The organism is Caballeronia sp. SEWSISQ10-4 2, from assembly GCF_030464885.1.
Classification (GTDB): domain Bacteria; phylum Pseudomonadota; class Gammaproteobacteria; order Burkholderiales; family Burkholderiaceae; genus Caballeronia.
Map to the genome: position 1 here is coordinate 1 of NZ_JALPRJ010000060.1, position 51,736 is coordinate 51,736.

45 protein-coding genes are annotated in these 51,736 nt (G+C 61.8%); 21 read left to right on the plus strand and 24 right to left on the minus strand.

Annotated elements, in window-relative coordinates:
- The first annotated feature begins 5 nt into the window (after positions 1-5).
- Positions 6-476 (plus strand): YqaA family protein, encoded by a 471-nt coding sequence (locus tag M0D69_RS31330; RefSeq protein WP_301785764.1) that lies wholly within the window; start codon positions 6-8, stop codon positions 474-476.
- Between the two features lie 64 nt (positions 477-540).
- On the opposite strand, the gene M0D69_RS31335 is transcribed toward M0D69_RS31330, so the two are convergent.
- Both M0D69_RS31335 and M0D69_RS31340 read right to left on the minus strand, forming a co-directional pair.
- A complete protein-coding gene (locus M0D69_RS31335) occupies positions 541-1,365 on the minus strand; it encodes a hypothetical protein (RefSeq protein ID WP_301785728.1) in 825 nt (274 codons plus the stop codon).
- 201 nt (positions 1,366-1,566) lie between these two features.
- Positions 1,567-2,250 (minus strand): hypothetical protein, encoded by a 684-nt coding sequence (locus M0D69_RS31340; RefSeq protein ID WP_301785765.1) that lies wholly within the window; start codon positions 2,248-2,250, stop codon positions 1,567-1,569.
- A 310-nt stretch (positions 2,251-2,560) separates the two neighbouring features.
- Here M0D69_RS31340 and bcsD point away from each other — a divergent pair, with 310 nt between their 5' ends.
- From bcsD to M0D69_RS31375, 7 genes are all read left to right on the plus strand, one after another.
- Positions 2,561-3,016 (plus strand): cellulose biosynthesis protein BcsD, encoded by a 456-nt coding sequence (gene bcsD / locus M0D69_RS31345; RefSeq protein ID WP_047897512.1) that lies wholly within the window; start codon positions 2,561-2,563, stop codon positions 3,014-3,016.
- 212 nt (positions 3,017-3,228) lie between these two features.
- Complete coding sequence (gene bcsP, locus M0D69_RS31350; protein ID WP_301785729.1) at positions 3,229-4,140, plus strand: cellulose biosynthesis protein BcsP; 912 nt, start codon at positions 3,229-3,231, stop codon at positions 4,138-4,140.
- Positions 4,137-4,925 (plus strand): cellulose biosynthesis protein BcsQ, encoded by a 789-nt coding sequence (gene bcsQ, locus M0D69_RS31355; protein ID WP_301785730.1) that lies wholly within the window; start codon positions 4,137-4,139, stop codon positions 4,923-4,925. Before bcsP ends, bcsQ begins: the two co-directional genes overlap by 4 nt.
- Positions 4,922-7,132 (plus strand): UDP-forming cellulose synthase catalytic subunit, encoded by a 2,211-nt coding sequence (gene bcsA / locus M0D69_RS31360; protein WP_301785731.1) that lies wholly within the window; start codon positions 4,922-4,924, stop codon positions 7,130-7,132. Before bcsQ ends, bcsA begins: the two co-directional genes overlap by 4 nt.
- A 55-nt stretch (positions 7,133-7,187) precedes the next feature.
- The gene (bcsB, locus tag M0D69_RS31365) at positions 7,188-9,725 is read left to right on the plus strand and encodes a cellulose biosynthesis cyclic di-GMP-binding regulatory protein BcsB (protein WP_301785732.1); all 2,538 of its coding nucleotides are present in this window, start codon (positions 7,188-7,190) and stop codon (positions 9,723-9,725) included.
- 61 nt (positions 9,726-9,786) lie between these two features.
- Positions 9,787-10,929 carry a cellulose synthase complex periplasmic endoglucanase BcsZ gene (bcsZ, locus tag M0D69_RS31370; protein WP_301785766.1) on the plus strand — a complete coding sequence of 381 codons (1,143 nt, stop codon included), beginning with the start codon at positions 9,787-9,789 and terminating at the stop codon, positions 10,927-10,929.
- Positions 10,923-15,641 carry a cellulose synthase subunit BcsC-related outer membrane protein gene (locus tag M0D69_RS31375; protein WP_301785733.1) on the plus strand — a complete coding sequence of 1,573 codons (4,719 nt, stop codon included), beginning with the start codon at positions 10,923-10,925 and terminating at the stop codon, positions 15,639-15,641. Before bcsZ ends, M0D69_RS31375 begins: the two co-directional genes overlap by 7 nt.
- Positions 15,642-15,800: 159 nt before the next feature.
- Here M0D69_RS31375 and M0D69_RS31380 read toward each other — a convergent pair whose 3' ends face one another.
- The 7 genes from M0D69_RS31380 to M0D69_RS31410 form a co-directional block, all read right to left on the minus strand.
- On the minus strand, positions 15,801-16,553 hold the full coding sequence (locus M0D69_RS31380) for an SDR family oxidoreductase (RefSeq protein WP_301785734.1): 753 nt from the start codon (positions 16,551-16,553) through the stop codon (positions 15,801-15,803).
- A gap of 71 nt (positions 16,554-16,624) precedes the next feature.
- Positions 16,625-17,491, minus strand: a complete 867-nt coding sequence (locus M0D69_RS31385; RefSeq protein WP_301785735.1) for an NmrA family NAD(P)-binding protein — start codon at positions 17,489-17,491, stop codon at positions 16,625-16,627.
- A 355-nt stretch (positions 17,492-17,846) separates the two neighbouring features.
- Complete coding sequence (locus M0D69_RS31390) at positions 17,847-18,431, minus strand: YceI family protein (protein WP_301781610.1); 585 nt, start codon at positions 18,429-18,431, stop codon at positions 17,847-17,849.
- Positions 18,432-18,467: 36 nt separating this feature from the next.
- Entirely contained in the window at positions 18,468-19,028 is a 561-nt protein-coding gene (locus M0D69_RS31395; protein WP_301785736.1) for a YceI family protein, read from the minus strand.
- Between the two features lie 340 nt (positions 19,029-19,368).
- The gene (locus M0D69_RS31400) at positions 19,369-20,292 is read right to left on the minus strand and encodes an ABC transporter substrate-binding protein (protein ID WP_301785767.1); all 924 of its coding nucleotides are present in this window, start codon (positions 20,290-20,292) and stop codon (positions 19,369-19,371) included.
- 105 nt (positions 20,293-20,397) lie between these two features.
- The gene (locus M0D69_RS31405) at positions 20,398-21,426 is read right to left on the minus strand and encodes an ABC transporter permease (protein WP_301785737.1); all 1,029 of its coding nucleotides are present in this window, start codon (positions 21,424-21,426) and stop codon (positions 20,398-20,400) included.
- Positions 21,419-22,924, minus strand: coding sequence for a sugar ABC transporter ATP-binding protein (locus M0D69_RS31410; protein WP_301785768.1), 1,506 nt, complete (start codon positions 22,922-22,924; stop codon positions 21,419-21,421). The genes M0D69_RS31405 and M0D69_RS31410 overlap by 8 nt, the downstream gene beginning before the upstream one ends.
- Positions 22,925-23,273: 349 nt before the next feature.
- Here M0D69_RS31410 and M0D69_RS31415 point away from each other — a divergent pair, with 349 nt between their 5' ends.
- Together M0D69_RS31415 and M0D69_RS31420 are read left to right on the plus strand one after the other, a co-directional pair.
- Positions 23,274-23,966, plus strand: coding sequence for a FadR/GntR family transcriptional regulator (locus tag M0D69_RS31415; protein ID WP_301785738.1), 693 nt, complete (start codon positions 23,274-23,276; stop codon positions 23,964-23,966).
- Between the two features lie 211 nt (positions 23,967-24,177).
- Entirely contained in the window at positions 24,178-24,465 is a 288-nt protein-coding gene (locus tag M0D69_RS31420) for a hypothetical protein (protein WP_301785739.1), read from the plus strand.
- 76 nt (positions 24,466-24,541) lie between these two features.
- Here M0D69_RS31420 and M0D69_RS31425 read toward each other — a convergent pair whose 3' ends face one another.
- The 4 genes from M0D69_RS31425 to M0D69_RS31440 form a co-directional block, all read right to left on the minus strand.
- On the minus strand, positions 24,542-24,805 hold the full coding sequence (locus M0D69_RS31425) for a hypothetical protein (protein WP_301785740.1): 264 nt from the start codon (positions 24,803-24,805) through the stop codon (positions 24,542-24,544).
- Positions 24,806-24,892: 87 nt separating this feature from the next.
- Positions 24,893-26,032 carry an aromatic ring-hydroxylating dioxygenase subunit alpha gene (locus M0D69_RS31430; protein WP_301785741.1) on the minus strand — a complete coding sequence of 380 codons (1,140 nt, stop codon included), beginning with the start codon at positions 26,030-26,032 and terminating at the stop codon, positions 24,893-24,895.
- Positions 26,033-26,129: 97 nt separating this feature from the next.
- Positions 26,130-26,336 (minus strand): hypothetical protein, encoded by a 207-nt coding sequence (locus M0D69_RS31435; RefSeq protein ID WP_301785742.1) that lies wholly within the window; start codon positions 26,334-26,336, stop codon positions 26,130-26,132.
- A 43-nt stretch (positions 26,337-26,379) separates the two neighbouring features.
- Positions 26,380-27,000: a DUF938 domain-containing protein gene (locus M0D69_RS31440; protein ID WP_301785743.1), complete on the minus strand. Its 621-nt coding sequence runs from the start codon at positions 26,998-27,000 to the stop codon at positions 26,380-26,382.
- Positions 27,001-27,571: 571 nt separating this feature from the next.
- Between M0D69_RS31440 and M0D69_RS31445 the strand changes: the two genes are divergently transcribed.
- The 3 genes from M0D69_RS31445 to M0D69_RS31455 all read left to right on the plus strand — a co-directional run bounded on the left by M0D69_RS31445 (position 27,572) and on the right by M0D69_RS31455 (position 30,673).
- The gene (locus M0D69_RS31445) at positions 27,572-28,138 is read left to right on the plus strand and encodes an ankyrin repeat domain-containing protein (protein WP_301785744.1); all 567 of its coding nucleotides are present in this window, start codon (positions 27,572-27,574) and stop codon (positions 28,136-28,138) included.
- Between the two features lie 139 nt (positions 28,139-28,277).
- A complete protein-coding gene (locus M0D69_RS31450) occupies positions 28,278-29,375 on the plus strand; it encodes a PRC-barrel domain-containing protein (protein WP_301785745.1) in 1,098 nt (365 codons plus the stop codon).
- A 14-nt stretch (positions 29,376-29,389) separates the two neighbouring features.
- Positions 29,390-30,673 carry an MFS transporter gene (locus M0D69_RS31455; protein WP_301785746.1) on the plus strand — a complete coding sequence of 428 codons (1,284 nt, stop codon included), beginning with the start codon at positions 29,390-29,392 and terminating at the stop codon, positions 30,671-30,673.
- A 152-nt stretch (positions 30,674-30,825) separates the two neighbouring features.
- Here the strand turns inward: M0D69_RS31455 and M0D69_RS31460 are convergent, their stop codons facing one another.
- The gene (locus M0D69_RS31460) at positions 30,826-32,211 is read right to left on the minus strand and encodes an FAD-containing oxidoreductase (RefSeq protein ID WP_301785747.1); all 1,386 of its coding nucleotides are present in this window, start codon (positions 32,209-32,211) and stop codon (positions 30,826-30,828) included.
- A gap of 237 nt (positions 32,212-32,448) precedes the next feature.
- Here M0D69_RS31460 and aldA point away from each other — a divergent pair, with 237 nt between their 5' ends.
- The 4 genes from aldA (at position 32,449) to M0D69_RS31480 (ending at position 38,166) form a co-directional block, all read left to right on the plus strand.
- Positions 32,449-33,873, plus strand: a complete 1,425-nt coding sequence (gene aldA / locus M0D69_RS31465; protein ID WP_301785748.1) for an aldehyde dehydrogenase — start codon at positions 32,449-32,451, stop codon at positions 33,871-33,873.
- A 130-nt stretch (positions 33,874-34,003) separates the two neighbouring features.
- On the plus strand, positions 34,004-35,272 hold the full coding sequence (locus M0D69_RS31470) for a nitrate/nitrite transporter (RefSeq protein ID WP_301785769.1): 1,269 nt from the start codon (positions 34,004-34,006) through the stop codon (positions 35,270-35,272).
- A complete protein-coding gene (locus tag M0D69_RS31475; RefSeq protein WP_301785749.1) occupies positions 35,269-36,486 on the plus strand; it encodes a mandelate racemase/muconate lactonizing enzyme family protein in 1,218 nt (405 codons plus the stop codon). Before M0D69_RS31470 ends, M0D69_RS31475 begins: the two co-directional genes overlap by 4 nt.
- 15 nt (positions 36,487-36,501) lie before the next feature.
- Positions 36,502-38,166, plus strand: a complete 1,665-nt coding sequence (locus M0D69_RS31480; protein WP_301785750.1) for a GMC family oxidoreductase — start codon at positions 36,502-36,504, stop codon at positions 38,164-38,166.
- Here the strand turns inward: M0D69_RS31480 and M0D69_RS31485 are convergent.
- Positions 38,133-39,029 (minus strand): LysR substrate-binding domain-containing protein, encoded by an 897-nt coding sequence (locus M0D69_RS31485; RefSeq protein WP_301785770.1) that lies wholly within the window; start codon positions 39,027-39,029, stop codon positions 38,133-38,135. The two genes, M0D69_RS31480 and M0D69_RS31485, sit on opposite strands and share 34 nt — an antisense overlap.
- A 412-nt stretch (positions 39,030-39,441) precedes the next feature.
- Here M0D69_RS31485 and M0D69_RS31490 point away from each other — a divergent pair, with 412 nt between their 5' ends.
- A complete protein-coding gene (locus tag M0D69_RS31490; protein ID WP_301785751.1) occupies positions 39,442-40,743 on the plus strand; it encodes a sodium:proton antiporter in 1,302 nt (433 codons plus the stop codon).
- 104 nt (positions 40,744-40,847) lie between these two features.
- Entirely contained in the window at positions 40,848-41,429 is a 582-nt protein-coding gene (locus tag M0D69_RS31495) for an ATP-binding protein (protein ID WP_301785752.1), read from the plus strand.
- A gap of 139 nt (positions 41,430-41,568) precedes the next feature.
- Here M0D69_RS31495 and M0D69_RS31500 read toward each other — a convergent pair whose 3' ends face one another.
- Together M0D69_RS31500 and M0D69_RS31505 are read right to left on the minus strand one after the other, a co-directional pair.
- On the minus strand, positions 41,569-42,678 hold the full coding sequence (locus M0D69_RS31500; RefSeq protein ID WP_301785753.1) for a saccharopine dehydrogenase family protein: 1,110 nt from the start codon (positions 42,676-42,678) through the stop codon (positions 41,569-41,571).
- A 159-nt stretch (positions 42,679-42,837) separates the two neighbouring features.
- A complete protein-coding gene (locus M0D69_RS31505) occupies positions 42,838-43,299 on the minus strand; it encodes an Lrp/AsnC family transcriptional regulator (protein ID WP_301785754.1) in 462 nt (153 codons plus the stop codon).
- Positions 43,300-43,602: 303 nt separating this feature from the next.
- On the opposite strand from M0D69_RS31505, the gene M0D69_RS31510 reads away from it, so the two are divergent.
- Complete coding sequence (locus M0D69_RS31510) at positions 43,603-44,130, plus strand: Spy/CpxP family protein refolding chaperone (protein WP_301785755.1); 528 nt, start codon at positions 43,603-43,605, stop codon at positions 44,128-44,130.
- Positions 44,131-44,271: 141 nt separating this feature from the next.
- The gene (locus M0D69_RS31515; RefSeq protein WP_301785756.1) at positions 44,272-44,706 is read left to right on the plus strand and encodes a PGDYG domain-containing protein; all 435 of its coding nucleotides are present in this window, start codon (positions 44,272-44,274) and stop codon (positions 44,704-44,706) included.
- A 10-nt stretch (positions 44,707-44,716) separates the two neighbouring features.
- Here the strand turns inward: M0D69_RS31515 and M0D69_RS31520 are convergent, their stop codons facing one another.
- From M0D69_RS31520 to M0D69_RS31550, 7 genes are all read right to left on the minus strand, one after another.
- Positions 44,717-45,085, minus strand: coding sequence for a DUF3022 domain-containing protein (locus M0D69_RS31520; protein WP_301785757.1), 369 nt, complete (start codon positions 45,083-45,085; stop codon positions 44,717-44,719).
- 1 nt (position 45,086) lies between these two features.
- A complete protein-coding gene (locus M0D69_RS31525; protein WP_301785758.1) occupies positions 45,087-45,905 on the minus strand; it encodes a YhfC family intramembrane metalloprotease in 819 nt (272 codons plus the stop codon).
- 19 nt (positions 45,906-45,924) lie between these two features.
- A complete protein-coding gene (locus M0D69_RS31530; protein WP_301785759.1) occupies positions 45,925-46,974 on the minus strand; it encodes a LacI family DNA-binding transcriptional regulator in 1,050 nt (349 codons plus the stop codon).
- Positions 46,975-47,052: 78 nt separating this feature from the next.
- Complete coding sequence (locus M0D69_RS31535) at positions 47,053-48,021, minus strand: NAD(P)-dependent oxidoreductase (protein WP_301785760.1); 969 nt, start codon at positions 48,019-48,021, stop codon at positions 47,053-47,055.
- A gap of 36 nt (positions 48,022-48,057) precedes the next feature.
- Positions 48,058-49,350 carry an MFS transporter gene (locus tag M0D69_RS31540; protein ID WP_301785761.1) on the minus strand — a complete coding sequence of 431 codons (1,293 nt, stop codon included), beginning with the start codon at positions 49,348-49,350 and terminating at the stop codon, positions 48,058-48,060.
- Positions 49,351-49,433: 83 nt separating this feature from the next.
- The gene (locus M0D69_RS31545; RefSeq protein WP_301785762.1) at positions 49,434-50,435 is read right to left on the minus strand and encodes a sugar kinase; all 1,002 of its coding nucleotides are present in this window, start codon (positions 50,433-50,435) and stop codon (positions 49,434-49,436) included.
- 68 nt (positions 50,436-50,503) lie between these two features.
- The gene (locus tag M0D69_RS31550) at positions 50,504-51,271 is read right to left on the minus strand and encodes a sugar phosphate isomerase/epimerase (protein ID WP_301785763.1); all 768 of its coding nucleotides are present in this window, start codon (positions 51,269-51,271) and stop codon (positions 50,504-50,506) included.
- Between the last annotated feature and the right edge of the window lie 465 nt (positions 51,272-51,736).

Here is a 51,736-nt window from a genome sequence, read left to right on the forward strand (position 1 = left end):
CGGACGTGGCCGTCTTGCAGAAGGAATCCCGGTCCTTTAGGGCCGCGAGGACGTCAACTGTATATGGCGGGCTTTTCTCGGTTGCACTGGTGGCGGCGACGCTCTTTCCGCTCCAGTCCGAGGCATTGCTGGCGGGTTTGCTGATCGCCGGCAAGCAGCCGGTCTGGATGCTCGTCGCGGTGGCAAGCGTGGGTAATGTGGTGGGCTCGACCATCAACTGGGCGATGGAACGATCGATCGAAAAGCTGCGCGAGCGCCGCTGGTTCCCGATCAAGGCGCGCGCGCTCGAACGTGCGGAGCAGTGGTACCGGCGCTTCGGGCGCTGGACGCTGCTGTTGAGCTGGACGCCGGTGATCGGCGATCCGTTGACCATGATCGCGGGCGTTTTACGCAAGCCCTTGTGGTCGTTCTTGCTGATCGTGGCGATCGCAAAAACGGCACGTTATGCGGTGATCGCTTTCTTGCTGACGATGTGAGGCGCCTGGCTGCCGCCGTCCGCTCGCGTGGTTCGACACAGTCGGTCTGATCGGCTCAATCGGCTTACTTCGCCGCAGCGCGGCTTAACCGGCGCAAGCGCGCCTGATGATGCCGCGCGCTCAGCCGCTTGAACAGGCTGCCCGCGTGAGGATCGCCGAAATGGAACAGCGCGGTGCAGCGCACGCTGGTTGGCAGGCACGGCTCGTTAGCGTGCAGTGAACGCATTCCCCAGAAGAAATAGATATTGCCCGGCCGCATGCGTACCGTGCGCGCCGACATCGCCCGCTGCACCGCGCCTCTCTTCCACAAGCGGCAAGCGAGCGGACTTTCGACAATCAGCTTCTCGACGATGTTGAACACAGGCCGCCGCCGCACACCGCGCAGGTTCGGGTACATCACGAGGTCGCCGGGCAGTTCTCCTTCACCATCGGGGATCTGCAGCGGAATCAGCGCGGTGACCACGTACGAATCATAATGAAAGAGCCAGGAATGTTTGGCGCCCGTGCCGCCTGACAGCGCGCGGATGGACGTGGCAATGCGTGATTCGAGGGGCGCTTGCTTCATCTCGTGGCTATACAGCCCCTCGAGCACCTTGTGCAATGCCGCAGACGTCGAGAGCGCCGCGAGCGGGCTGTCCAGTATCCAGTCCGGGCCGGCCAAACCAAGATATTCGACCTTGCGCCGCTTCAGCTCACCGTCGACGTACACCCGCATGCTCTCGATCAGCGGCGCCGCGATCACGTCGTGCAGAACGGCGAAACCGGTGGTGTCCATGGCTCGCGCCAGCGAGTCGATATCCGCGGCGGACAAGCTTGGCAGCGGATCGGCGGCGAACCCGGCGTCCAGATGTTCGGCAAACCATGCAGGCGCCGATACGTCGATGTTCATTGTGTCCCCGTCTGGTAAGCAGCTTTGGCAGAGTCCGGAAATCATAGGTTGCCTGACCGGCATGCAATGCGCGCTCACCCACACATTGGATAACAAGGGGATCGGGCTATCTCCTCAGAGGAAACTCTCAGGCGCTCGACGCCCGTATGGATGCGCCGTCGCCAGAACACGAACTTCCAAGCTGACCGGCGCCTGACGTGTTCAACCCTGCGCTTCCAGTACCAATGGCTCCCCGCGATGATCCCCGCCGCTCGCCTCGCGCAACCACATCGCGCCATACAAGCGCTCAAGGTCGCGGGTAAATTGCCGGGTGTCAAACAGCGGACAGGAAAGGCGCTGCGAGATCAATCGTGAACGCATGCAACCAAGCCTGGCGGGGTCACGGGCTAACGAAAGAGCGAGCTGAAAGTAGACTTCGTCATCCGCTGCTACAAGTTCTTCCAGCCCGACGGCATGAACACGGCTCGCCCCCACTCTGCTGGCGAACAACGTTCCAGGCCGGGTAACCATCGGCACGCCGGCCCAGAGTGCATCGCTGCCGGTCGTGTGCGATCCGCACGGAAAGGTGTCGAGCGCCAGGTCCGCCCACTGCAACCGCGCGAGATGCTCCGTTTGCGGCAACCTCTCTGCAAAAACGAGACGTGTCGAATCGATGCCGCGTGCTGCAACGAAGCGTCGCCAATTCTCGGCGGCCTCATCGATTGGGGGCTTCAGCAACCACAGCACGCTCTGCGGAATAGCCAACAGCAGACGGCACCAGATCGCGAACATGTCCGCGTTGAACTTGAACGTCTGATTGAAGCTGCAGAACACGAAACCCTGTTCAGGCAATCCCGCCGCGACTCTTGAAGGACGTGCTCCGCACTCGCGCCAACTTCGCGACACAAGCGTGCGACGCAAGATTAAACTGACGATTTAATTTGTTGATTAAACGTTTGCGCTAATTGTCTGGATGCTACATAAGCTGGACATAACGGATTTTTTGCCCTCTGTTTGCGGCTTTAACCACAGAACTATTTGCTAATCTGCGTTAAGTGGCAAAAACAAATCGCCTTGAAGTAGACTCCCGGCTTACAAGGTATAAGCCGTATCACTATTACCGTCCTTGCATGAGGGCGTAGTGTAATTACTACTGGTTACGCCGGTATCGCTATTTTCGCGTTCATTTAGCTGAAAGCTTTCTCCCTCTAACACCATGGCCATGACTCTCGACTATCTGCTGGATCGGCAAATTTCTTCGCAATGGCGTGGCGTACTGGTCGCCCTCGCGGAAGAGTTCGACACCCAGATCGGTCGCGACGAGCTCCGTCAGTTAATGCAGCGGGTAGGACGCCGTTTTGCCGCCGCTCACCCGTTGCCGCCGTGCGGCACCACGCCCGAACTCGGCGCCGCGTTGAATGCGGTCTGGAATGACGTCGACTGGGGGTTTGTCGAAGTGGGCGACGAGCCGGATTATCTGCGCATCGTCCATTGTTGCCCGCCGTTGCTCGCGTTCGGCGCGAACGCGCTTCCGTGGACCCCCGCGTTTCTAGAAGGTGCGTATCAGGAATGGTTAAGCGCGCTCGGCGCGCAAGGATTGTCGGTCGTACAAGCAGGCGAGTTCGACGAAAGCGCTGCAGTCGAGTTCAGGCTTGGCCGTTATAGCAACTGAGATAACAACTGAGGCCAGATCCGGCTTGCTGGTCAAGCCGGAAGCTGAATCTGGTGTTCACGTAACCCTGACTCATGCAGTATCGGTCCGGCATCGGATCAGGCAGTCAATCAGGCATTGCCCGCATCGGCGCCGAAAAGCGCGAGACGCCACTGGCCAGTGAGCGTCGAGGCACGGGCCAAAGTACAACCGAGAGTACGAGGACGCAGCACATGAACCCTTCGCGCGATATTGAGAAGCTGTTCGACAAATTTGGCGGTGATGCCGGCAATTATCAGGAAATCGGCCGCGAAAACGAGGCTATTCACGCCCGCACGCGCTGGCCGCTGCTCGCAACACTCGACCTCTCGCAGCCATCTATTCCGAACATCGCGCCTCGCCGCGATAGCCTGCTGCCGCAGACGCACGATCGCTCCGGCGAGCATCGCAGCGTGCCGAACAGTCTGACCCAACCGCCGGGCGCGGCGCCGGTCAACCGCGGCAAACCGCCGCTGTTTGCGCGCGCTCATCGTAAGACGGTTCCGCCGGTCGCCAACGTGAAGCTGCCGGATGCGCCAGTGGGTGCAGCGCGCTTTTCGGCTTTGGCCGATGTGGTCGAAGAGACCTCGAACGCGGAGCAAGCGGAAGCCCCAGCCGTGCCGGTCGTCGCCGCACAGCCGCAACCGCCCCTGCAGCCTCTGTCACAAACATTGTTGAGGCCGCAACAAGCACAACAGCCACAGCAGCCGCAACCGCGCTCGCAGCCACTCGCTACGCCGGTGCCTGTATCCACGCCTGCCGAAGTCACCGAAGTCACTGGCTTCGCAGCGGCGCTGCAACGCTCGCGCCCTGCTGTCAAATCACCGTCATTGCCGCGCGTGCCAACACCGGTAGCAGTGACCGCCCCAGCGCCAGAGCCTGAACCCAAACCCCAATCGATCCTCGGCAAGCTGTTCCGGCCGCAAGCGCAAGCTCAGCCTGCCGCACAAATGAGCGCCCCGCCGCCGGATTTGCTGGAGGCAATGTTCCAGCGTCTGCGCGAACCTGTCGTGTCAGCAGCGGCTCCCGCACCCGTCAACTCGCCGCTGAAAGCGCCGGCCCCAGTCGCCGGTTCGTGGCTCGCCAAGCGCAACTCACCGTCATGAAAGTCATCACCGTCGTCTCGGCCAAGGGCGGTGTCGGTAAAACCACGCTCGCGGCGAACCTGGCCTCGGTGCTCGCCGCACGCGGGCGGCGCGTCATCGCGCTCGACCTCGATCCACAGAACGCCTTGCGCCTGCATTTCGGCATTCCGCTCGACAGCATCGACGGTCTCTCGCGCGCCACGCTCGCCGGAGACGCATGGCAAACCGTGATGTTCGACGGCGTCGACGGCGTCACGGTCTTGCCGTACGGCGCGGTGGTCGAAGACGATCGCCGCCGCTTCGAGGCGCACATCGACCGCGACCCGCAATGGTTCGCGCAAGCGCTCGACAAGCTGGGACTCGATGCCGCGGACATCGTCATAGTCGATACCCCGCCGGGGTCCTCGGTCTACACGCGCACGGCCCTCTGCGCGTCGAACTTCGCGCTGAACGTGGTCCTGGCCGATGCCGCTTCGTACGCGGCCATCCCGCAGATGGAACGCATGATCGACGCCTACGCCACGCCGCGTGCGAACTTCGTTGGCACGGGGTACGTGGTGAACCAGGTGGACCAGTCGCGGCAGTTGACGAAGGACGTGCTCAAGGTGCTGCGCAACCTGCTCGGCAACAAGCTGTTCCCGGGCGTCATCCATCTGGACGAAGGCGTGAGCGAATCGCTTGCCTGCGACACCACGCTGATTCACTACGACCCGTTGAGCCAGGCCGCCGCCGACCTTCGCGCGTGTGGCGAATGGCTCACCCATGCAATCGATTCCACGCAGCTCTCGCCAAGGAGCGTCGCATGAGCAAGCCACGCGCACGGCCATTGTCCGAGGCCGACGAAGTTCCGTCGCGGCTGGAACAGTTCGTCGATTCACGCATCTGGAGCAGCCGGATCTTTACGACGCTGCTCACCCTGTTCGCCCTCACGACGATGTACTTCGTCTGGACGGTGCCGCTCGCGTTCGCCGAGCAACTGGCGTTCGCGTGCGTCTGCTTTGCGTTCGCACTCGCGTTCCGGCGTCTGCGCGGCCAGTACGCCACGCTGGTGATGATCATGCTGTCGGTGGCGGTCACCGGCCGCTACATGTACTGGCGGCTGACCGAGACGACCGTCTGGGAACGTCCGCTCGACGCCGCGTGGGGATTGCTGCTGGTCTCGGCCGAGGTCTACTCGGCGATCGTGCTGATGCTCGGTTATTTCCAGACCGCCTGGCCGCTGCAACGCAAGCCGCTGCCCCTGCCGGAAAACCGCGATGAATGGCCGACCGTCGACGTCTTCATCCCGACGTATAACGAGCCGCTCGGCGTGGTCAAGCCGACCATCTACGCGGCGCTTGCCATCGACTATCCGGCGGACAAGATCTCGATCCATGTTCTCGATGACGGCCGCCGTCCCGAGTTCAAGGCGTTCTGCGAAGAGGTCGGCGTCACCTGGACGATCCGCACGCACAACCGGCATGCGAAGGCCGGCAATATCAACGAAGCGCTGAAGATCACGAAGGGCGAATATCTCGCGATCTTCGACTGCGATCACATTCCTACGCGCTCGTTCCTGCAGATCGGCCTCGGCTGGTTTCTGCGCGACAAGAAGCTGTCGATGCTGCAAACACCGCACCACTTCTTCTCGCCTGACCCGTTCGAACGCAATCTCGGCACCTTCCGCAAGGTGCCGAACGAAGGCGAGTTGTTCTATGGGCTGGTACAGGACGGCAACGACCTCTGGAACGCGACCTTCTTCTGCGGCTCGTGCGCGCTGCTGCGCCGGACGATGGTGGAAGAGATCGGCGGCATTGCGATTGAAACAGTGACGGAAGACGCGCATACGGCGCTGAAGCTGCACCGTCTCGGCTATACCACCGCGTATCTCGCGATCCCGCAGGCAGCGGGGCTTGCCACCGAAAGCCTGTCCGGCCACATCGGGCAGCGAATTCGATGGGCGCGCGGCATGACGCAGATTTTCCGCATCGATAACCCGCTTACCGGCAAGGGTCTCAAGCTCGGCCAGCGGCTGTGTTATCTCAACGGGATGATGCACTTCTTCTACGGCATCCCGCGTCTTGTGTTCCTCACGGCGCCGCTGTCGTATCTGTTTTTCGGGGCGCACGTGATCCACGCGGCGGCCGGCACCATCGCCATCTTTGCGCTGCCGCACATGATGCACGCGAGCGTCACGAACTCGCGCATGCAGCGCTCGTTCCGGCATTCGTTCTGGGCCGAAGTCTATGAGTCCGTGCTGGCGTCGTACATCACCGCGCCTACCTTGCTCGCGCTGATCAACCCGAAGCTCGGCAAGTTCAACGTGACGGCGAAAGGCGGCCAGATATCGAAGGATTACTTCGACTACGCCATCTCACGCCCGTACCTGATCCTGCTGGTGCTGAACCTGCTCGGGTTTATCGCGGGGATCGTGAACATCTACCTGCACTGGGACGTAAGCAGCGAAGTGAACACGGTCCTGCTGAATCTCGCGTGGACCACCTACAACATGCTGATCCTCGGCGCGAGCGTCGCGGCCGCGAGTGAGCGCCGGCAAGTGCGCACGACGCATCGGGTGGAGATGAAGATGCCCGTGATGCTCAAGTTCTCGACGGGCCGCACCCTCGCCTGCGAAACCATGGACTACTCGGAGGGCGGCGTGGGCGTGAGGCTGCCTGGCGACCTGGAAGTACCCCTGCATGAGAAAGTCACGGTCTCGCTATTTCGCGGCGATGAAGAATATGCGTTCCCGGCGACCGTCGGTTTCACCGCTGTCGGGCGTGTGGGACTGCGTTTTTCGGCACTCACGCGCGAACAGGAATTCGAGTTCGTGAAGACCACCTTCGCCCGCGCCGATGCCTGGACCAACTGGTCCGAAGGACGCACCCCGGACGCACCGCTGCGCGGCTTGCGACATGTGCTGGTGGTAGGCATGGGCGGGATCGGCGCGTTGTTCGAGCACCTTTTCGTCGACGCCCGCAACTGGCTGACGACTCGTTCGCCTGACGTTAAAAAACTGAAGACCAAAGACTGACATGGGTAAGGGAATTTCGATGCTGCGCCTTGACAACAAACGAGGCGAACAGGACATGACGGTTTTCACCCCGTTCAGCTCCCGCCCCATTCCCCGTGCCCTGATGCGCAGCCTGGCTTGCTGGCTCGCGTTGCAAACGGCGCTGGCCGTGCCGCTCGCGTCACTGGCGAGCGCAGCGGCGACGGCCAATACTCCGGCGCACACGGCCGCCAGCGCGTCCGCCAGCGGGACCGCCAGCGCGTCTACCAGCGGGACCGCAACCGGCGTAGGCGCCGTGCCTCCGCCAGGCGCCGCCGCGCCGCTCAACAAGGCGACAATCGAGCAGCCAGCGCTCGCCGTGCCCGTCCCGGCGTTCGCGCAGGCAGCTTCGGCAACATCCGGTGCATCGGCCGTGGCGGCCGTGCGCACCCTCGGATCCAGAACGCCCACCACGGCCGAGCCCGGCACGCTGGTGCCCGGCGGCCGTCGCCAGACACTCACGTTCACCGACCTGGGCGCGCTCGATCCGCTGCAGCTGCGCGGCACCGACGGCCAGAATGGCGTGCCGTTCTCGGTTCGTGGCGATGAAGTCGTGACCAGCGCGGTGCTGCATCTGATCTACAGCTATTCGCCCTCGCTGCTGCCGTCGATTTCGCAACTCAAGGTGCTGGTCAACGGCGAAGTCGCCGCGACGCTGCCGGTGCCGCGCGAACAGGCCGGCATCCTGGTTGCGCGCGATGTGTCCATCGACCCGCGCTTCATCACCGAATTCAATCACGTGAATGTGCAGTTGATCGGCCACTACACGCAGCAATGCGAGGACCCGTCGAACTCCACGCTGTGGGCAACCGTCAGCAACGCGAGTTCGCTCGACCTGACGTATGCATCGCTTGAAAGCAAGCCTGATCTCGCCGCGTTACCCGCGCCTTTCTTCGATCGCCGCGATGTCCGCCGCCTCGAACTGCCGTTCGTGTTCCCGCAAAAACCGAGCGCGGCTACGCTTGAAGCAGCAGGCGCCGTGGCGTCGTGGTTTGGATCGCTGAGCGGTTATCGCGGCGCGGTGTTTCCGGCGCAGATCGACAACGTGCCGCTCTCCGGTAATGCCGTGGTGTTCGCCACCGGCGACCAGCACCCCGCTGGCATGAAGATTCCCGATATCTCCGGCCCAACTATTGCCGTGGTGGATCGGGACACGCCTTCACGCGGCCGCCTGCTGCTCGTGATGGGCCGCAACGACGCCGAACTGAAGACCGCAGCGAAGGCGCTCGGCATCGGCCAGAACACCTTGTCCGGGACGAGCGTGACCATCACGCAACTGAACGACTTCGCCCCGCGCAAACCCTACGACGCGCCAAACTGGCTGCCGACCGACCGCCCGGTGCGTTTCGGCGAACTGGCCGAAGCACGCGATCTGTCGGTGACCGGTTATAACGCCGACGCCGTGCGCGTGAACCTGCGCGTGCCGCCCGACCTGTTCATGTGGCAGACCAAGGGCGTGCCGATTGATTTGGGGTATCGCTACACGGTGCGTCCCGCGCTCGACCGGTCGACGCTGAACATCAACGTGAACGACGGTTTCGTGCAGTCGCTGCGGATTCCTGCCGTCGCCACGTCCACGTTCGATCTCGGCCGCTATTTCAACCGTGTGCTGCCCGACAGGACCGCCGCCGCGCGGCATGAGATCTACGTGCCGCCGCTGCTGCTCACCCCGCGCTCGCAGTTGCGTCTGCACTTTTACTACGACTATCCGAAGACCGGCGAATGCCAGGGCCGCGTGCTCGACAACGTGGTGGGTTCCATCGATCCGAATTCAACCATCGACCTGTCGGGCTTTCCGCACTACATGGCGCTGCCCGACCTCGCCGCGTTCGCCAATGGCGGTTTCCCGTTCACGCGCATGGCCGATCTGTCGGAGACGGCGGTGATCATGCCGAACGATCCCAACTCGGCCGACTTCAGCCTGTATCTGCTGGAGATGGGACGCATGGGGGCATCGACGGGTTATCCGGTGGCCGGCGTGACCGTTGCCCAGGCCGATCAGGTCGACAACCTCGCCGACAAAGACCTCCTGATCCTCGGCTCGCCCGGCCGCCAGCCGCTCTTGCAGCGCTGGGCGAAGCAGATGCCCTTCTCCGGCGATGGCGAGTCACGCAACTTCGAACTCTCCGACGTGGCGTTCAAGGTGGTCGACTGGTGGCACGGCGAGCGCGGCGTGGAACGCCTGCCGGCACGTGCCGACCTGACGCTCGTGAGTTCCAACGGCGACGCGCTCATCACCGGCTTCGAGTCGCCGCTGAAGAGCAACCGCAGCGCAGTGGCGCTCATCAGCGCAGCAGGACAGTCCGATGCCGACCTGTCCGCTGCCTTGCTCGACAACGACGTGCTGCCCGAGATCCAGGGCGCCATGGCCGTGATTCACGGGCGCGACGTGACGGTGACATCGAATGGCCAGGCATATTACGTCGGCAGTCTGTCGCCGTTCGAATACATGCGCTGGGCGTTGTCGTCGCATCCGCTCTTGCTGGTGTTCAGCGGTTTGCTCGCGGCCATCATCATCGCGGCACTGTTCTACCGGTCGCTGCGCGCCATTGCCGCGCGCCGTTTGAGGGATTGATATGCAGGCTGGTTTCAGACGTGGATCGAAGACAGCAATTCTGGCGCTGGCGCTGACCGGCATGGGTTCCATTTTCAGCGCTCACGCGTCCACAGCGGCGGCCCCGCGATGCACCGACTGGACGGCGTACCGGACGTTCACAGCACGCTTCGTGCAGGCCGATGGCCGCGTGATCGATTACTCCACCCCCATGCAGCAGACAACCTCCGAAGGCCAGTCGTACGCCATGTTCTTCGCCCTGGTCGCCAACGACCGCGCGACCTTCGACCGGCTGCTCGCCTGGACCCGCACAAACCTCGCGGCAAATCAGTTCGAGCCGGGCAACGTCCGGCTGCCGTCATGGCAATGGGGCAAGAAGCCGGACGGCTCGTTCGGCGTACTCGATCCGAATTCCGCCTCCGATTCCGATCTGTGGATCGCCTACGATCTGCTGCAAGCCGGACGTCTCTGGAACGAGCGCAGTTATATGCAACTGGGTCTGGCCCTCGCGGCTCAGATCGTGCGCCATGAAGTGACGAATCTCGCGGGCCTTGGACCGATGCTGCTGCCCGGTCCGCAAGGTTTCACAACGGGCGACGTGACGCGTCTCAATCCGAGCTATTCGCCGCTGCCGGTGCTGCGCGGCCTCGCTCGCGACATGCCGGACGGACCGTGGAACCAGCTTGCGGAGAATGGCTACAAGCTCGTGGCCACCACCGCGCCGCGCGGCTTTTCTCCCGACTGGGCGGCGTACAAGGCGGGGCAGTTTGTCGTCGATCCTCAGAACCGCGACACCGGCAGCTACGACGCGATTCGCGTTTATCTCTGGGCCGGGCTTGCATCCAGTGCCGATCCGCTCAGCAAGCCGTGGCTCGCGGCACTGGGCGGCATGCGCCAGGCCATCACGCAAAGCGGTTATCCGCCGGAACGCGTGAACGTGGCGACCGGCGTCACGAGCGGCGAAGGCCCGCTCAGTTACTGGGCCGCGCTCGCACCGTACTTCAAAACGCTCGGCGACGATCGCAGCCTTGGCCTCGCCCGCGCGCATCTCGCGGCGCTCGATGCGCCTGTCGCTGCACCGTCAGCTGCGCCGCCCCCAAATCCGAACCGTGAACCGGTTTATTACGACCGGGTGCTGGGCTTGTTCGGCGCCGGATTTATAGAAGGCCGATACCGTTTCGACGAAGCCGGCCGACTCGTGCCGAGCTGGAGAAGCGCATGTTGAAACGGCCCCTGTGTTTAATCAAACCGCACGCGCGCGCGCGCGCGATTGCGCTGAGTCTCGCAGCCGGTTGTGTCGCCAACGTGCCGCTGAGCGCGTTTGCGCAAGCCGCCAGCAGCGCGGCCACTGCGGGTGCGGGCGCTACTGGCGCTGCTGCCAGCGCGAACGCGCCGCTGACCGTGCTGATCGATCAGGGCCGCTACTGGCAGGCGCATCGCCGGGGGGATCTGGCCGAGCAGGCGTGGCAGAAAGTGCTGCGTATCGACCCGAAGCAGCCCGACGCGCTCTATGGCATGGGCATCATCCTCTCGGACCGCAAGGACGGCAGCGGTGCGCAGCAGTATCTCCAGCGCCTGCGGGCGGTGGCGCCGCAGTATCCGAATATCGATGAACTCGGCCGGCGGCTGGGCGAAACCAGCCCGCGCGACCAGACCGTGAACGACGCCCGGCGGCTCGCGCAAAGCGGGCAGAACGCGTCGGCGGTGCAGGAATATCAACGTGCGATCGACGGCAAGCCCGCCACGCCCGAACTCACGCTCGAGTATTACCAGGCGCTCGCCGCCACGCCGCAGGGCTGGGACCAGGCGCGCCAGGGCCTGACGCAGCTCGCGCGCCAGAACCCTAACGATCCGCGTTATGCGCTCGCGCTTGCGCAGCACCTGACCTACCGCGACACGACGCGGCGCGACGGCATCGCCCGTCTTGAGCAGTTGAGCAGCGACAGCACGGTCGGCGAGCAAGCCAAGAAAAGCTGGCGCCAGGCGCTGCTGTGGCTCGGCGCACGAGCATCCGACGCCCCGCTCTATCAAGCCTATTTGCAAGCGTCGCCCGATGACCCCGCCGTCAAGGCGCGTTTCGATTCGATGGTGCAGCAGGACAAGCAAGCCCGCGAACGCGCGCAAGCGGATGCTGCCGTCGATGCCCGGGGACGTGCCGTCGCCGATGGTTTTGCATCGCTGGATCGTGGCGATATCGTCGCGGCGCGCGCACGATTTTCGGCCGTGCTGGCGAATAACCCGAACGACGGCGATGCGCTCGGCGGCATGGGCATCGCCGCTTTGAAGCAAGAAAAATTCGACGAAGCGCGTACGTATCTCGAGCGCGCATCGCGTGCTGGCAATCCAGCGCGCTGGAAGGACGCGCTCACCAGCGCGACTTACTGGAGTTATACGAGCGCCGGTATCGGCGCGCGCAGCAATGGCGAAATCGCGAAGGCGAAATCGATGTTCGAGCGCGCGATCGCCCTGAATCCGTCGGACACTACCGCCCAGACCATGCTCGGCGAAACGCTGCTCAATAGCGGCGACCCGCGCGGCGCGGAACAGGCTTACCGGATGGCGTTGCGCCGTCAGGCCGACAATCCCGACGCGATTCGCGGACTCGTCGGCGCGCTCGCCGCGCAAGGCCGCGGCGACGAAGCGCTTGCTTTCGCGAACCAGTTGAATGCGGAACAGCAAGCGAAGGCCGGCGGCATCAACAAGCTGCGCGGCGAAGCGGAGGCAGCGCAAGCGCGTGCTGCGGAAGCACGCGGTGACCTGGGTGCGGCGCGCAGCCTGTTCGAAGATGCACTGCTGAACAATCCCGACGATGTCTGGATGCGTCTCGACCTCGCGCGCATCTATGTGCGTCAGGGCGCGGTTGGCAATGCGCGCAGCATGATGGACGGTTTGCTCGCCACGCATCCCGATATGACCGACGCGCTCTACGCGAGCGCGCTGCTGTCCGCCGAGACGCAGGACTGGACGACGGGGTTGTCGCAACTGGAGCGGATTCCGGTCAACCAGCGCACGCCGGCGATGACCCTGCTGCAGCACCGGTTGTGGGTGCATGCCCAGGCCGAACTCGCGAACCGGATGTCGCGCGCCGGTCAGACGCAGCAAGCTGAAGCGACCTTGCAAGCTGCTACGCCGACCGCGCAAGGCAGCCCGGAACTGATTGGCGTGCTGGCGTCGTCGTATCTGCAAGCAGGCGACACCGTGCGCGCGTTGTCACTGGTGCGCAACGCGATGGCCGAGGCGCCCGCCGATACCGGCTTGCTGCTGCAATACGCAGGCATCCTAACGGGCATTCCCACAGCGCCGGGCCAGCAGACGAATCAGCAGCAAGAAGCCGAACTGAGCGCGGTCATGCGGCGGCTGGCGGCTTCGCAGCTCACGCCGCAGCAGCGTATCGACTTCAACAACCTGAACATCGGCATCGTGGTGAAACAGGCGGATACGGTGCGGCAACGCGGCGACCTCGCGAGCGCGTATGACGTGATTGCGCCCTGGCTTGCCGCGACGCCCGACAATCCCGATCTGCAAGGTGCGCTGGCCCGTTTGTACAGCTCAGCCGGCGATGACCGCAGCGCGCTTGCGAGTTATCGCGCGGCACTGGCCCGCCGTCCTGATGACATCGGCTTTCAAGTTGCGGCGATTGGCGCGGCGTCGGGTGCGAAAGAATTTTCGTTTGCTGAAGCAACTGCGAACCAGGCGCTGCGCGCCGCGCCCGACGATCCCCGTGTGCTCGCCGCGACCGGCCGCATGTATCACGCCGAGGGCAAACTATCGCTGGCATCGCGATATCTGCAACAGGCGTTGATCGCGGCGAATTCCCCCGTCCAGCAAACGCCGCGTGACACTCGCCAGGGTGCGCAACCCAGTGTGCCGCGCGGCTGGGAATCGGCCATGCAGCGGATCGGTTCGATGCCGCTGCCCGGCACCAATCCGTTCGAAGGCAAGACCGCCGTCGATACGAACACGGGCGCTTCCGGCACACCGACCGGCCTGTTGAGCGGAGTGTTCTCGCGGTCTACATCGCCGATGCCCGGGCTGCCCTCTTATCCTCAGCCTTCTTCACCGACGCAGAACGTGCCGAACTATTTGCCTCCGCCCCAAGCAGCGCCTTATTCGACACCTTACGTTGCGCCCTATTCGACGCCGGGCAACGTTGCGCGCCCGGTAGCGGCAAGCGGTGGATACGGTCCCGATACATCCGGATCGAGCCAGTCGGGTGGTCCGGCAGCGCCGTTGCAACCGTATCCGGGGCAAGGGCCGGCTCAGGACGCGGGGCAGTATCAGCCTCAATATCAGCCGCAATATCAGCAACCTCAGCAGCCGTATCAAGGTCAAAACCAGCAGCCGTACAACGCGCCGTATCCAGCGCAAGATGCCGCGATAAGCTCGCCCTGGCCCATGTCGCCTGCCGCTCGCGAAGCGCAAGCGAACGCGTACGCGCAGTCGTCGCAACCGCGTGTGTACTCCAGCGCGCCCGCAGCGAAGTCGAAACGTGCTTCGACACGCAAGCAAACCGCGTCACGTAACAACAGGCCAGCCGATCAGACCGACTACACGCAACAGCCTTACCCGCAGCAGCCGTATGCGCAGCAGGGTTACGGGTATCCGCAGCAACAGCAGCAAGCGTACGCGAACCAAGGTTACGGGCAACCCTATATTCCACAACCGCCCGCCGGTTACGGACAGGCCTACGCGCCTGTGCAAACTGGGCAACAGGCGTACTCCGGCATGGCGGGCAATAACCCCGTGAGCGTGGCGAACGCCCAAACGCTAGGTGTCGCCGATGAACTCGCGCAGATCAATCGCGCGCGGTCCAGCACGATTTCTGGCGGCGTCATCTTCCGCCAACGCACGGGCGAAGACGGACTGTCGAACCTGACGGATATCGAGGCGCCGGTTCAGGGTCGCATCGCGGTCGGCAATGGGCACATTGTCGTGACGGCGACGCCTGTGACGCTGGATGCAGGCACGGCACAAGCCACCGCCGATACGCTCAAGCGTTTCGGCTCGGGGCTGGCCTCATCGACTCTTGTCAACAACTACGGCGACCAGACAGCGACCGGCGTGGGCTTGTCCGTGGGATACGAAACAAACAAAATCAAACTCGATGTCGGCACCACACCGCTCGGCTTTCGCGAAGAAAACCTGGTCGGTGGTGCGCAGTACAACGGCGGCATCACTGACAAGGTCTCGTACTCGATCGCCGTCGCCCGCCGCGCGGTCACGGACAGCCTGCTCTCCTACGCCGGTACGCGCGACGCGGGTCAAAACCTGGAATGGGGCGGCGTGACGTCCAACGGCTCACGCATGGATCTCGGCTGGGACGACGGCACGAGCGGCGTATACGCGAATTTCGCGTTCCAGTACTACGACGGCCACAATGTCGCGAGCAATACCGCCGAAAAAGGTGGCGGTGGTTTCTATACGCGCCTGTTCCAGGACGGGAACCAGACGCTGATGGCCGGCGTAAACACCACGCTGATGCACTACAACAAGAACCTGTCGTACTTCACCTATGGCCAAGGCGGTTACTTCAGCCCGCAGCAGTACATGATCCTGAACCTGCCGGTCGAGTACATGGGCCGCGCTGGCCCGTTCACCTACGACGTCAAGGGTTCCATCGGCGTGCAGCATTACCGGCAGGACGCGTCGGATTATTTCCCGACTAACGGCAACATTCAGCCCGGAACTTCCGGAACCACCGGTAGTACTTATGCCAGCAGCACCAAGACCGGCATCTCATATTCGTTCAGCGCGACGGGCGAGTTCCAGCTCGCGCCGCAACTCACGGTCGGGGCGACGGCATCGCTTGGCAATGCGTATCAGTATCGTGAATATCTGGCCGCCGTTTACGTGCGGTACAGCTTCACGAAACAAACCGGCGCACTGTCGTTCCCGCCAGCGCCGCTGAGTTCGCCGTATCTGTCGCTGTCGAACTAACACTGGAGTTGAACGAGAAAACAAGTGACCCGGGTGGCATTCGCCCGGGTCACTGTTTTCTTCATGGTAAGTTGGTGTTTGATGGCGCGAGGTGCACGACGTCCCGGCACACGACGGCATCGAGGGTTTTAGCCGCACCATGCCGCGCCAACTCCTCTATTAAACCAGCACCGCGCCGCCGTCCACCACATGCGTCTGCCCTGTCGCGAACGCGCTTTCCATCAGGAACAAGTACGCCGCCGCAACATCGCGCGCGTCGCCTACGCGTCCAACGGGCAGACGCTTGCCGACCTGTTCGTACATCGTCTGCCGGTCCTCCTCTGACATGTCCTGCCACAGGTTAGTCGCGATCATTCCCGGCGATACCGCATTCACCCTCAGCGGCGCCAGCTCGACGGCGAGCGCGCGCGTGAGCGCTTCCATCGCACCGCACACGCTCGCGCCGAACGCCCAGCCGCTATGTGGACGCAACGCCGCGACACCCGTCGTCAGCACGATCGACCCGCCGGGCGCAATATGCGGCGCGCCGTATTTGACCGCGGCGAGCGCGCCCCAGTAGCGGATATCGAAGGCGCGTCTTGCCAGCGATAAATCCGTCGCGGCGATCTCGCCAAGCCGCAGCGAATCCCCGGCGGTGAACACCAGATGATCGAAGCTTCCGGTCTCGCTGAAAAATGCTTCGATAGCGTGTTCATCGGTGAGATCGAGCGTGCGGCCTTGGGCATTCGAGCCGAGCGCCGCGACCGCGGCCTCGACACGTCCCGTGTGGCTCGATCCGATCATGACCTGCGCGCCTTCCTCCAGCGCATACTCCGCCACCGCATAGCCGATACCGGATGAACCTCCAAGCACGATCACTTTCTTGCCACCGAGACGGCCTTTCACGCGTGTATTTTCTTCCGTGCGAATCATTAGCGATACCCCTTGAAATAACGATTGAACGCTCTCCAGCCGAAGCGTGGGCGAGTACTAATCGCAGATTCCTAAGACGCCTTTTCGATCAGCGATTGCAACACGGTATCGAGCGGAACACGGCCTTTGCGCACCTCGTTCTCGGTGCTTTCGAAGCAGATCCACTCCTCGTTGAAACCATCGATCATCTGCATGCGCGGTGTCGGGTTTTTCATCCCTTGCGAGCGGAAGAGGTCTTCCCACGTGTCACGCGGCACTACTGTCATGCTGACGTCGCGACCGAGCAATCGCGCAAAGCTCTCCGCGATCATGTCGGGCGAAATACGCTGCGGCCCTTCCAGTTCGACGATCCGGCGTCCCGTCCACGATTCGCGCAACAGCTCCACTGCGACGCGGCCGATATCGGCGGTGGCGACCATCGGCACGGGTTTATCGAGCGGCTGCAAGAAGCTCGGCACGATGCCGGAATCGCGCGCGGGCATCACATCCCAAGCAGCGTTTTCGATGAACCATGCGGCGCGCAGGAACGCCACGGGCATGGGCAGCGTGCCCAGTTCCTGTTCGAGTATCTGCAATTGATTCAATAGATTCGGCTGCGTGGCTTGTGCGCCGATGGTCGACAGCACCACCACCTTGGATGGTCTGGCCGCCGCGAGCGCAGCGCGCAATGCGGCGATCGTTTTGTGCGCTTCAGGAAATCCCGGCGATGGATCGAAAGTCGGCGGCAGCAAAACAAACACGCCTTCCGCGCCTTCGAATGCGTGCCGCAAAGCGTGTTCGTCGTTGACGTCGGCGAGTGCAACTTCGCAGCCTTGCTTCGCCCACGTTTCGCCCTTCGCTGCGTCGCGCACGACCGCGCGGACATCGTGACCCGCCGCCAGCAGCAAACGCGCTACGACGCCCCCGACCTGCCCTGTGATTCCGGTAACTGCAAACATGATTTCTCCCCAAAGAGTTAGACAGCAAGCGCTGCGTTGGAAAGGATTGTGCGAGGCGGGAAGGTGTTTGACGATAACCCGAAGGGCAATTCATTCATGACTTGACGGCATGAATCGNTGAATCGCTGGTATCGCTGGTATCGCTGGTATCGCTGGTATCGCTGGTATCGCTGGTATCGCTGGTATCGCAATGATATGTACGTCGCGGCGAGTTGTGGTCTCGTTCGATTACAAGAAGCGGAGCGCGTATTTGGAGCAAGCATAAAACCAAAAAGCCGTTCCAACGTGAGTTGGAACGGCTTTCTTCGACTGAACACGCGGCATCACAACCTGCATGCCGGCGTTTTCAGTGGACTTACTGCTTCACGCCTTCGGCTTGAATGTGCAGCGTGGTCTTCATCTTGAAGCCGTAGGCCTTGCCGTAATCCACGCCGAAGTCGCCGCGATCGAACGTTGCCGTCGATTCCGTGCCGCACACTTCTTTCTTCAGCATCGGATGCATGATGCATTTGAACGAGTCGATCTTCAGGTTCACCGGCTTCGTCACGCCATGGAACGTCAGCTCGCCGATCACTTCCACCGGCACGTCGCCCTTGAACTTCATCGACGTACCCTTGTAAGTCGCGGTCGGGAATTTCTCGGTATCGAAGAATTGTGCGCTCTTCAGTTCGCCATTCAGTTTCTCATTGCCGATATCGACCGTCGTCATATCGATGGTCGCGTCCAGCGTGCCGCTCTTCGCCGCGCGATCGAGCGTCACCGTACCGCTGCCCTTGGTGAACTTGCCGCGCCAGACCGAGAGGCCGCCAAAGTGGTCGGCTTCGAAACTCGGGGACGTGTGGCTGGGGTCGAGCTGATACGTAGCTTCTTCAGCCATGACGCTAAACGATGCCACCGCGACCAGCGCACCTGCTGCTGCAATCAGAAGATTCTTTTTCATGTGTTTTCCTGGATAAATTTGAGGATCGAAGACCGTTTATTTCTTGGTAGCGACGAGGTGAAACTTGATGACGACTTCATCGGCGACGACCGAAGTGTCTTTCCACTCACCCGAGCCGACATCGAACTGCGTGCGTTTGATGGGCAATGAACCGTCGAAGGTTTGTGTCGCGCCCTGGCTCGTGACGGTAACCGGCACGGTGACGTTCTGCGACTTGCCCTTGATGGTCAGCTTGCCGCTGACGTTGAACTTGGTCCCGCCGGCGGGCGCGATGGCCGTTGAAACAAAGGTAGCCGTCGGGAAATGCGCCGTATCGAACCAGTCCTTGTCCGTGGCTTGCTTGTTGTAGCTTTCATCGCCGAGATCGTAGCTTCCCGCATCGATACTGAGATTCGCGCTGCCTGCGGTGGGTTTAGCCGGATCGAAGTCGAGTTGCGCGGTGAACTTCTTGAACTTGCCTTCGACTGGCACGTTCATTTGTTTCGACGTCGCGGTAACCGTGCTTTTGGCCGTATCGACCTGAGCTTGAGCCGCGCTTGCGAATAATGCGGTGGCCGCGGTGGCAGCTAATAACCATCGGTACAAAGGTGTTGGCATATCAGGCGTAGGATCGTAATCGGTACGGCATGGTATGCGAGTCGATATGCGGCGGATAGCCACACGGAAAGAACAGATTGTTCTACCGGTGAATGTAATAGCGGACGGAATACGACAGCGGTGCGGAGAGCATCGCTTTAGCGGAAGTAGCGACGCTTGATTAGAAGGGCGCCGCTCCATCTGATGCGGCGCTTTTAAATCGTTGTGTGACATGCGCATGATCGCGCGAGTTACTACCCCGTAGTACGAAACCACAAAAACAAAAACGCAGTGCAAAAGGATCAGCCTGAAATCCCTTCGCACTGCGCGTAACCCGCTTAGCCCCAAGAGGAGCCAGCGATCAATACAACACGTTCTTGGCTACCGGCTGATCGATATTCCCCTTGTCGACCATAACGACACCGGTGTCGACAAACTTTGGCGGCGGCTTCTTCTCAATCACACCCACCACGGTCTGAATGCCCTTGTAGCCCATCTGGTACGAGCCTTGCACTGCTATTGCCTGGATCGTGCCGTCCTTCACGAAGTTCTGCAAATCCTGGTTGCCGTCGAATCCAATCGCAATGACCTTGCCCGCCTTGCCCGACTGCGCCAGCGCACGGCCCATCCCAACTGCTGTCGGCTCATTTGCCCCGAAAATACCCTTCAAATCGGGATTGGCGGCAAGCACGTCGGTTGTCTGGTTAAGCGCATTGGCCATCTGCGACTGCGAATAAAACGGCCCGACCACCTGCAGCTTGGAATGCGCTGTCAGGTACTTGCGGAACCCGCCCACACGCCCCACTTCGGACCCCGCGCCCGCCACATACGACATCAACGCAATCTTGCCCGTCTGTCCCACTCTCGAGATCAAGGCCTGGGCGCACATCTCGCCGGCCTTCTCGTTGTCGGTGGACAGGAAAGCCTGATAAAACTGCTTGCCCGAATCGGACAAGGCGGAGTCGATGATCACAACCGGAATATGCGCTTCCCACGCTTTCTTCACGGCCGGCACAAGCGCGTCCGGGTCCGATGCCGCCAGCACAATTCCGGCGACCTTCCGGTTCACCGCGTTCTCGACCATGTTCACTTCGGCGGCTATGTCGGATTCGGCGGCCGGGCCCTGGAAGGTCATCGTGTAACCCTTCACTTCAGCCAGGGCCGCGGTCGCGCCCTTGTTCACGTTCTGCCAGTAGTTCGAATCCGCACTCTTCACAATCACGGCAATTTCGCCGCCGGCCGCAAACGCGCTGCTCGCTGCGAAGGCAAGCACCGCGGTGAACATCGCCTTGGTAGTCAGTTTCATGTCTCGCTCCTGTTGATTTTGTAAGACCCCGTGGGCCACTCCACTCTTCTACGTCGCGAACGCTTCAGGTGCGTTCGATGAAACTCATCTCCGGTTCCGGATCTGGTCAATCCACACCGTACCCAAGATAACCAGGCCGATGATGATCTGCTGGATGAAACTCGATACCCCGTTCATGTTCAGGCCGTTGCGCAGAATCCCGATCACGAACGCACCAATCGCCGTGCCCGAGATCGTACCGACACCCCCCATCAGCGACGTTCCGCCAATCACCGCGCTTGCGATGGCATCGAGTTCGTACATCACGCCTTCGTTCGGCTGCGCCGTCACGAGCCGCGACATCAGCACGCACCCGGTCAACCCGGCGAGCGCGCCGGACAGCACATACGTGAACAGCTTCACGCGATTCACGTTCACGCCGGACAGCCGTGCGGCTTCCGCATTCGATCCGACCGCATAAATGTGCCGCCCAAGCGAGGTACGGCTGAGCATGATGGCTACCAGCACCGCCAGCACGACCATGATGATCACGGGATACGGAATGCCGGGAAACACGATGTCCGGGAACCCGTCCGAGCCCATGCGGACGATGCGAAACAGCGCGCCGTTGCCGAGTTCGGCGAAGGAATCGCCGAGACCCGAGACCGGCCGCGCGCCGGTGATCTGCAGCGCCACGCCGCGCGCAACGAGCATCATGCCCAGCGTCGCGATGAACGGCGGCAACCCCATGCGCGTGACGAACAAGCCGTTGAACGCGCCGCAAATCGCGCCCATGATCACGCCACCAAGCATGCCGACAGGCACAGGCACGCCGGCTTTCACGAGCAACGCGGCGACAACGCCGGAAAGCGCGAGCACCGATCCAACCGACAGATCGATACCGCCGGTAATGATCACGCACGTCGCGCCGAGCCCGAGATACGCGATGGACGTCACCTGCAACGCCACCGTCATGCCGTTGCCAAGCGACATGAACGCGTTGCTCGTGGCCGAGAACACGACCACGAGCATCACGAGGCTTCCCAGCGCCGCAAATTTCTGGATCAGGTCCTTGCGGCGTTCGCGGGCGCGCGTGCGGTCGGCGTGGGCCGTGTCGGTGGTCATCTCAAGCATGGGCGATCCGTCCTGATGCGTAGTGCATGATTTCTTCCTGATTGGTTTTACGGGTCTCGAGCACGCCCGCTATCTGGCCTTCGTGAAACACGGCCACGCGATCGGTCATACCCATGATTTCGGGCAACTCGGAACTGATCAATACAACGCCGATGCCCTGAGCCGCGAGCCGGTCCATCAGTTCATAGATGGCGTATTTCGCGCCGACATCGATACCGCGCGTGGGTTCGTCGAAGAACAGGATCTTCGATTCGCGGAACAGCCATTTACTGATCACGACTTTCTGCTGGTTGCCGCCCGAGAGATTGCGCGTGATCTGGTTCACGCTCGGCGTGCGAATGCCAAGCGCATCGACATAACGGCGAGCGACCTTCGCTTCTTCCTCGAAGCGGATAAAGCCACCCGCGCCCGAGACCGCTGCCACGTTCGCCAGCGTGATGTTCTTCGCGACCGTCATCTGCAGCGCGAGACCGTTGCCCTTGCGGTCCTCGGAGAGATACGCGATGCCGTTGCGAATCGCGTCGATGGGCGAATGGATCGAGAGCCGCTCACCTTGCAGCTTGACTTCGCCCGCATCCACCGGATCGGCGCCGAACACTGCGCGCGCGACCTCGGTGCGCCCCGCGCCCATCAATCCCGCAAAGCCAAGGATCTCTCCGCGACGCAATTCGAAGCTCACAGGTCCGAACACCTCGCGCCGCGTGAGGCCGCTCACGCTCAGCAGCACTTCATTCGTCGGTTCCGATTTGCGTTCGGGAAAGACATCGTCGAGATCGCGGCCGACCATATGCGCGACCACTTGCTCGATGGTGGTAGCGGCGAAGTCATCGGTGGAAATTGTGCGGCCATCGCGCAGCACGGTTACGCGATCGGCGATCTCCGCCAGCTCATCCAGCCGGTGCGAGATATAGACAATGCCGACACCCGCCGTCCTGAGTTCCTTGATGATCCGAAACAGATGCACCGTCTCCGATTCAGTCAGCGACGACGTGGGCTCATCCATGATCAGCAGCCGCGCGTTGAGCGACAGCGCCTTGGCGATCTCGATCATTTGCTGCTGCGCGACCGACAACGATCCAACCAGCGTGCGCGGCTTCAGTGCCAGTCCGATGCGGTCGAGCGCCATCTGGGAATCAGCAGCGAGACGCGCCCGGTCGATGAAAAATCCGCGCTTCGGCTCCCGCGCCAGAAAGATGTTTTCAGCGATGGACAAGTGCGGAATCAGGTTCAGTTCCTGATGAATGATCGCAATACCCGCGGCCTGCGCCTCGAGCGTGGACGCGAAATGCTGTTCGCGTCCATCGAGGAAAATCTCGCCTTCGTCCGGCCGGTATTGGCCGCTGACGATTTTCATGAGCGTGGACTTGCCCGCGCCGTTTTCACCGCAAATGGCATGCACTTCGCCCGCCCGGACGTCGAAGCTGACGTTCTGCAGCGCGATCACGCCCGGGAAGCGCTTGCCAACGCTGTTCAGGCGCAGCAAGGGCTCGTCCGGCATGGATTGCGGGCGCGCAGCATGTGGCGCGATATGCGGTGCGCCCTGTTCGGCCGCCACGTTCATCGCTTGGCCTTGTCGACTCGTATGAGCATTTGCACCGGCGTTGTCTCCTCGGCGGGGTCTCTGATTCTGGGGCGGTGCCGACCATCGTTCAGGCACCAAAGTGGTCAAGCCAATTTTATATTTGGCCATGTGGCCTTACCTGTTGCGAATGATAATGGCGTTAGGCCCACTCTGGAATCGCGGTATTTACCCTTATATCCATTGGCATAGTGGACAAGCGATCCTGAAATTAATTGGTCAAGCCACCTTACACTCCGACTCTCGCCCAGCACTCTGCCAGACACTCATGACGACATCTGTAAAACCGGTTGAAACGCGGCGTCTGTATCAAACCATCGCCGATCAGATCAATACGCTGATCCGCCACGGCAGCTTCCAGGCCGGCATGCGCCTGCCGCCCGAACGTGAGCTTGCGCAGCAATTGGGCGTGTCGCGGCCATCGTTGCGAGAGGCGTTGATCGCGCTCGAAATTCGCGGACAGGTCGAGATCCGGATGGGCTCGGGCGTGTATGTCTGCGAAGGCAGCACCGAGGAACCGCCGCTGACCTCCATGGGCGAGAGCCCGACCGAGCTGATGCAGGCGCGTGCGGCTATTGAGGGCTCGGTAATCCTGCTGGCTTGCACGCGGCTGACGCCGGAGGGAATGGCCAGGCTGCAAAGGAGCGTGGAGTCGATGCGCGAGCTGATCGCGGCGGGACGCTCGCCACTGGAGCCGGACCGACAGTTTCATATGACGCTGGCCGAAATCGCCGGAAATTCGGTGCTGACACGGCTGGTAGGCGAGTTATTCGATGGCCGTAACGACCCGATCGCGGCCAAGGTGAGCGGACTTGCGGAAAACATCACGACATGGGGCGTCGCGCTATCCGAGCACGAACGGATCTTGAGAACGCTGGAAGCACGGGATCCGATCGCTGCGCAGGCCGCGATGCGGTCGCATTTGAAGGCATCGGAAGAACGATGGGTGGGCGGGGTCTGACTGCCGGAAGTCTTAGCGGGCTTGCGCTCGCAGTGCGACCGGGGTTTGCCGCCGGGAGTCATGCAATGGCGGAAAAGTCAAAAACTTATCAGCCGGATTATCGATTTTATCGGCGTCTTTCATGCGCTGATTGCGGCCTTAAAAGACTGACCACGACCCCTCCTTACGAGCGTGGTCTTCACCATGCAAACGGCCCGCTTTAGAGCGGGCCGTGAACTACCAAAACGTGCTGCTGGAAGCTGAAATCCGGAGAGAGCTGGGTACAGAACAGCCCAGATCAAACCACCGGGCGTTGAAGCTCACCCTCTTCCCGCATTTCCGCCACTTCCGTTACTGCCGCTTGGACGCCTCCTTCTTCAGTTTCTTCGCATCTTTCTTCTCTTTCGGTGATTTGACAGCGACCTTCTTCTCGGTTTTCTTCGCGTCCTGGCTCTTGCTCATGATGGGCTCCGTGGTTGACCTGACATTATTGCCCGAGCCGCCGCGATTTGGCACGTAAAAATGCGTCGCCGGGGCTTGCTCAATGGCTCGGGTCAATGGTTTAAGTGAATGGATCGAGATACGCGTCGAAACGCTTAATCGATCTTCGAGCGCAGTTCCTGCGCGCTCACTCTTAACGCCTGATAGCCGGAGCGCGCGTGCTCCGGCAAATCCGGATCGCCGATAAGCGTGCCCAGCGTCTCGATCACGCTGTAGAGAATGCCTTTCGCCGCGCCTGCGGCCATCGCACCCGACGCGTAAGAATGATCGACGTGGCTGATGGCGGCATTGAAGTGATCCTGATCAGGGAGCTCGTCTACCGCGGGCGTGACTGGCTTCTCTGTCGAGTTGGGTTCCATGATTGTCGACCTCTTCTGGTTAATACATCGTTACTGCAACGTCTGGACTACGACGTTGTTACTGCGGCGTTTTGCCGTGTGCCCATGTCAGTCGGCAATCGGCTGGATCATATGCACGCGACGCTCCGTCGCGGGTTCGCGAACCGGCGCGCCGCACTGGATCAGCAGCGAACGCAGCTCGTTGATGACCGGAAACACCTCGTGGTTATGATCCGCGCCCTGCCGGTCGTGCGCTTCCTGCTCGCGCTCCACGATCCACCGGTCTTCCTTGAAGATACGCTCGGTGAACCACACCAGCAACGGCCACGCAGCGTCGAGGATGCCTGGAATTTTCGGCCGGCGGATGGACAGCAAACCAAACGTGCGGTTGGTGCGCTGCTCGGCGTCGAGCGGCACGTACGCGATCCACAGGTCCATCACCATGGTCTCGTCCTTGGTGCGGATCCGGAGCGTCTGGTACGGATACTCCGTGCGGATCGTCATCACGTCCTTGTGGCCGTCATTCGGGTCGTTACTGCGCTTCTGGCTGAACACCAGCGCCTCGCCGATCGGCTGTTTGCCCTCCTCGCGCGCGAACGTGTAGTTCACCTCCACCCAGTCGTCGCCGCGGCTGCGCCCGACCGAGCGTGCCTTCATCTGCCCCATCTGCTTGCGATGCAAGAACTGATGGTTCATGTCCATCAGGTTCTCGTGCATGAAGGTGTAGTGGCACTTCACTTCGCGGCCGAAACGGCGGGTTTTATAGGCTTTATCGTTGACGGAACCGAGCGCGGGAAACGGCGTGGTCTCGGCGAGCAGCGGGTCACCGGGGAAAATAAAGATCAGGCCGGATTCTTCACGGCACGGATACGAACGCACGCCGTTCGGCAGGCGTTCACGGCCGAGATACGGGACGTCGATACAGCGGCCAGTGCAGTCGTAGGTCCAGCCGTGATAACAACAGCGGATGGATTCACCGTCGACCACACCCGCGTGCAGCGGTACCTGTCGATGCGCGCAGCGATCTTCCAGCGCGAACACCTTGCCGCTTTCCGTGCGTACCAGCACGACGGGGTCACCGGCAAAACGTACACCGTGCGCTTTGCCGCGTTTTACTTCCGGCGACCAAGCGACCGGATACCAATGATCGGGGTGAATATCGACGCGACGCAGATCGCGCGCGGCCGGTTGAGACTGTTCGGACGGCAGTTCGCTCGGAGCGACGTCCTGCTGCAGTGCTACATGCATGTACGATGCCTCCGCGTGAGGGTATCAGGTGGAAACAGACTAAAAACGGACTAAAAAATGCTTTGAGGAGACGTTGCAACCATCGGCCTAACGCAGTCTACACGCCAGAGGCCGAGTGATGCTCAACGGGAGGGTGATTGCGGATGTCGGAACGGGGCTGGACGGGCTCGCACAGGTGGTCGAGCGGTTTTTTTTCGGCTTTTTGCTGCGGCTTTTTGCTGCGGCTTTCTGCGGCGATTTCGCCCCGCCAGACGCAATTTTGACGATCTTCATTGCGCCAGTGCGGACCATCCAGGTGCATCACCGATCGACTCTGCCTGCGTCAGACCCGCGTGCATCAGGGTGCATCACGGTGCGCGTCTGAAGATCAGGCAGAAATTGTTGGCGGGCATGGGCACGGCTTCGTGCATCGACAAGCCCGATGCGCGCCCGAGTTCCACGACGTCCTCCATATTCCGGACACCCCAGGCGGGATCGGTGGCGCGAAGCTGTGCGTCGAAGGCTTCGTTACTCGGGGCGGTATGCGCCCCGTCGCGCTTGTAAGGTCCGTACAGGAAGAGCACACCGTCGCTTGCCAGACGCTCGCCCGCGCCGTGGAACAGTGCCTCAGCTGCCGCCCACGGCGCGATATGGATCATATTGATACATACGATTGCCGCAAGGGAAGTCGGCACGGACCACGGTGTTGTCCGGACATCCAGAGCGATCGGCGCGTGGAGGTTCGCGAGTGAAGCGTGCTGACGCCAGGCGTCGATGGAGGCTCGCGAAGCGGCGTCGGGATCGCTGGGTTGCCAGGTGACGCCCGGCAATGCGGCGGCGAAGTGGACGGCATGCTGCCCCGTGCCGCTGGCGATTTCGAGGACCACGCCGGCCTTGGGCAGGACTCGCGCGAGCACGTCGAGAATGGGTCCGCGATTACGTTCGGCGGCGGGCGCCACGCGGCGGGCGGTGTCGGGGTTGGGGCTCACGGCGTTTCTCCAGATGAAGTGCTGGCGAGCGTAAGTGCGCGATAGACATAGGTCAAGCGACGGGCGGCCGAACGTGAGCTAAACCCGAACCATGAAACCACGGCGCCGCGAAAGAGGCGCAAAACTGCCGGACTGCAGGAAAACCACTGCCGCCGCGACGGATAAAAAGCGGATCAGGCTGGTCCTTCACGGCCGGCGCCATCGAAGAATGGATGGTCATGAAGATGCACCCTTTAGAATAACGCCCGGAACACGCTGTCAGCTTAGGGCGAGCCCGTAGGCAACCCAGTCGCCCGGACAAGGCGCGATTCCTGCTGTGACGGTGCGGCGTGCCGCCAAACCTGTGTATCCTGACGCACTGATAGAAACCGCGGAAGCCGCAGAAACGCGCAAAAGCAGAACCCGCGGACCGCTTGCCATATACATACAACGAAACAACCGAAACGACCTGCTGACATCGAAAGCTGCACGCAGTACCAACCGGACATTGCCCAACCCGGCGCGCGCCCAAGCCCCGGCATCGAACGGCTGCAGTGCCGCACCAGTCCATGCAATCCTAATGGAGCCTCCCATGCAACCCGACTCACCCGCAGGCATTCCCGGTCAAAACCAGGAACCTTTGAGCGACGATCTCATCGATTTCGCGAGCGAAGTCTTCGACGTAGCTCGCCGCGGCGACGCTGCCATGCTCGACACGCTGCTGCATAAAGGCTTGCCGCCGAACCTTCGCAACGACAAGGGCGACACGCTCGTGATGCTCGCGAGTTACCACGGCCATGCCGACGCGGCGCGCGTGCTGCTCGAACACAAGGCCGATCCGGACCTGCGCAACAACAACGGCCAGACGCCGATCGCGGGCGCGGCGTTCAAGGGGTACGAGCCGGTTATCGAAGTCTTGCTTGAGTACGGTGCGGACGTGGAAGGCGCGTCGCCCGATGGACGCACGGCGTTGATGATCGCGGCCATGTTCAATCGCGTGGAGATGGTCGAGTTCCTGATTTCGAAGGGCGCGAATCCCGACGCGAAGGACGCGAACGGTTTTACCGCACGCGACGCCGCCGCGAAAATGGGCGCCCCCGATACCGCCGCGCGGCTGGCTCAAGCGGCCGAGGCGAAGTCGCGTCCGCCGGGCGTTTGATCGAAACCGGGCGACACGAACGCCGCTGCTCGCCCGAACTGTATCGACCTATATCGTCCCCTAACCCCAGCACCGTCGATAACCCCGGCGACGGCGCGCGAATTTCCTGAAGGCAATCCCGCAACATGGAGCTCTTGTGATGAGTGGCGGTTTCCCGCTTCGAGCGTATGACTGGCGCTGGCGAACAGTAGCCGGAACGCTCGCGATCCTCCTTGTCCTGGCGCTCATGTCGGGATGCAGCCTGTTCCCGGTGCAAGCGCCCGCGCCCATCACCGATTTGTCGACGCCGCAGCCGCCAAGCGAGCCGGAAGTCCTGGAGCCGGAAGAAGTGCCGGCATCGGCGCCGGTTGCCGCGCAGCCTCCGTCCGAACCCAGACCGCACCCCGCGCCGAAACGACGTGTGATCGTGCCGAAAAAACCGCCGCCGCCTCCGCCTCCGCCCGTTGAAGAGAAGGCGCCGCCGCCTCCGCCGCCGCTGCTCACCACGCGCATCATGCAGCACGAGCAAATCCGCGGTTTGCTCGACAGCGAAATCCAGCGCCCGGATGGCAAGGTGATCGGCCGCGCAGTGGACATGTACGCCGATACGGCCGGCAAACCGAAGATCATGATCGTCAACCTGGCGGGGTTCCTGGGTGTCGGCGACCGCAAGGTGACGTTCCCGTGGACCGTGTTCCGCTTCAATCCGGCCGCGAAGAAAGCGCCTATTACGTTCGCCGTGCCGACGCCGGGCAGCAACGGCGCGTCGGGCGTGGCGAAAGCGAAAGCTCAGGACGCATCGGCCAGACCGGGTTCCGTCAACGACATTGCGCCGAGTCTCGCTCAACTTATCGACTCCAATGTGTCGCAGAAAAGCGGCGCGCGGATGGGCCGCGTAGTCGACGTGCTGGTCGATTCGCAAGGGCAGCCCCAGGCGCTCGTGATCGATCTCTCCGATTCCCTCGCCGGCGACAAGCGGCAAGTCGCGGCGAACTGGCCGGACCTGCATGTGATGTCGCGCAACAAGGTACTGCAATTGCAACTGGATTTCACCGACGCACAGATCAAAGCCGCTCCGACGTACTCGCCGGATCAACCGATCAAGATCGTTTCGCCCGTCGTCCCGCCACCGGAACCCGAGCCGACGCCAGAACCCGCTCCGGCTGCAGCTGCAGCGCCCGCTTCTGCTGCGGCCTCCGGTCCCGCGTCCGGTGCGAAAGCCACTGCGGCGGCCGTTGCGCGCCCCTCGAAACAATGAGGACGAGCTGAAATATGGTAATTGCACGAAGTCTGCGCGCGCTCGATTGGCTGAACTTCTTCGTCGCGAATGTGCAGACCGGCTTTGGGCCGTTCATCGCCTCCTATCTCGCCGCGAACAAATGGACGCAGGGCGAGATCGGGCTGATGCTGAGCGTCGGCACGATCAGCGCGATGGCGAGCCAGTTGCCGGCAGGCGCGCTCGTCGATGCGCTGCGTAACAAGAAAGGCGCTGCCGCCGCCGCGATCATCGCGATCATTGTGGCGGCGTTGTTGCTCGGCGCGAGCCCGACGTTTGTCGCCGTGTTCGCGGCCGAAGTGCTGCACGGGTTCGCCAGTTGCATGCTCGTTCCCGCGATGGCCGCGATCTCGCTCGCGCTCGTCTCGCGCGCCGATCTTGGCAACCGGCTCGGGCGCAATGCGCGCTGGGCGTCGATAGGCAGTGCGCTCACGGCGGCGTTGATGGGCGTGTTTGGGGAGTACCTGTCGCTGCGTTCGGTGTTTTTCCTGACCGCGGCACTCGCGCTGCCCGCGCTCGTCGCGCTGAACATGATTCATCACGAGATGGCGCCCGTCGTGCCGCGCATGAAAAAGGCCGCGGCGAAAGCGGGCGAGAAGATCGCTGAAGCGGTAAGCGCGGCCGGAGCCGATCGGCCCGAGAGCCTGCGCGATCTGGTGCGCGATCCGCGGTTGCTGACCTTCGCGGCGTGCGTCGTGCTGTTCCACTTGTCGAACGCGGCGATGCTCAACCTCGCCGCTGGTGAAGTCACCGCGCACATGGGCGACAACGTTCAACTCGTGATCGCGGCGTGCATCATCGTGCCGCAGTTCATCGTGGCGGGATTGTCGCCGTGGGTCGGACGGCAAGCGCAAACCTGGGGACGGCGCCCGGTGCTGATCCTTGGATTCGCAGCGCTGCCGTTGCGCGCGCTGTTGTTCGCGGCCGCGAGCAGCGCAAGCAGCCCTTATCTGCTGGTGCCGGTGCAGATGCTCGACGGTATCAGCGCCGCTGTATTCGGCGTGATGCTGCCGCTGATCGCCGCCGACGTGGCCGGCGGCAAGGGCCGGTACAACTTGTGTATAGGATTCTTTGGGCTGGCAGCGGGCGTTGGAGCGACGCTGAGTACGGCTATCGCCGGCTTCGTGGCGGACAAGTTCGGCGTGAACACCAGCTTCTTTGGACTCGCCGCAGCAGGTGCGCTCGCCGTGGCGCTGGTATGGCTCGCCATGCCGGAAACACGCGATACCGCCGCGAACGAGGAGGCGGCCAAGGAGAAGGAAGCCACGCCCGCGGCATGATGGTTATCGGATGGACAGGGGCTCTACATGCATGCGTCAACTGAGCGCGATCGCAGACGGCGTTGCATCGAAATCCGCCGAAAGAGCCGCTCATGAGCGTTCGTTTCAGAGTCCACTCATCGCTCAACGCATCATGCAACGCTGGAGCCAAATCATTTTAACGGCTTCAGCATTCCCAGCAGCGTGGGAATCAACTCGCTGACGGTCGGATGAATATGCATCGCGCGTTGCAGCGTGGTGTACGGCGCGTCGGCATTCATGATGTCGATGAACGTGTGGATGGCTTCATCGGCTTCTATACCAAGCATCGCCGCACCGAGAATCTTCTTCGTTCCGGCATCGACCAGCACCTTCATGAAACCATCGGTCTCGCCGCGTTCTCGCGCCCGGCCAACACGAGACATCGGCATGGTGGCGATCAGTGCGGGCCGTCCGTCGCGGCGCACGTCGGTTTCGCTCAACCCCACGCGCGCGAACGGCGGATCGACAAAAACTGCGTAGCACATGATGCGTGAATCCACGCTGCGCGTTTCGCCATCGACGACATTCGAGGCGATGATTTCATAGTCGTTGTACGACGTATGCGTGAACGCGCCGCGGCCGTTGACGTCGCCGAGCGCCCAGATACCGTCGGCTTTCGTGCGAAGCTGGCCATCTACATCGATCAAGCCGTGCTTGTTCAACACGATGCCCGCGTGGTCCAGCCCGAGGTCATCCGTATTCGGCGTGCGTCCGGTCGCGAACAGCAAATGCGAGGCATCGATGCTCTTCCGATCTTTCAACACGATCCGAACGCCCTTGCCCGCCGGTTCAACCTTCGACGTCTCCGTGTTGAACAAAAACTCCACCCCCTCCCGCGACAGGACCATCTGAATCTGTTCGGCGAAGTCCTTGTCCTCACGCACCAACACGCGATCGCCTCTGACAAGCACGCTCACGCGACTGCCGAAACGCCGGAACATCTGTGCGAATTCCAGCGCGATATAACTCCCGCCGACAATCGCCAGATGCTCCGGCAATTCGGTCAATTCGAGGATGGTGGAATTCGTAAGATGTGAAATGCTCGCCAGCCCGTCGATCTCCGGCACGGTCGCGCGTGTTCCGGTGTTGATGAAGATCGCGTCCGCGTCCAACTCGTGTTGCTGGCCGTCATGGCCTTGCACGCTGATGGAATGCGCGCCCGTGAACCGGGCGTGACCGTTGAGCACCGTCACGCCCGGCGTGCTGCGCAACCACTCCTCCACGCCGTTGCGGGACCCCGCAATCACCACGTCCTTGCGCGCCTTGACCCGCGCCAGGTCCACCCGCACCTCGCCTTCTACGATCACGCCGTACTCGCCCGCATGACGCGCGACGTGCGCGGCACGGGCGCTCGCCACGTAGGTCTTGGTCGGCGTGCAGCCAACGTTCACGCACGTGCCGCCGAACAGATGCCGCTCGATCACGGCCGTTCGCTTGCCGCTCTCGGCGAGCTTGACGCCTAGCGGGCCGCCGCCTTGTCCTGTGCCGATCACGATAGCGTCGAAGTGCTGTGACATGCGAGTCTCCTCAATGAAATGTCAGACCGGATCAATGCGGATCAGTGAACAAACGTTGCGTTCTCGCATGGTAGCTCGCCACGGGCCGTCGCGCTGAACGAATACCTCGGCCGCTCAGTGCGTTTTTCGCATGCACGGGTCGAGATTTAATCGCTTGTGGCCAACTGTCGCGCCGATAAAACTACCGCCATTCACGTCGCGGACGGCCGCGACGCTTCACCTTCCCTGGCAATCACGATGCGCACCTACCGTAATTTCATCGATGGCCGTTTTGTCGAGCCGCAATCCGATTCTTTCGCCGAAGTCGATAATCCCGCCACGTCGGCAATCATCGCGCGTGTCACGCTCGCCTCGCAGGACGACGCGCTGAGCGCAGTCGAAGCCGCGTCGCGAGCACAGAAGAAGTGGCGTGCGCTGACGGCTATTGAACGGGGAGAACATCTGCGCCGTTTCGCCGATGCGATCGTTGAACGCGCGCCGCAGATTGGCGCGGCGCTCGCGCTGGAGTCCGGCAAGAGCGCAGCCGATTCGGAGAACGAAGCTCGCTACGCCGCCGACATCACGCGCTTTCACGCGGAATGGGCGCGCCGGATTGAAGGCGAACTGATCCCCAGCGATACCCCGAACGAAAACCTCGTGCTGCATCGTGAGCCGATTGGTGTCGTGGCTTGTCTGATTCCGTTCAACTACCCCGTCTACACGCTGCTGCGCAAGGTTGCTCCTGCATTGATCACGGGCAATGCGGTGGTCGTGCGGCCGAGCAACAACACGCCGGCGTCCGCCTTCGAAATCGCCGAAGCAGCGCAACAAGCTGGCTTGCCCGCAGGCATTCTCAACGTCCTCACAATGGATCACGCGACCGCAGGCGCCGTCTGCACGCATCCCGCAGTGGGAATGATCACACTGACCGGCAGCGTGGGCGCGGGGCGCATCGTGCTGGATTATTGCAAGGCGAATATCGCCAAACCTTCGCTGGAACTCGGTGGCAAGGCGCCCGCGATCATCGAACCCGATGCCGATCTTGAAGCGGCAGCGAGTGCGATCGTGGCATCGAAGACGACACATTGCGGGCAATTGTGTACCGCGATGGAACGCGTCTACGTCCACGCCAGCGTGCACGATCGCTTCGTCGAACTGCTGCGCACGAAGATGCATGCGGTGAGTTTCGGCGATCGCGCGCAAGACGCATCGAAGATGGGTCCGCTTGTCAGCCGCTCGGCTCAACGCAACATTCACGCAATGGTCGAACGCGCGGTCGCCGAAGGTGCGACGATCGCCACCGGCGGCACCTTGCCCGACGGTCCCGGTTATTTCTATCCGCCAACGCTGCTGCTCAATTGCCGCCACGACATGGAAATCGTGCGTGAGGAGATCTTCGGACCGGTGCTGCCTGTGATCTCGTACGACACGCTCGACGACGCCCTCGCCATGGCGAACGATCATCAATACGGCTTGTCGTCGGTGCTTTACACCGAGAACTATCGCACTGCAATGCGCGTGGCCAACGAGATCGAAGCCGGTGAGCTGTATGTGAACCGCACGCCCGCCGATCCGTACCAGGGCTTTCACGCAGGCTGGAAACGCTCCGGCCTCGGCGGCGATGACGGCAAGCACGGCATGCTCGAATTCACGCAGACGCGTCTTGTCATCATGAAGTACTGAGACCTCGACACTCACTCGCACATCTATAAAAACGGCGTTCCCGGCGAACAGCCGAAGGAGACTCATTGTGGAAAAAACCCTGACCGGCATCACGCCGCCAATCGCCGATACAACTCGCCCGCAGCGATACATGCAGCTTCTGCTGCTGGTGATCGCCGCCGGCGCGATCTATCCGCTGCTGTATTTGCGTCAGGTCTACCAGACCCCGATGCTCGAGTTTTTTCACATCGACAATAGCCAGCTCGGCTACCTGTATTCGATCCTCGGCACCGTTTTCCTGATCAGCTATTTGCCGAGCGGCTGGCTTGCCGACCGCATCGCGCCACGTTTTCTGATCTGCTTTTCATTAATCGCAACCGGCGCGCTCGGCCTCGTTTATTCGACCGCGCCCAGTTTCCCCATCCTGCTCGCCGTGTTCTGCTGCTGGGGTTTGACAACCGGCCTGACCTTCTGGGCGTCGATCCTGAAGCGCGTGAAGACCATCGCTGCGCACGACGAACAAGGCCGTTTCTTCGGCTTGCTCGACGGCGGACGCGGGTTGATAGAAGCGTTACTCGCGACTGTCGCGCTGGTGATCTTCGCGACCGCCACGGAGAAACATGGCCTCCCGACGGACATCGGTTTCCGCTACGTCGTCTACCTGTATTCGGGCTTCTGTATCGGGCTCGGATTGCTGATAGTGCTGGTGAAAGAACCGCCCGCGACAAAAGAGGAACAACAGCAAGCAGCAGACAAGCTCACGCAGCACCATACGCTGTGGCGCGATCTCGTCATGCTGATGCGCATTCCGCAATTGTGGCTGATGGCGGCCATCGTGTTCTGCGGGTATCAGATCTTCTGGGCAACCTATAGCTTCTCCGCTTATCTGCAAGTCGGCGACCTGAAGATGACCGTGGTGATGGCCGGTACGCTCACCACCCTCAAGCTGTGGATGCGGCCGATTGGCGGCATTGGCGGCGGGTATCTCGGCGATCGTTTCTCCACGCTCGGCGCGCTGACCAGCGCATTATTTCTCGCCGCACTCGGGCTCGTGGCGCTGGTCGTGCTGCCCACGTTCGGGCATCTCAATCCGCGTGCAGGTGTCGCGATGATCGCCGTGGTCGTGCTGCTGATCGGCATCCTGACGTATGCGATTCGCGGCCTCTACTGGTCGCTGCTCGACGAGTGCGGCATTCCGCTGCGCATCACCGGGCTTGCAATCGGCCTGGTCTCGCTGATCGGTTATTCTCCCGATGTGTTCCTGCCGCTCGTGAACGGCTGGACTACTGAGCACTTCCCCGGCCTCCTCGGCTACCAGTTCTACTTCTCCTACATCGCTGCGATCAGCGTGATTGGCGGCGTGGCTGCCATGGCACTGAAGCGCATGCGCAAGACCGTTGCCAAGGATGCCCTCCAATGAAAATCGTCTCTCTCGAAACGCATTTCGTAGCTGTACCGCCGCCGCATCTGGGCGGCATGTACTGGATCTTCGTGAAGCTGAAAACGGCCTGCGGAATTGAAGGCGTGGGGGAAATCTATTCGGCGACGTTCCATCCGAAGGCGATGGTGCATATCATCGACGACGTGTTCGGACGGTATCTGCAAGACCACGATCCGCACCACGTAGAGCGATTTTTCCGCGAAGCGTATTCGAGCGGCTTTACGCAACGCCCCGACCTCACGATGATGGGCGTCGTCAGCGGCCTGGAAATGGCGTGCTGGGACATCATCGGCAAGGCAGCGGACAAGCCCGTGTACGAACTGCTGGGCGGTTTGGTCAACGAACGGCTGCGCTCGTACACGTATCTGTATCCGAAGAACGCGGCAGGTGAATACGATTACGACGACGTAGACCTTGCCGCCGAATGCGCCATGCGCAACGCGGACCTCGGCTTCACTGCGGTCAAGTTCGATCCGGCCGGTCCGTACACCGCGTACTCGGGCCATCAGCTTTCGCTCGATGTACTCGAGCGCTGCGAGACCTTCTGCAAGCGCATTCGCGAAGCCGTAGGCAATCGATGCGACCTGCTGTTCGGCACGCACGGGCAGATGGTGCCGTCGTCGGCTATTCGCCTTGCTCAACGCCTCGAAAAATACGATCCGCTGTGGTTCGAAGAACCCGTTCCGCCCGGTCAGGAAGACGCCATGGCGCAAGTCGCGCGGCATACCAGCATTCCGATAGCAGCCGGTGAGCGCCTCACCACCAAGTACGAATTTTTCAAACTGCTGCAATCGGGCGCGGCATCCATTCTTCAATTGAACGTCGCGCGTTGCGGCGGCCTGCTCGAAGCCAAGAAAATCGCGTCGCTCGCTGAAGTCTATTACGCACAGATCGCACCGCATCTCTACAACGGGCCGATCGGCGCGGCTGCGAGCATCCAGTTGGCCGCGTGTACGCCCAATTTCCTGATCCAGGAAAGCATCGGCACGTGGGACGGCTTTCATGCGCAGGTTCTGAAGACGCCAATTCAATGGGAAGACGGTTACATCATTCCATCGAAAGCGCCGGGACTCGGGGTGGAGCTGAACATGGATGTCGTGCGAGCGCATTCCCCTTACACCGGCGAACGTCTGCACTTGCAGATGGCGTCAAAGCCCGCCGACGTCCGGGATTCTTCTCCGGCCAAAGGCTGAGGGCGAGTGAAACACATGACTTACGACTACGTCATCGTTGGCGCCGGATCCGCAGGCTGCATTCTGGCCGAGCGTCTTTCCGCATCGGGACAATACTCCGTGCTCGTACTGGAAGCGGGCGGCAAGGCCGATTCGTTCTGGTTCAAGATTCCGGTCGGCTTTGCGAAGACCTACTACGATCCGGGCTGCAACTGGATGTATTACACCGAGCCGGAAGCGGGGCTCGCGGATCGCAAGATCTACGCGCCGCGCGGTAAGGTGCAAGGCGGCTCGGGCTCCATCAACGCGATGATCTACGTGCGCGGCGCGCCCCGCGACTTCGATGACTGGGCCGCTGCGGGCAACTCAGGCTGGTCGTATCAGGACGTGCTGCCGTATTTCCGCAAGCTGGAAACACATGAAGCCGGCAACACCGCCATGCACGGTGCCAGTGGCCCGATTCACGTGACATCGATGAAACGTGGCATTCACGCCATCACGCGCCATTTCCTCGATGCCTGCGACGAGATGGGCATTGCGCGCAATGACGACTTCAACGGCGAACGGATTGAAGGCGTTGGCGTATACGACGTGAACACGCACAAGGGCCAGCGTGCGTCGAGCAATGTGGCCTATCTTGAACCGGCGCTGAAGCGCTCGAACGTGCATATCGAGCATCACGCGCTGACCTCGCGCGTGTTGTTCGACGGACTGCGCGCAACGGGGGTCGAGGTATCGCAGAACGGTGTGCAACGAAGCTTCCACGCTACGCGCGAAGTGCTTTTGTGCGCCGGTGCAGTCGATACCCCGAAGCTGCTGCAACTCTCCGGCATCGGTCCGAAGGAACTGCTTGCGCGCCACGGCATTGCGCTCGTGCACGCGCTGCCGGCGGTCGGCCAGAACCTGCAGGACCATCTGTGCGCCAGCTACTACTATCGCGCGAACATGCCGACGCTGAACGGCGACTTCGGCTCGCTCTTGGGCAAGTTGAAACTGGGTCTGCAGTATCTTCTGACGCGCAAGGGGCCGCTCGCGATGAGCGTGAATCAGGCCGGTGGTTTCTTCAATACCGACCCCGCCAGCCCGCTTGCCAACATGCAGCTTTACTTCAATCCGTTGTCGTACCGGATTCCGAAGTCGAGTCGCTCGCAGCTCACGCCCGAGCCCTACCCCGGCTTCCTGCTTGCGTTCAACCCGTGCCGCCCGACGAGCCGCGGATCGATCGAAATTGCATCGGCGAATGTGAAGGATGCCGCGTTGATTCACGCCAACTACCTGAGCACGCAAAAGGATATCGATGAAGTGATCCAGGGCAGCCGCCTGATCCGCTCGATCATGCAGGCGCCGGCGTTGCGCGCGGTGACGGTGGAAGAAACGCTGCCGGGCGCGTCCGTGGTTCCCGACGGCGACGACGCCGCCATGCTGCAATATTTCCGCGACAACAGCGGCTCGATCTACCACCTGTGCGGTTCGTGCGCGATGGGCCCGGACCCGCAAACCGCCGTAGTCGATGATCGTCTGCGCGTGCATGGCATGCAGTCGTTGCGTATTGTCGATGCCTCCATTTTCCCGAACGTCACGTCCGGCAACATCAATGCGCCGGTGATGATGGTGGCGGAAAAAGCCGCGCAGATGATTCTCGACGACGCCATCGCGCCATCCTTCGTTCAACGCGAAATGCTTGCGGCCGCCTCGGCCTGAAGCCACTGCTGGAAAAGCCGTTGCGTCCCGCTTGCACGCTGCTCGGGACGCAGCACGAACCAGTAGGACTGCCGCCCTTCCACCTCCACGTCCAGCACCTGGCGCAATTGCCCCGACGCCAGTTCGGCCGCAATCATGTGGCGATCGGCGATGGTGATGCCCATGCCGTCGATGGCCGCTTGTATCGACAGATCGAGCAAGTCGAATTCGTGGCCGCCGTCGGTATCCACGCCTTCAATACGCGCCGCGTCCAGCCAGTGCTGCCACGTGAGGTAACGCTGATCTTCGCCCGAAAGAATATGCAGCAGGGTTGCGCGGTTCAGATCGACCGGCGCGCCCACGCCTTCACGATCCAGCAGCGCGGGCGAGGCCACTGCAATGTGGCGCTCGTGCATCAGCAAGGTACTTTCAAGGTTGTTCCATTCGCCATCGCCGAAACGGACAGCGCAGTCGAGCCGGTTCGAATCCGTGATGCCGTCGTCCGCGCGCGTCGTGATGCTCAGATCCAGTTGCGGGAATGCTTCGCGCAGACGTCCGAGACGCGGCACCAGCCAACGCGCGGCGAACGTCGGCGGGACGTTGATGCGCAGCCGGTTGACGTCGTTGCTCTGGCTGATTGCGCGCACCGTCAGTTCGATCTTGTCGAACGATTGTTGCAGCGCACGCAGCAGCAAGCGGCCGCTGGGCGTCAGGACAAGATGCTGGTGGCGACGTGAAAACAGCGTCTCGCCGAGTTGCTCCTCCAGTTGCCTCACCTGCCGGCTCACGGCACTTTGCGTGACGTTAAGCAGCTCGGCTGCACGGGTAAAGCTGCCGGTCGTGCCGGCCGCCTCGAAAGCTTTGAGCGCATTCAGCGCGGGCATTTTGCGTTTCACGGTGTTCTGGACGGTTCGTTGGCTCGCGACGCGCCAGTGGCGCAGCGAGCAGGCGCGCGCGTGATTCCGCGCAGCGGGTAAAACAGACTGGGGCGAACTGTGGCTCCCGCGCCGGGCCGGTGTTATTCAGGCGCATCATTGTGCCCGAGCCAGAACGTCGTGCGGGTGGCCGGTCCGCTCCACTGCTTCACGATTGGCGCAGGAAGCCCCTACCGTTGCACGCCGCGCCAATCCATTCGTCAGCCGGCGTCGTATGCGGAACGCCTCGCGCGACAATCCAGCCTCCGCGCCCTCACGAACCCGCGCTGGCGCATCTGGTGGCATGTCGCTTGCTTCAAGCCATGGGCACTAACGACCGCACCCCGGGCCGCATCCTCCTTCGCCTCCAGACCAGGCTCTCATGACCGAAACGATATGGTTTCTCGTCGTTGGCGGTGTGCTCATTTTCATGGGGCTTGCCAGTTCGACCTTCAAACAGCTGCCCATCAGCAGCGCCATGGTGTATCTCGCGATCGGCTTCGGCCTTGGGCCGTTCGGCATCGGCTTGCTGAAGCTCGACCTTGCCGGCGACGCCAGCGTGTTGCGCCGCATCACCGAGGTGGCAATGCTGGTGTCGCTGTTCGCGATCGGCCTGCGCCTGCGCGTGCCGCCCACCGACCGTATCTGGCTGCTTCCCGTGCGCCTTGGCATTGTTGCGATGGTGGCGACCATTGCCATCATGACGCTGGCCTGCGTGTACCTTCTGCACATGAGCTGGGGGCCGGCGCTGCTCATTGCCGCGATGCTCGCTCCGACCGATCCCGTGCTCGCCCACGACGTGCAAGTGCAGGTTCCCGGCGATATCGACTTGCTGCGCTTTTCGCTCACAGGCGAAGGCGGCTTGAACGATGGCATCGCGTTGCCGTTCGCGTTGCTGGGGATCTCGGTATGCAACTACGAGGCATCGCCGGATCAGGCGCTGAGCTGGCATTTCGCCGGCGAGGCTCTCTGGGGTGTCGCCGGTGCGTTAGCCGCAGGCTGGCTGCTGGGCAATCTCGCCGTGCGGCTGATCGCATGGCTGCGCACGCGCCATAGCCTGGCGCTTGGCCCCGAAGGTTTTTATGCACTGGGCCTGATCGCGCTCGCGTACGGTGTCGCCCAATTGATCCACACGTATGCGTTTCTGTCCGTGTTCGCGGCCGGTCTGGCAATGCGCCGCGTCGAGCAGAGAACCAGCGGCAACAAGTCCGCGCATGAGGCGGTTGGCACTATCGATGCACAGGACGTCGGAGCGGCCGCATCCGATCCCGAGCGTGCGCACGCGTTTGTAGCGGAACGCGTGCTCGGCTTCACGATAGAACTCGAGCGGATCGCGGAAGTAGCGGTCATGCTGATGATCGGCAGCGTGCTCGCCAACGTGTGGGGCGAGCTTTTTAGGTGGCAAGGCGCAGCGGTGATCGCGTTGCTGTTCCTGGTGGCGCGGCCGGTGTCGGTGCAGGCGTCACTGCTGGGGTCATCGGCAACGCGCTCGCAGCGGCTGCTGACCAGCTGGTTTGGGATTCGCGGCGTGGGGTCGTTCTATTACCTGCTGTACGCGCTGGAGCACGCGCCGCGCAGTGCCGCGGTGCCGCTGGCGCCACTGGTGCTGGGAGTAATCGCAGCATCGGTGATCCTGCATGGCATTACGTCGACGCCGCTGATGAACCGGTATCGAAGGAGTTAGGTGCGTTTAAACCGGGTTCAATAACGCTAAAAAAACAAATCCGACTCGGGCCGCAGGATAATCTGTAGCAACCCCTGTCCACTCGTTATCAACCGCTGCCAATCATGACTCACCTCGTCTTCGTCTGCGGTCACGCAGGCACCGGCAAAACCTCGCTGGCAAAACGCCTGATCGGGCCGCTTATGCGCACAAGCGGCGAGCCGTTCTGTCTGCTCGACAAGGACACGCTCTACGGCCACTACAGCGCGGCGGTGATGAACGTACTGACTCATGACCCGTACGATCGCGACAGTCCGCTCTATCTCAAGCATCTGCGCGATCCGGAATACCGGAGCCTTATCGATACCGCCCGCGACAATCTCGAACTTGGTATCGGTGCGTTGATCGTCGCGCCGTTGTCGCGGGAAATACGCGATGGCCTGCTCTTCGATCGTGCGTGGCTTGGCATCAGTGACGATGTGACGATCCGGGTAGTCTGGGTGCACGTCACGGAGGATGTGGCGCATGCGCGTATCGCTGCACGCAATGATCCAGGCGATGCGTACAAACTCGCGCATTGGGACGAATACCGGCAGCGGCGCTTCGTCCCGGACGCCAAAGCAAGCCGCGATTTGCTGATGTTCGATAACGACGCGCCCGCGCCGGAAGCATTCGACGAACTGCTCGGCCGGATCGTGCGGAAGTGACGTGAAAGGTGACGTGACACCAACGCCTTTGCGCAATAAAAAAAGCCGTTCCGCAACGCAGCGGAACGGCTTCATCCAGACAATATTTTTGTTTAGTCTCTCAGGCAGCTAGCAACGATGTTCAGGTCAAACCGGGCGATCAAGCCGCTTCAAGTTGTCTCACGGCCGCAAGTGTGCTCGCACCTTCATACAACCGCCCGAACCGGTTCGCCAAAAACGCTTCCAGCGGTACTTGTTCCTGACGGATAAACCCGCTCTGCGGCAACACACCTTCGCGGAACAGATCGAGCTCCGCGCAGATCGCGCCGGCGGTGGTGATCTGGATGGCGCTCATCGGCACGCCGCATACGGTCTTCGCGAAAATCTTGCGCGTGAATACATCTTGCACAAGACGGCCATCGCGCATCCCCGTCGCCGTGACGAATACGAGCACCACGTCCTGGGCCGTAGCCGGCACCGCACGCCGCAACATTGCCTTCAACCCGTCGCGATCACTCGACATGCGCAGGTCGTCGAGAAGAAACTTCATCAGTTCGCGATGCCCCGGATAACGCACCGACTTGTAATCAAGCGCCTCCACCTTGCCAGCCAGCGTCTCGCACAAAGTGCCAAGACCACCCGAGGTATTGAACGCCTCGTACTCGGTGCCATCGAGTGAGAAGTGCTCCAAACCTTCCAGCGGCTGCACCCATTGCGACCTGCCGTCGCGGATAGCCTCGCACGGCTGGCAATACTCGTTGATCAAACCATCGATGCTCCACGTCAGGTTGTATTTCAACGCGTTGGTCGGAAACTCAGGCAACGCACCCACACGCATCTTGATCTCGCGGACCTCGGCGAAGCGCTTCGCCAGATCGTGCGCCACGATGCCGATGAATCCCGGCGCCAGCCCGCATTGCGGCATGAACGCGTGCGTGGAGTCGTCGGCGATCTCGCGGATCGCATGCGTCGCGCGCACGTCCTCGGTGAGGTCGAAGTAATGCACGCCGGCCGCTTTCGCCGCCGTTGCCACGGTCACGGCGAGGTAATACGGCATCGCGTTGATGAGTGCATCGAAACCTTGCAGCGCGAGTCGCAATGCATTGCCATCGGCGGAATCGACACGGCGGGTGGGAATACCCTGCGCTTCAAGCAACGCGAGCGCGTGGGCATCGCGGTCGAACGCGACCACGTCGTAGTCGCCGGTTTCGCGCAGCAAGTGAGCGATGCTCTGGCCAATCAGGCCGGCACCGATGAGGGCTATTTTCATGTTTATCTCCTTGATGGGCGGTCGGTAAGCAATCTCCGACCACCAGTTTAGGAGCGCATGAATATTGATAACAGACACAAAATGATGCGAATCGACTACTGATCTCGACGTTTTGACGACTCCATGCGACAAATTGTCCAAAATTGCTCGATTCACCCCTCAACCCATGCCACCGCGATCGACCTTGCGGGCAAGAATGATCGACGTCGTTGTACGTTCGACCCCCTCCAGGCCACCGATTTCATCGAGCAGATCGTTCAGCCGGTCGGGTGAATCGGCGCGCAGCCACGCGACGTAATCGAACTCGCCGCTCACCGCGCAGAGCAGTTGCATTTCGGGCATCCGGGCGAAGCGTTTCTGCACGTCGCGACCATATTTCGGCGCCAGCTTGATGCCCACGTAGGCCTGAATGCTGGCGTCGAGCACGTCTTGCCCAAGCCGTACGCCATAACCCGCGATCACGCCGGTTTTCTCAAGCCGCGCGAGCCGCGCGATGACCGTCGTGCGTGCAATGCCGAGCTGGCGCGCAAGCTCGGACACGTTTTCACGGGCGTTCACCTGCAACGACGCGACGAGGTTCCGGTCGATGTTGTCGAGCTGATCGAGGCGCGGCGGTCGCATGAGACATGATCCTTTTGTTGGGGATTCGTTTGAAGCCGTGAAAGTACTGCAGGCGGCAAGAAAGCCATTAAAACACGAGCGCATCAAGCTGCGTCCGTCACGGCGGGTTGGTTAAACTCCTGGCGCTGCGAACTCGGCTTGGCTCTTCAAGGCTTTTTTCCAGACGTATCGGTTGTAAGCAGTTGTGGCAACTGGAGCAGCGCCGCGCGCTATCGTGATATTAATAGCGGCGTCGGCCAAACAGCGCACGTGGTCTTTCCCGTGTATTGCTTGCCCCTTCTCAATGGACCCAAGGTGTCACCCATGAAAAAAACACTCGTTGCACTGGCTGCCTCGCTGGCTCTTTCCACGGCGTTCGCCCAATCGTCCGCGCCTGCCGCTACGACTGCACCGGCAGGCGCATCGGCGCCCGATACAGCACGTGGCCAGGCACGCGAAGCGCGCGTCGAGCAACGCATTTCGGACCTGCACGCGAAGCTCAAGATCACCCCGGCTCAGGACGAACAATGGAACAAGTTCGCCGACGTGATGCGTGACAACGGCCACACGATGGGTGAGTTGTACCGTCAGCGCATGGCGCTGGGCGCGGACACGAGCGCGCTCGACGACATGAAGCAGTACGCGCAAATCACGCAAGCGCAGGCGGACGGCACCAAGCGTCTGGTCGATGTCTTCGAGCCGCTTTACGCGAGCCTTTCGCCCGACCAGAAGAAACTCGCCGACGCAAACTTCCACCAGTCAGGCAAACGCTCGGAGCATAAAGGCCACGGGGCGCGTCGCAAGGCGCCGGACGCCGCCGCGGCAGACGGTGCATCGGCAACCAAGCCGTAAGTTTCAGGTAACGGTTTGACTTGGCAGCTTGAAACAAGCGCCCGCATCGGGGTTTCGATGCGGGCGCTTTCACATTGCGGTATGCACAACACCGGGCTTGGCGTTACGATCGCGGATTCTTAATGCTTCCATGACATGCGCATGACACCGATCACTCTCACCCGCCTCGACCTCACTTCTGATCCAGCCGCGCATCTCGTGGTGAAAGACGAGACCGTCGCCGTCGAGTTCGCGCAGGAACCCGGCTCGCTGATGAGTCTGGAAGGTCCGAACCGCTACGCCCCCGGCGATGCGTTGATCACCGGCGCCACCGGCGAACGCTGGGTGGTATCGCGGGATCGGTTCGATGCAAAGTACGTGGCGCACGACGCTCTCACGCATGGCGATGCCGGTGCGTACCGGAACGTGCCCGTCGCCGTCCTCGCGAAGCAAATGCACGAAGCGTTTTCAATCGCGCGTTCGGAAGCCGGCGATGTGCTTCGCGGTGAAGCGGGCGACTGGGTCATGCAATACGCGCCGGGCGATTACGGCGTAGTGAAAGCCGCGCGTTTCGCGAAGGTTTACAAAGCGTTGTAACGCCCCGGCCTCACGCAAAGTCCTCGCCGATATCGATCTCCACCGTGCGCGGCACCGTTTCCCCGTTGGCGTACATCTCCTCGAGCGAACCGAGCGTGGCTTCCACATACGCGCGCAGTACCGCATAACTGCGCGCGTGCATCCGCGGCGGCATCGCCCGGTAACGCGCGAGCGCGGCTGGATCGAAGCGGATATCGATGGCGATGCGGCGTGCCGTCGCCCCGAAGCGCATCGCCACATAATGAATCACGAGCGACAGCTGGCCGTCGTCGCGGGGGCGCTCAGCGAATTGCGTCTGCTCCGGGAACAGGTCGCTGACCACGCGCGCCAGCAATTCGATATCGGCGCTCGGGCAGTCGTATTGATATTCATCGTCCATGTCAGTCTCCTGCCTTCACACGCGCCGCGCGATTCGCGGCTGTCGACACGCCGAGAAAATACCGGCGCAACGCACGCATCACGATCAGGCCGAACACGAGATACACGGCATCGGCGGCAAGCAGCGGAATCAAACGCGCCTGATACAACGCGATAGGCATCGCGATCAGCGCGTGCGCGACGATCATGAACGGCAGCGTAAAGCGGAAACGCTCACGCAGCATGTGCCACATCGCCACGGAAAAGCCGATCTGAAACACGAACGCTGCCGCTCGCTCGACCAGGAACAACCCGGCGGATTCCGGCGTGAGACTGCCGAGCACGGCGTGCAGCCGCAGCAGGGATTCGGCTGGCACGCTCGTGAAATATTGATCGAGCAGGCCGCGATCGGCGAGCATGGCGTAGAGGATCCACTGCAGTTGCACCAGCACGCCGACGAGCCACGCTTCCGCCCCGCCGTGTCCAATCCCGTAGCCAAGTGCCGTACCCGAGCGCTGCAATGAAGCGGGATCGCGCCTGATCAGCCATTTCATGCCGGCGAAGCGCCCCACTTCCTCGCAAATGCCCGTGGCAAGCGCGCCATAGATCACGAAAATGGCGGGATTCATCAGCAGGCCGACCGTCGTGGCATTGCTCAGAACGAGCCCGTGCAGGCCACGTTCGATCACCATCGAAAACAGCGCAAACACTGCGATCCCGACAATCACGTCGCGCCGTTCGAAGCCATAACGCGGCTTCATCCTGCGATACAACCAGATCGGCAACGCGGCGATCAGCAGCGTCGCGAGGGTGAGGAAGACCAGCGTCAAAGCACTTACCATTAATTAAATTTCCCTGGAACTATGTACCGCCATTATTCGTCGATGCCGACGTCGATGCCCGCACGATGAGTTCGCCCGGCAGCAGGCATTCTCGCGCCGCCACGCCCGCGCCCTCTATGCGCTCATGCAGGAACTCGACGGCACGCTCGCCTATGCTATAGGTCGGCTGGCGCACGGTCGTCATGCCGGCAAGCTCGGCCCACTCGGAGTCGTCGATACACATCAGCGCCACGCGCCGCTGCCAGTCGACGCCGTGACGATCCTTCATATGCAGCGCGACCCGCAATGCTACCGGAGCATTCGCCGCGAACAGCGCCACGCGGCGATTCTGATTTTGGGCGGCGCTGATACGCGAGTCGATTTGCGCGAGGTTTTCGTCATTATCCAGATCGAGCACGATCGTGACGCCAGAAATGCCGAGCGCGCCGATAGTGTCACGAAACGCCGCCTCGCGCACGCGTCGCGAACTGACCTGCGCGTACGGCTGCACGACAAACAGCAGCTCGTCGAAACCCTGGCTCGCGAGATGACGGATCGCCATCCGTACTGCTTCGGGATTGTCCAGCCCGACCATATCGGCGACGAGCCCCTCGACCGCGCGGTCCACCAGCACCACCGGAACGCCGCCGCGAGCGAGCGTTTCCAGGGTCTCCTCCTTCACGCCGAGCGCGTTCACGATCACGCCTTCCACGCGATAGGTCGTCAACAATTGCAGATAGCGCCGCTCCAGATCGACCTCGTTCGCCGCGTGGCAGATCAGCGGCATATAGCCGTACGCGTGGCAGGCCGCTTCCACGCCCTGCAGCACCTCGACCGAATACGGATTCGTCAGGTCCGCGACCAGCATCCCGACCAGCCGGTTGCGGCCGCGTTTCAGCCCGCGCGCCATCTGGTTCGGCCGGTAATCGAGCTTGGCGATCGCCTCTTCTATGCGTTCGCGCAATTCGGTCGACAACACGCCCGTCTCGCCGTTCAGATAACGCGAAATGCTGGTCTTGCCCGTGCCGGCTTCACGGGCGACGTCGGTGATGGTCGCGCGCCGGTCATTCGAAAAGTTGTCTCTTGCCATGTTCTCGTTCGACATCCGATAAAAACAAAGCGCGCCACGGCGCGCTTTGTTCGATACAGCGAGCTTGGCCGCAGCTGCTCAGCGCTTCAATGCTTCCGGATTCACCATGTTGTTGCTGAGTGTGCCATTTAGCGCGCCGATCAGGTTCTCGGCGGCGTTTTTGTTCATCGCGTACCGGGTTTCGTGCGTGGCCGAGCCAATATGCGGCAGCGCCACCACGTTCTTCATCTTGAGCAACGGCGAGTCCGCAGAAAGCGGTTCTTTCACGAACACGTCGAGGCCCGCGCCAAGAATCGTACCGTTCTGCAAGGCTTCGATGAGCGCGTTTTCATCTACCGTCGGTCCACGCGACGCGTTGATCAGAATTGCGCTGCGTTTCATCGCCTTGAGCTGCGCTGCGCCGATCAGGTTACGTGTTTCAGCGGTCAGCGGCACTTGCAGCAGTACGAAATCAGAGGTGGCGAGCAGTTCGTCAAGATCGACTTTCTTCGCGCCGTAATCGCGCTCGGCCTGCGCGTTCGGGCTGCGGTTCGTGTACAGCACGTTCATGCGGAAGCCGAGCGCAGCACGCCGTGCAACCGCACCGCCAATGCGCCCCAGCCCGATGATACCCAGCGTCTTGCCCTGGACATCGACACCAAAACAGTCCTCGCCGATGCTCTTCGTCCACTTGCCCGCCTTCACCCATTCCGCGAGTTCCACCACGCGGCGCGCGCTGGCCAGAATCAAGGCGAAGACCGTATCGGCCGTCGACTCCGTCAGCACGTCCGGCGTATTCGTGAGCAGGATGCCGCGGCGGTTCAGGTCGGCGATATCGAAGGCATCGAAACCCACCGATACCGTCGCCAGCGCCTTCAGTTTCGTTGCGCCCTCAAGCATGGCCGGCGTGATTTGCACGCTTGCGCCGATCGCGCCATCGGCATCTTTCAACGCGGCGACGAAAGCGTCATGCTGCTTCGGGTCGACGGTCGTGACGTCCGCATGTTCCTGCAGATACGCGAGCACGTCCGCGGGCAACGGCTTATACGCAACGATCTTCTTTTTCATCGAAACGGGTCCTGTGGATCAAATGGATTGAGTGTCTCAAGCACGTGTAGCGAGTTTCGTAACGGCTGCGACCGGCTGCGGTTTCACGACCAGCGTCAGTATGACGGCCGCCACCAGCGCGGCGCTCATGAACACATACGATGCCGCCGGCGACCCCGTCGCGCCATTCAGATACCCAACCACGTACGAACCGACGAACGAGCCCAGCGCGCCCATACTGTTGATTAGCGCCATCGCGCCGCCCGCAACATTTCTCGGCAGCAACTCCGGCACGATCGCGAAGAACGGGCCGTAAGGCGCGTACATGGCGGCGCCCGCGATCACGAGCAGCGCATACGAGCCCCAGAAACTCGTCGATCCGAGCAAATACGATCCCGCGAACGCGAATGCGCCGATCAGCAGGAACGGCCATACGAACAGCTTGCGCCGCTCGAGTTTGTCCGATGCCCAAGACGCGGCAATCATCGCGATGGTCGCCGCGAGATACGGCACGGCCGACAGCCAGCCCGTCGCGACCATGCCGAACGTCGATGCGTTCTTGAGGATGGACGGCAGCCAGAGCACGAAACCGTACACGCCGATGCTCCAGCAGAAATACTGCGCGGAGAGTTTCATCACCGCGGGCGACTTGAACGCCTCGCCATAGTTCTTGACCGGCTTGATGGCGGCTTGTTCCGCACGCAACGTGTTGTCCAGATCGCGTTTTTCCTGCTCGGACAGCCATTTGACCTGCTCAGGCTTGTCCTGCACGATAAACCACCAGATCACCGCCCAGATGATGGCCGGCACGCCTTCCACCACGAACATGTGGCGCCAGCCGAACGAATTGATCAGATAACCCGAGACCACCGACATCCACAGCACCGTCACCGGATTGCCGAGGATCAGGAAAGTATTGGCGCGCGATCGCTCCGACTTCGTGAACCAGTTGGAGATGAAGATCAGCATCGCGGGCATGACGGCCGCTTCCACGATACCGAGCACGAAACGCAGCGCCATCAACGAAGGAATGTTGGTGACCACGCCGGTCAGCGCCGCGCAGCCGCCCCACAGGATCAGGCTCACGAACACGAGCTTCTTCACGCTACGACGCTCGGCGTAGATCGCGCCGGGAATCTGGAAGAAGAAATAGCCGAGGAAGAACAAGGCGCCAATCAGCGACGCCAGCCCCTTGCTGATGCCGAGATCGTGATTGATACCGGCCGCCGAAGCGAAGCCGAAATTCGCACGGTCGAGATACGCGAGGCTGTAGGTGATGAACACGATCGGCATGATCGTCCACCAACGGCGCATCGCCAGCGTGGGTGTATTCGTATTGGCTTGTTGCATGATTGTCTCCGTCCTTGGCTCGTTTGCCCTGCGGCTAGCTCTGTCGCTATCTATGTGGCCATCTCTGTGGCTATAAAGCGTCTTTACAGCGCAACGTTGATTGCCGCCGCGCCGGTTGCCAGCGTCCCGTTGCCGCCCGGTTGTTCCAGCGCATCGAGTTCCGCGCGGGTCGGGAGACCTTCGCTATCGCCGATCACCTGGATCGCCAGCGCGCCGATGCGATTGCCCCGCGTGAGCGCGTGCCGCACATCGCGGCCCTCCAGCAGCGCGCTCACCACGCCGACCGCGAAACCATCGCCGGCGCCGACCGTATCGACGACATTTTTCACAGGGATCGCCGGCACCGTGCCTTCTTCGTTGCTCGCGGTCCGGAAGTACGCGCCGTGCGCACCGAGCTTGACCACCACGCCCTTGGCGCCCTGATCCAGATAAAAACGCGCGATGTCCTCGGGCTTCGTGAATCCCGTCAGGATCTTGCCTTCGCTCACGCCCGGCATCACCCAGTCGGCGTGCGCGGCCAGCGCGTTCAGCGCCTCGGTCATCGCTTCCTGCGACGGCCAGAGCGTCGGCCGCAGGTTCGGATCGAAGGAGATGGTCTTGCCGGCCTTGCGCATTTCCTTCGCCATATGAAAGGCGAGCTCGCGCGAAGTCGCCGAAATGGCGGGCGCGACGCCCGTCAGATGCAAATGGCGAGCACCGAGCACGTAGTCCGCCACGTAGTCATCGAGCGATAAATGGCTCGCAGCCGACCCCTTGCGGAAATATTCGATCGCCGGATCGCTGCCGTCATCATTCTTCGATTTCAACTGAAAACCGGTCGGATAACGCTCGTCGATGGTGACGCAACTCGCGTCTATCCCTTCTTGCGCGAGCACGTCGAGTACGTATCGGCCGAACGAGTCGTGGCCTACACGGCTCATCCAGCCGACCCGGAAACCGAGCCGCGACAAGCCGATTGCGACGTTCAAGTCCGCGCCGGCCACGCGTTTCGTGAACTGGCCGACCTTCGCGAGATCGCCGGTCTCGGCGGCGACGAACAGCGTCATGGCTTCGCCGTAGGTCACGACATCGAGAGACGTTTTCATAAGCGGTCCTTCGTCATTCGTTGATGGAGTCATGCGGTGTGGGTGCGTGCTTTTGCTTTCTTTTGCTTTCAGGCTGAGGAAAGTTGTTTTACGTAGCGGGCGGCGTCAGTGGCGAGACTGGCTTGATCGAATGGAAATTCGATGCCGCGCGGGACGTGGACCGGCAAATAAGCTAATAACGCGGCGAAGTAAGAGTCATCAATTGCGGGCGCCGTCGCGGAACGCCGCGCGCCTTCGCCTTCCACCGCTTTGCAATGCACGTAACCGACATATTTGGCCAGGCGCCGCGCCGCTTCGAGCGGATCTTGCTCCGCCCATCGCCAGTTACCGGTATCGAAGGTCATAGCGAGCGTGTGCGAGCGGGTTTCCAGCGCTTCGAACAAAGTGGAAAATGCATCGATCGTGCCGCCCGCTTTCAGTTGGCCATTCTCGACGACGACCTGCGCTTTGGAATTTCGGATGCCGGCAATCAGGCGATCAAGCGTCGCGGAATCCGTCGCTGTGCCTGCGCTTTCTGACCCGCCGAACTGAAATTTGACGATACGCGCACCGAGCGCAGCGGCTTCGTCCAGGGTCTGCTCCATCGCGCATTCATCGAGGGCGCCGGTATCGTCGAAAAGGGTCGCGGGGGTGGAATAAACGGGCCACATGCGGGCCGCCCTGATTCGCTGACCGAGTTCGTACAGGGAAGCGGGCTGGGATTGAGTCTTGTTGGAGAACAATTCGCGGCGCACTTCGAAACCCGCCGCACCGGCTTTTGCTGCGACTTCCGCCCAGACCGCGTGGCCGTCGCGGCGAATCGATTCCGCGCCAAATGCACTCGCCACGATAACCACCGGGACCTTGGTCCGAGCTCGGGCATTTTTGATCAAATTACCGAAATTAACCTGTTCCACCGCCAAATTTGCCCTTAATCGACCTATGGAACCGGTTCCAAGATCAAATTTCAAAAAAGACGCGTGCTGCGTCTGGGGATTTGCGCATAATGCGCTGGAGGGTTAGAGGGCGCTATTCTGGAAATCCCTAGGGCGGGGGATTTTTTTTGCTCGCGCCGGTGGACGGTTGGGTTGGGTCGATGCTGGGTTGGTGCTTTCGGCCTTAGTGGTCTGCGTGAGTTAGCTGTATTTTTTATCACTATTAGCCACTGTGCGTGGCGGCACGTCATTTCTGATATGACTTTCCGTGTCAAGCGTCGATGTTCAGATTTTGAGTTCATTCATATTCGATGTTGCTGCAATTTCCTGAAGGCGGCGTAGCAGTAAGGCTCGACGGTGAATCAGGCTGATATTCGCGGGTTGGTT

Bases quoted from the DNA above. Each gene is read 5' to 3' on its own strand.
- M0D69_RS31460 (WP_301785747.1), bottom strand. From the start codon at position 32,211: ATGTCACAGCACTTCGACGCTATCGTGATCGGCACAGGACAAGGCGGC.
- M0D69_RS31375 (WP_301785733.1), top strand. From the start codon at position 10,923: ATGTTGAAACGGCCCCTGTGTTTAATCAAACCGCACGCGCGCGCGCGC.
- M0D69_RS31430 (WP_301785741.1), bottom strand. From the start codon at position 26,032: ATGCATGTAGCACTGCAGCAGGACGTCGCTCCGAGCGAACTGCCGTCC.
- M0D69_RS31475 (WP_301785749.1), top strand. From the start codon at position 35,269: ATGAAAATCGTCTCTCTCGAAACGCATTTCGTAGCTGTACCGCCGCCG.
- M0D69_RS31385 (WP_301785735.1), bottom strand. From the start codon at position 17,491: ATGTTTGCAGTTACCGGAATCACAGGGCAGGTCGGGGGCGTCGTAGCG.
- bcsB (WP_301785732.1), top strand. From the start codon at position 7,188: ATGACGGTTTTCACCCCGTTCAGCTCCCGCCCCATTCCCCGTGCCCTG.
- M0D69_RS31445 (WP_301785744.1), top strand. From the start codon at position 27,572: ATGCAACCCGACTCACCCGCAGGCATTCCCGGTCAAAACCAGGAACCT.
- M0D69_RS31495 (WP_301785752.1), top strand. From the start codon at position 40,848: ATGACTCACCTCGTCTTCGTCTGCGGTCACGCAGGCACCGGCAAAACC.
- bcsP (WP_301785729.1), top strand. From the start codon at position 3,229: ATGAACCCTTCGCGCGATATTGAGAAGCTGTTCGACAAATTTGGCGGT.
- M0D69_RS31485 (WP_301785770.1), bottom strand. From the start codon at position 39,029: ATGCCCGCGCTGAATGCGCTCAAAGCTTTCGAGGCGGCCGGCACGACC.
- bcsD (WP_047897512.1), top strand. From the start codon at position 2,561: ATGGCCATGACTCTCGACTATCTGCTGGATCGGCAAATTTCTTCGCAA.
- M0D69_RS31390 (WP_301781610.1), bottom strand. From the start codon at position 18,431: ATGAAAAAGAATCTTCTGATTGCAGCAGCAGGTGCGCTGGTCGCGGTG.
- M0D69_RS31500 (WP_301785753.1), bottom strand. From the start codon at position 42,678: ATGAAAATAGCCCTCATCGGTGCCGGCCTGATTGGCCAGAGCATCGCT.
- M0D69_RS31455 (WP_301785746.1), top strand. From the start codon at position 29,390: ATGGTAATTGCACGAAGTCTGCGCGCGCTCGATTGGCTGAACTTCTTC.
- M0D69_RS31410 (WP_301785768.1), bottom strand. From the start codon at position 22,924: ATGCCGGACGAGCCCTTGCTGCGCCTGAACAGCGTTGGCAAGCGCTTC.
- M0D69_RS31380 (WP_301785734.1), bottom strand. From the start codon at position 16,553: ATGATTCGCACGGAAGAAAATACACGCGTGAAAGGCCGTCTCGGTGGC.
- bcsQ (WP_301785730.1), top strand. From the start codon at position 4,137: ATGAAAGTCATCACCGTCGTCTCGGCCAAGGGCGGTGTCGGTAAAACC.
- M0D69_RS31395 (WP_301785736.1), bottom strand. From the start codon at position 19,028: ATGCCAACACCTTTGTACCGATGGTTATTAGCTGCCACCGCGGCCACC.
- M0D69_RS31400 (WP_301785767.1), bottom strand. From the start codon at position 20,292: ATGTTCACCGCGGTGCTTGCCTTCGCAGCGAGCAGCGCGTTTGCGGCC.
- M0D69_RS31510 (WP_301785755.1), top strand. From the start codon at position 43,603: ATGAAAAAAACACTCGTTGCACTGGCTGCCTCGCTGGCTCTTTCCACG.
- aldA (WP_301785748.1), top strand. From the start codon at position 32,449: ATGCGCACCTACCGTAATTTCATCGATGGCCGTTTTGTCGAGCCGCAA.
- M0D69_RS31505 (WP_301785754.1), bottom strand. From the start codon at position 43,299: ATGCGACCGCCGCGCCTCGATCAGCTCGACAACATCGACCGGAACCTC.
- M0D69_RS31525 (WP_301785758.1), bottom strand. From the start codon at position 45,905: ATGGTAAGTGCTTTGACGCTGGTCTTCCTCACCCTCGCGACGCTGCTG.
- M0D69_RS31480 (WP_301785750.1), top strand. From the start codon at position 36,502: ATGACTTACGACTACGTCATCGTTGGCGCCGGATCCGCAGGCTGCATT.
- M0D69_RS31335 (WP_301785728.1), bottom strand. From the start codon at position 1,365: ATGAACATCGACGTATCGGCGCCTGCATGGTTTGCCGAACATCTGGAC.
- M0D69_RS31520 (WP_301785757.1), bottom strand. From the start codon at position 45,085: ATGGACGATGAATATCAATACGACTGCCCGAGCGCCGATATCGAATTG.
- bcsA (WP_301785731.1), top strand. From the start codon at position 4,922: ATGAGCAAGCCACGCGCACGGCCATTGTCCGAGGCCGACGAAGTTCCG.
- M0D69_RS31425 (WP_301785740.1), bottom strand. From the start codon at position 24,805: ATGGAACCCAACTCGACAGAGAAGCCAGTCACGCCCGCGGTAGACGAG.
- M0D69_RS31405 (WP_301785737.1), bottom strand. From the start codon at position 21,426: ATGCTTGAGATGACCACCGACACGGCCCACGCCGACCGCACGCGCGCC.
- M0D69_RS31490 (WP_301785751.1), top strand. From the start codon at position 39,442: ATGACCGAAACGATATGGTTTCTCGTCGTTGGCGGTGTGCTCATTTTC.
- M0D69_RS31415 (WP_301785738.1), top strand. From the start codon at position 23,274: ATGACGACATCTGTAAAACCGGTTGAAACGCGGCGTCTGTATCAAACC.
- M0D69_RS31535 (WP_301785760.1), bottom strand. From the start codon at position 48,021: ATGAAAAAGAAGATCGTTGCGTATAAGCCGTTGCCCGCGGACGTGCTC.
- M0D69_RS31470 (WP_301785769.1), top strand. From the start codon at position 34,004: ATGCAGCTTCTGCTGCTGGTGATCGCCGCCGGCGCGATCTATCCGCTG.
- M0D69_RS31515 (WP_301785756.1), top strand. From the start codon at position 44,272: ATGACACCGATCACTCTCACCCGCCTCGACCTCACTTCTGATCCAGCC.
- M0D69_RS31450 (WP_301785745.1), top strand. From the start codon at position 28,278: ATGAGTGGCGGTTTCCCGCTTCGAGCGTATGACTGGCGCTGGCGAACA.
- M0D69_RS31545 (WP_301785762.1), bottom strand. From the start codon at position 50,435: ATGAAAACGTCTCTCGATGTCGTGACCTACGGCGAAGCCATGACGCTG.
- bcsZ (WP_301785766.1), top strand. From the start codon at position 9,787: ATGGGTTCCATTTTCAGCGCTCACGCGTCCACAGCGGCGGCCCCGCGA.
- M0D69_RS31530 (WP_301785759.1), bottom strand. From the start codon at position 46,974: ATGGCAAGAGACAACTTTTCGAATGACCGGCGCGCGACCATCACCGAC.
- M0D69_RS31540 (WP_301785761.1), bottom strand. From the start codon at position 49,350: ATGCAACAAGCCAATACGAATACACCCACGCTGGCGATGCGCCGTTGG.